Below are 53125 nucleotides of genomic sequence, written 5' to 3'. Positions count from 1 at the left end.
GACGTTCCCGCGCGTGGTGGACGCGCAGCTCGCCGCCGATTGCACGGCGGTGGGCTTTGCGATGGACGACCTCGAAATCCCCATCCGCTTCAATGGCACGCAGCGCGACCGCTCGGTCATCGTCATCGGCAGCAGCGGCGCGGCCTACAACACCATCGAGGAGGTGCCGCGGCAGATCGCCGTGGTCGTGTTCCGGCCGGAGGTGAAGGATCGCGGCTGGCCCGAGACGAACTCCAGCTTCAAGATTTTCGAGACGAGCCCGTCGGCGCTGCTTCGGCTGCGGAACGTGGTGTGGGAGATGGTGGCGGCTGCATCCGAGCCCATCGATCCTGCCGAAGTGCCGTTGAAGGGGCTGCAATGAGGGAGTCCCTGTTCGGCGCGGTCGATGCGGCGTTCGCCAATCTGGTTCCCGCGCGATGGACCGTGCGGCCGAACGATGCGCGGCAATTCAAGATCTTCCAGGATATCCGCGCGCTACTGACCGACGATCTCTCGCAACCGATCTACAGTGAGGAGATCGCCAGCAAGCTCGGCCTGTCCGTGCGCACCATGCACGACGTCGTCCGCCGCTATTGCGGCATGAGCCTGCACCGCTATCTGCGCCTGCGCCGGTTGTGGCTGGTGCGCCGGCGGCTGCTCGCCGGCGCCGACAGCGTCAAGGCCGTCGCGCTGGCGTTCGGCTTCTGGCATCTCAGCGACTTCTCCAGGAGCTATCGCGACCAGTTCGGTGAGACACCGTCAGAAACGCTGAGGCGCGGAAGGAAGGCATAGCGGGTCAAATCGTTGGGGCCGGCTCCTCATCCCGTGCTAACCTGCCGGCCATGAGCAACCGCATCCTCGTCCTCTACGGTTCCTATCGTTCCGACCGCATGGGCATCCGCCTTGCGAATTTCGTCGTCAATCGCCTGCGCGGTCGCGGCGAGGAGGTTGAGTTCATCGACGCCAAGGCGATCGGCTTGCCGATGCTGGACCGCATGTACAAGGAATATCCCAAGGGCTCGGCTCCCGAGGTGCTCGAAAGGCTGGCCGGACAGATCTGCGGCGCTGATGGCTTCGTCTTCGTTACGGGCGAGTACAATTGGGGCATTCAGCCGGGCCTGAAGAATCTCACCGACCATTTCCTGGAGGAGTGGTTCTGGCGTCCGGCCGCGATCGCGAGCTACTCCGCAGGCCGGTTCTCCGGCGCGCGCGCCGCGACAGCCTGGCACGGCACGCTGTCGGAGATGGGCATGGTCGTGGTGTCGAGCACCATTGGCGTCGGCCCGATCGCGCAGACGCTGTCGTCGGAGGGCGAGCCGGTCGGCGAGGGCGGCAAGGCGCTCGAGCGCTCCTTCCCGCGCTTTGCCGATGACCTCTCGTGGTGGATCGAGGCCGCCAAGGCGCAGCGTGCGCGGAAAGCGCCGCCTTACTAATTAGGCGGCCCTGATTTCGCCGAGGAAGCGGTCGAACTGTCCGGCGAGATCGCGCGACTGCGTCGAGAGCTGCTCGGCTGCGCCCAGCACCTCCTTGGCGGCCGCACCGGTATCGTCGGCGGCGCGCTTGACGCCTGATATGTTGGTGTTGACCTCCTGGGTGCCGCGGGCGGCCTCCTGGACACTACGGGCGATCTCCTTGGTCGCCGAGCCCTGCTGCTCGATCGCGGAGGCAATCGCGGTCCCGATCTGGTCGATCTCGGCGATGACGTCGGCGACGTTGCGGATCGCGGCCACGGTTTCGTCGCTCGCGGTCTGGATCGCCGTGATCTGCTCGGAGATTTCAGTGGTGGCCTTGGCGGTTTGGCCGGCCAGCGACTTCACCTCGGACGCGACGACTGCGAAGCCGCGGCCGGCGTCGCCGGCGCGGGCGGCCTCGATGGTCGCGTTCAGCGCCAGCAAATTGGTCTGCTCGGCGATGCTCTGGATCAGCGTGACGACGTCTCCGATCTTCTGCGCGCCCTCCGCGAGCGCACGCGCCGTGTCGCCGGTGCGGCGGGCATTGTCGACGGCGCGGGACGCGATCTCGGTGCTTTGTGCGACCTGACGGCCGATCTCCGCGATCGAGGAGGTCAGCTCTTCCGTGGCGCTGGCGACCGTCTGTACGTTGGTCGAGGTCTGCTGTGAGGCGGCGGCAACGACCGCGGCCTGGCTGTTGGTCTGGGACGCCGTCGAAGTCATCGACTGCGCGGTGCTTTCCATCGTGGAGGAGGCCCGGGAGAGGCCGCCGACGAGTTCGGTGACCTTGGCTTCGAACGCGCGGGTGAGGCCGTCGAGCGCCTGGGCGCGGCGCATCTTGCCGTCGTTCTCGGCCTGCTTCTCGGCGGCGAGCCGGTCAGCCCGGATCATGTTGTCCTTGAAGACCTGAACCGCCGCGGCCATCGCCCCGATCTCGTCGGAGCGCTCGGCGCCGGGGATGCTGTCCGCAACGTCGCCGTCGGCAAGCCGCGCCATCCGGGTTGTCAGGCTGACGATCGGGGCGCAAACCCGGCGGCGTACCATCACGATGAGGCCGACGCTGGCGATCAGCACGGCGACGAGGCCCGCGAGTGCGATCGTGAAGCTGGTGCGCGCGGCGGAGGCGGCGCCAGCGAGGATCTGCTCCGCGTTGTCGTAGAGTGCGTCGCGGACGCCGATGATCGACCCGAGGCCACGCTGCGAAGCCGCGTAGTAGGTCTCGACGTCGTGGTCGTACTTGCCGCTGACGGAGCCGTCCTTGACGAGCTTGAGCTCGCGGCCGAATTCCTCGACGAAGCGCGAGTTCATCGTCTCGAGTGCGGCGCCGACGTTGGCCGGCGTCGCGGGATTGCCGCGCAGTTCCAGCAGCGACATCACGATCTGGTCGTTGCGGCCCTGCATGCGGGCAACGTCGGCCTTCTCGGCATCGGTCGCCACCTTCTTGCCGCCGACGAGGTTCTTGTGCACGCTCGCATTGAGGCCGCCGATGTCGCGCAGCGTCATGGCGATGTTGGCGTAGTTGGCCTGGCGGTAGGCATCGCCGTTCAGGATTGCCATGCGGCGGACCTGCTCGTTGAGCAGTGCGGTGACGCCGGCGTTGAGCACGGCATTGTCGGCGACGACCTTCTTGGCGGCGTCCTTGCGCGCGTCTGCCGGCCCGGCGATCGCCTTGTCGATGGCCTCGCGTAGCGCGGTGAATTTCGAATTGATGCCGTCGATGTTGCCGGCGATGCTGTTGCCGTCGTCGAGCGAGCCGGGCAGTTCCTTGCGCAGCGCGTTCATCTTGTCACGGGCGCCGTCAGTCTGCTTGCGCAGCTTTTCGTGCTCGGTCAGCTGTGCCGGGTCGACGCTCGCGGGTCCATAGAGGATGTTGGTGGCAAAGCCGCGCTCCGGGTTGAGATAGCGCGGGATGTCACTGGCGGCGCGGACGATCGCGAGCCGGCCTTGCGCTTCGGCGATCCTGTCCATCGTCAGGTATTTCGTCACGGCGACGTAGACGGCGAGGCCGCCGCCCACGGTCGAGAGCGAGACGATGGCGGTGGTCAGGAGCGTACCGATTTTCATGATCTGTCCGGCAATTGCACAGGAGAAAATTAGTCTGCACGGACGATAGGTAGGCGATATTAATCCCGGGTTTACACTGCCGGCCGGCATGCCACGCGGGCATGTGTCCGTTCGTCTTGAGCCATTTCCGTTCCGATGGAATCGGAACGGGGCTTTGGATTTTTGTTTTGACGCGCTTCCTACGCGAACTCGCTCTAGGCGTAGGTCGCGCTCACGTTTCCCAACGGACCGAAATCGGCAACGTAGGTCTCGCCCGCTTTCGGCCGCAGCATGCCCGTGAGTGTACCGGTGCTGACGGTCTGGCCGGCTCTGAGGCCGATGCCGGTCCGCGACAGCTCGTTGGCGAGCCAGGTGAGCGGCACCAGCGGATGATCGATCGCCTCCGCAGCGCTTCCGCGGCGTCTCAAGGCGCCGTTGCAATTGAGGACGACGTCCTGATTGGCGATGTCGCGGCTGCGCCAGTCGGCGATGGCCTCTCCAAGCACGATCGATCCCGATCCAGCGCCATCGGCCAGAATCGCCGGCATCGGCGGAAAGGCCGCGTCGTGAACGAAGCGGCACTCGGCAAGTTCGATTCCCGGATGCAGCGAAGCGACGGCGTCGCCGACCTCTTGCACCGTATAGGGCTCGGCGCGCGGCGGCAGGTCGGCACCGAGACGCGCCTGGTACTCGACCTCCGGAATCGGGCTGCATTGCCTGAGACATAGATGCCGGCAAGCTGAAATATGACACATGTCATAGTGAGCGCGAGCAAGAGGCGCCGCGTCAGCAGCATCAGGGAGGGTTAGCCATGACGTCCGGAGGTCAGATCCGCACAGAGGTGCACGACCACGTCCTCAAGATCATCATCGACAATGCCGCGAAAAAGAACGCGTTCACGCCGGCGATGATGGAGCAATTGTCCGATGCGCTAACCGAGCTGCATGACAACGAGACCTACCGCGTCGGCGTGATCTGCGCCGAGGGCAAGGATTTTACCGCCGGTCTCGACATGCCGAAATTCTTCGGCCCAACCGCAGAGAAGCGTAACATCAAGGAGGGGAATGTCGATCCGTTCGGGCTTGCCAAGCGCTGCCGCAAACCGATCGTCACCGCCGTGCAGGGTATCGTGTTCACGATCGGCATCGAGCTGATGCTCGCTGGCGATATTGTGGTCGCGGCTGCAGACGCGCGGTTCTGCCAGATGGAGGCCAAGCGAGGCATCGCACCGCTCGGCGGCGCGCATTTCCGCTTCCTGTCGCGCGCGGGATGGGGCGATGCGATGTACCACCTGTTGCTGTGCGACGAGTTTTCGGCTGAGCGGGCCCACGCTATCGGCCTCGTTCAGGAGGTCGTGCCGCCGGGAGAGCAGATCGAGCGGTCTATGGCGCTTGCCGCCATGATCGCGCGCAACGCGCCGCTCGGCATCCAGGTCACCAAGGAAGCGGCAGCCAAATATATCGAGGGCGGCGAGGCGGCGGCGATCGCCTACATCCCGGAGATCCGCGACCGCGTGCTCGGCAGCGCGGACGCGAAGGAGGGCATTCAGTCCTTCATCGAGCGTCGCGCTGCCGTCTTCCAGGGCCGCTGATCCCGAGCGCTACGCCGATCGATCGAGCTTGAGGAGGATCTCCAGCGTCGCGCCGTCGCGCTCGCCTGCGAAATATCGGGCGATCGCCTGATCGAAGACCGGCTCGTCGGACACGGCGCCGAACAGCGTCATCGACGAGCGGAATTTGGCGTCATCCGGTGCGCCGAGGATCGCGTTGATGGTCCGTCCCTCGACGGCGAGCACGAGCCTCGTGCATTCGAGCAGGCGCGGACCGAGGACGGCGTGCGCGAGGTAGGCCTTGGCCTCTTCGCGCGAGGCGATGGCGTAGCGCTGGGACATGGCGCTGAAGCCGAGGCCTGCGACCTGCGGGAAGACGAACCACATCCAGTGGCTCTGCTTCCGGCCCCGGGCCAACTCCCCCTGGACGTCGCGATAGACGGGATCCTGGGCCCGGACGAAGCGCTCTAGATCGAAAGGAGCGGTCATTGGATACCTTTCCGTGCCTTGATGGTCGCGATTATGCCTAACTTTTGGATCCCAATGTGGTAGCTGGTACAGAGTCTCCGGGTTGGGGTGGGTACTCCCGGGGTCGATTTGGGGATCTAATGGTTTCCGACGCCGCACGAGCCGAGAGGCTGTTGTCGCGCCGCCGTATTGGGCGGGCCGAGACAATACTGCTGTCTTTGGCGGCGCTCGCGCTGGCGCTCGGCGCTGCCGCCTGGGTCGCGGACCTGGGCGACTCGAACTTGGACGAATCGACTTTGGGCGATTCGGCCCCGCTGGTCTCCGCCGCGCTGCCGCCGGCCAACACCCCTTCGTTTGACGACCGTTTCGCCTCGGCATCTGGTGACCAGCCCGCCCGCGACTCCGGTTTGCGGGCGCTTGAGCGCTCGGCCCTGAATGCGGTCCAGCTCAAGCTGCGCGACGCCAAGGCAATGCTGGCCCAGAGACTTCAGGGTAATGATTGGCGCTTTACCCTGACCGATGACGACCGGCACGTAGCCGACGAGCCGAAGCCGTCGCAGCGCGCCGACGCCGTTCCGATGCCGCGCTCGCGGCCGATCCAGGCGGACCTCTCCGCTCAGATCGCCTCGAGCCAGGCCTATGCCGACACCACTCCAAGGGTCGACAACCGCAACTTCTTCGAAAAATTCAAAGATAAGATCAAGCTGGCCTCGCTGACGCCAGACAGCGGCCTGTTCAGCAAGAAGGCGCCGGACCTTGCTGCCCTCGGCTACGACTCGCGGACGGCGGTCTATGACATCAAGGCCCAGGCACTCTACCTGCCGAGCGGTGTCGCGCTGGAAGCCCATTCGGGCATGGGCGCGCTGATGGACGATCCGGAGCACGTCGACCAGCGTATGGTCGGTGCGACCCCACCTGCGACCTACGATCTGAAGCCGCGTGAAAAGCTGTTCCACGGTATCCGCGCGCTGCGCCTGACGCCCACTGACGGCACCAGCGCACTCGGCCGTGTAGGTCTGCTGACCCACAGCTACATGCTCGGGCCGCGCGGCGATTCCAACGGTTGTGTCTCGATCAAGGACTACGACCGCTTCCTCAAGGCCTACGACAACGGCGAGTTCAACCGCCTCGTCGTGGTGCCGAGCCTGGGCGGATCGGCGACTGCCACGCAGCGCGCGAGCACCGACTCCTGATATTATATTTGCCGGGACGGTGGGGGGCTGCCGTTTCCCCTTCGTTAAGCCGTCCTCGTCCAGAAGCAGCTCATGAGCGATCCATCAAGTTCCGAGACCCCGCTGCGCACGACGTTCAAGATCCGTCTGAACGGCGATACGCTGGCGATTGCGTCCGTCGGCCAAGCCTACCAATTCCTCACCAATTACAATTCCGTCGAATGGATGGAATTTCGCACCCTGCATGAGGCCGCGGTCGCGGCCCTGGAAGGCGCCGCCGACAATGCGATGCTGGCTGTGCAGGCGACCAACGCGGTGCGGGCGCTGTTCGTGAGCGCGAAGCTGCTCTAACGGCAGCTTCATAGCCCGGATTTGCTGCACTCCAGCCGGGCTCCATGCCTTCTCCCAGCTTGAACTCCGCCGTAGGAACGGGCAAACGGTCCGCGAAGGCCGTGGCCCCTGAGCCAATATGTTTGAAACTTACTTGCAGGGAGAGACCCCACCATGAAACGCCGTACATTCCTCAAGGGCGGCGCGGTCGCCGGCGCGACGACGCTGGTTGCTGCACCTGCGATTGCGCAGTCGATGCCCGAGATCAAATGGCGCCTGACCTCGAGCTTCCCGAAGTCGCTCGACACGATCTACGGCACCGCGCAGGTCTTTGCGAAATACGTCGCTGAAGCCACCGACAACAAGTTCCAGATCCAGACCTTCGCGGCCGGTGAGCTCGTTCCCGGCCTCCAGGCGCTCGATGCGGTCAGCGTCGCCACCGTCGAGATGGCGCAGACGCCGCTGTATTTCTACATCGGCAAGGAACCGGCGCTGGCCTACGCGACCGGCGCGCCGTTCGGCATGAACCACCGCCATCAGGAGTCCTGGTGGTATTTCGGTGGCGGCGCCGAGCTCACCAACGAGGCGCTGAAGCCGTTCAAGACGCACGCCATTCTCTGCGGCAACTCCGGCACCCAGATGGGCGGCTGGTTCCGCAAGGAGATCAAGACCGTCGACGATCTCAAGGGTCTCAAATTCCGCATCGCCGGCATGGGCGGCCATGTGCTGGCGCGGCTCGGCGTGGTGCCCCAGCAGCTCGCGGGCGGCGACATCTATGCGGCGCTGGAGAAGGGCTCGCTCGACGCGGTCGAATTCGTCGGTCCCTATGACGATGAGAAACTCGGCTTCCAGAAGGTGGCCAAGTACTACTACTTCCCCGGCTGGTGGGAGGGCGGCGCCATGCTGCACATGATCGTCAACGACGAGAAATGGGCTTCATTGCCGAAGCAGTACCAGGCGGTCGTCAACCAGGCCGCTTCGGCCGCAGGTGCCTGGATGCTCGAGAAATACGACAGCGTGAATCCGGCGGCGCTGAAGCGCCTGATCGCGAACGGCGCGGAGTTGAAGGCGTTCCCGCAGCCTGTGATGGAAGCCAGCTACAACGCGGCCCAGGAGCATCTGAACGAGCTCGCTAGCAAGAGCGACCTGTTCAAGCGGACCAAGGAAAGCCACGACGCGTATATGAAGGAGCTGCTGTTCTACACGCAGATCGCTGAAAACTTCTACGACAACTACCTGCTCAGCAAGATGCGCAAGGGCTGATTGCAACGAGGGTAACGCGGCGTTTCAAGCGTGATCCGAAGGTACACGGTCATTCCGGGGCGCGCCTCTTGGCGCGAGCCCGGAATCCATTTCTCCGCGTGTACTGCCGCCTGATGGATTCCGGATTCGCGACTTCGTCGCGCCCCGGAATGACGGCGGAGGGGCCGGCCTTACGCCGCGCCCAGCCCGAGCTTCGCGTAGATGCGGCGCGCATAGGCGCCGAACGCGTCCGTCGTCTTCAGCGGGAGGTCGCGCGGGAAGGGCAGCTCGATCGGGAAATAGTCGGCCATCTTCGCCGGTCCCGCCGTCAGCACGGCGCAATGCGAGGACAGGAACACGGCTTCCTGGATCGAGTGCGTGACGAAGATGATGGTCTTGCCGCTCTCGCGCCAGATTCGCAGCATCTCCAAATTCATTTGCTCACGCGTCAGCGCATCCAGCGCGCCGAACGGTTCGTCCATCAAAATCAGCTTCGGATCGTGCACGAAGGCGCGTGCGATCGCGGTGCGCTGCTGCATGCCGCCTGAAAGCTGCTGCGGATATTTCTGCTCGTAGCCGGCAAGCCCGACCAGGTTGAGAAGATCGCGCGCCCGCTCGCGCGCGGCCTTCATCGGCAGGCCGACGATCTCGGCCGGCAGCAGGACGTTGTCCAGAATGGTTCGCCACTTCAGCAGCAGCGCCTGCTGGAACACCATGCCGATGTCGCGGGTCGGATCGAACGGGCTGCTGGCGTTGCCGATCTTCACGGTGCCGCCGTCGGCGCCGTGAAGGCCGGCCAGGATCTTCATCACCGTGGTCTTGCCGCAACCGGACGGGCCCACCAGTGAAACGAGCTCACCTTCCTGCACATCCATGGTGACGTCGGATACTGCCAAAAACTCGGCGCCACCGCTGCGATAGACTTTCCGGACGCCTTGCAGGCTGATGAAGGGCTCGGAACTCATGCGAGCCATTTGTTCAAGTTGGCGGCCACGAAGGCGTCGTCACCGAGGTCGGCATGCTCGCGGCAGACGCGGTCGATCTCCTCCTTTTGACCGGGGCTGAGGCCCTCGTTCGGGTCCAGGCACCACAAGCCCTTCAGCAGGCCCTGACGCAGCAGCACCTCGTGGCAGCCGGCGATGCAGCCGTGGAAATTGTTGGCGACGTCGAAGAAGGCGCTGTTGCAATCGGTGACGCGGGCATCGAGCGCGAGCAGATCGGCCGGCACGGTGTCCTTGTGCCGCGCCGCCTTGCAGCGCTCGAACTGCTTGATCGCGCTCGCCGTCCAGACCGACCAGTGGCCGAGCAGGCCGCCCTTGAAATAGGTCCGCGTGGTGACGCCATTGTCGCGCAGGTCGAACGGCAGCGTGAGGTCAAGCAGGATGTGATCGTCGTTGCCGGTGTAGAGCGCGACGCGGTCGAGCGCACCGGCGGCCGCAACGCCGCGCAGCACGTCGAGCGTGCGGTAGCGGTTGAACGGCGCGATCTTGATCGCAATGACATTGTCGATCGAGGCGAAGCGCTGCCAGAACCGGCTCGACAGGGTGACGCCGCCGACGGCCGGCTGGAGATAGAAGCCAACAAGCGGGATCTCGGCCGCAACCGCCGTGCAATGCGCGATGATCTCGTCTTCGGAGGCGCTCTTCATTGCGGCGAGGCTGAGCAGGCCCGCGTGATAGCCGATGTCGCGCGCGGTTCGGGCTTCCGCGGTCGCCTGCTTGGTTGGGCCGGCAAGGCCCGCCACCATTGCCAGCGGACGCTTGGTCCAGCTTGCGGCGGTCTCGGCGGCAAGCTCGAGCACGGGACGGTACAGGCCGACGTCGCGGATCGCGAATTGCGTCGTGTGCACGCCGACCGCAAGTCCACCTGAGCCGGCATCGATGTAGTAGCGCGTCAGCGCGCGCTGATGCGTCTTGTCGAGCTGGCGCTCGGCGGTGAGTGCGAGGGGATGCGCCGGCAGCACGGTGCCGTCGGCGATCAGCTTGCGGATGTCGCTGTTGATCTGGCTGTGGTGCATGATGTCCTATCCGAATTCAGGGCCGGCGACGGCGAATGGCACTTCCTCACCCGTGGTGGTGGCGGGGCCGAACCGCATGCGCTGGAACGGCCGCTCGATGGTCCAGCCGGATGCGGTTAGTCCTTCGAGGAACGCGCTTTGCGACGCGACGGCGTCGAGCAGGAGCGGTCCGTTCTCCGATTGCGCGACCGCATTGACCAGGGTCAGCGCGGCGGTGGCATGATCCGCAAATAGCGGCCCGATATGGCGCGCGGTTCTGCCGTCCCGCACCAGCGCGATGGCGCCGCTCGCGGAGACGATGCGCGAACCTGGGCGCCGTGCAAAGGCGGTAAGCAGGGCGGTGCGATCGAGGCCGGTGGCCAGACGGTCCCGTGCGCAAAGCGCGTCGAGTGCCGCGGCGGGAGGCGCCGGCGCGGATGCCTGCGCGGAATTCAGCTTCAGACGGCGCAGTTGCTGTGTCGGCGTAAACCCGAGCGGCCCGTAGACCGCGGCGCCGTCGGGCGTCGCGTCGAGCCAGCTCGTCAGGCCGCGCTTGCGCGCTGTCTCCAGGCAGGCATCGACGAGCCGCGTTGCGAGGCCGCGCCGGCGGTGGCTTGCAGTCACCAGCACCATGCTGATCCAGGCGTTGTTGCCGGAGTAGGGCAGCAGCGCCGCGGTCGCGACCAGCAGCGCGCCGTCGCGGATGCCGAACACAAAACCGTCGCGCAGGAAAACGCGCCAGTCGTCCTCGGTCTGGTTCCAGTGCGCTTCCGTCGAGAGCAGCAGGCCCGCGGCTGCGTCCTCGACGCCGAGCTGGACGACGCGCGGGTCGTCAGTAGCGTCCATCGCGCACCTCGTATTTGGTGGGCTTGCCGAGGCTCGGCATGGCGCGGGACACCCAGTCCGCGGTCCACGCAATCAACTGCTCGGTGTCGACGACCGGCAGGCCGAACAGCTCGACCGCCTTGGACGTGTCGGTCAACCACGCCGTCGGCTCTTCCTTGCCTGTCAGCACCGGCGCACGGCCGAACCTTGCGCCGAATTTCGCAGCGAGATCGCGCACCGCCAGGATCTCGTGGCCGCTGACATTGATCGGCGAGGTCGGCGCGGTGCAATGCGCGAGGCAGCGCAGCGCCTGTGACGACGCATCGCCCTGCCAGATGAAATTGACGTGGCCGAGACTGACGTCGATCGGCGTGCCCGTGAGCACCTTCGTCGCGATGTCGTGCAGCACGCCATAGCGCATATCGATCGCGTAGTTGAGGCGGAACAGCCGGCCCGGTGTTCCGAACTTGTGCGAGAAATATTCGAACATGCGCTCGCGGCCGACACAGGACTGGGCGTATTCGCCGGGCGGGTTCGGCGCCATGTCCTCGGTCGAGCCGTTGCCGTCGACCGGCACGAAGGGATAGATGCAGCCGGTCGAGAACGCCACGATCCGGGACGAGGGGAAGGCCTGCGCGACCAGGGCCGGGACATGCGCGTTCATCGCCCATGTCAGCGACAGATCGCCCTCGGCGCCGAATTTGCGGCCGGCCATAAACACGATGTTGGGTGCCTTCGGCAGCGCGTGAATCGCCTTCTCATCCATCAGGTCGCAATTGATGGTCTCAACGCCGCGCGCGTGCAGCCAGTCCTTGACGCTCGCGTCACTGAAGCGCGCCACGCCAATGACGCGGCGATCCGGCACGGCCGCTTTCGCGAGCCCGGCCAGCGTCGGTCCCATCTTGCCGGCGACGCCAAGAATCATGATGTCGCCCTCGACCTTGTTGAGGTCGTCGATCAGCGCCTGGCTCGGCCGGCACAGGAGATCGTCGAGCGCCGCGATGTCCGGGATCGTCTTCGGCAGCGTCTGGCGGGTGAGCAGCATGGATCGGTCCTTAGTCAGTTAGGTCTGCGGTTTTTAAGCCTGTCTTGCATCGCCGACCACGAACATGCGTTCGAGGACGAGGACCAGGCCGTAAAGGGCAACGCCGAGGAGCGTGAGCAGCACGACGGCCATCACCATCGCGGGCGTGTCGAGGGACGACTGCACCTGGATCATGAGGTAGCCGAGCCCACGCTCGGAAGCGATGAACTCACCGACGATGGCGCCGGCGACCGCGAGGATTGCGCCGACCTTCATGCCGGAGAACACGAAAGGCAGCGATCCCGGCAGCTGGATCTTGCGGAACAGGGTCCAGCGCGAGCCGCGCAGCGATTTGACGAGATCGAGCAGATCCGGCTCGACCTCGCGCAAGCCGCGCGCGGTGGTGAGCAGGATCGGGAAGAAGCAGATGCTGAAGGCGATCAGGATGTTCGGCACGATGCCGTAGGAGAACCAGACGATGAAGAGCGGGCCGAGCGCGACCTTCGGAATCATGTTCAGCGTCACGAACAGCGGCAGCAGCACGAGACTCGCCAGCGGCGCCCAGCTGAAGATCACGGCGAGCGCGACGCCGACGACCGCGCCGAGCGCGAAGCCGCCGAGGATCTCGACGGCGGTCACCAGCGTGTTGGCGCCCCAGGCGTAGCCCGCGGTTCCCAGCGTCTGGATTGTCGCGAGCGGGGAGGGCAGGATGAATTTCGGCACGTGGAAGGCATCGACCGCGACCTGCCAGAGCACGAGCACCGCGAGGTGCACGATCAGGATGATCGCAAAGCTGCGCGAGGTGCGTGCTCCGTCTCCTGCCACCGACTGCTCCCTGTTGCCAGCGGTCACCTTGCCGCTGGTCGCAAGCCTAACCGGCCTTGAGGGAAGTTTCAACCAGTTGGTTGATTAGGGCCGGAGCGAATGAAGCACGAGATCGGCGACGTGCCTGCGGCGGGCGCGCCGAGCCGCCCGGCTCGAGAGGTCCTTGCCGAAGATCGCCGACAGCGTCGGCGTGTTGGAGAGATAGAAATAGCCGAGGCCCGCGATCGAGATATAGAGCTGGATCGGGTCGATCCCCTTGCGGAACACTCCGCTGCGTACTCCCTCGTTGAGGATGTGGGACACGCTCCGGATCAGCGGAGAATGCATCGCCTCGAGCCGCGTCGAGCCGCGGACATGGCGCGCGCCGCCCCGGTTCTCGTCATTCAGAAGCACGATGAAATCAGGGTTTGTCGCGAGGTAGTCGAATGAGGCCTCGATCAGTTTCCGGATCGCCCTTTCCGGCGGCAGGCCTTCCAGGTTGAGCTGGCGCTCCTGCTCGCGGATATCGGCGTAAACCCATTCGAGGACAGCGAGATAGAGTGCGTCCTTGTCGCCGAAGTAATGATAGACAAGCTGCTTGTTGACGCCGGCGCGTTCGGCGATCTCGTCGACCCGGGCACCCGCGAAACCGTGCCGGGCGAATTCCAGCCGCGCCGCGGTGAGCAGCTTCTTGCGGGTGGCAACGGGGTCGCGCCGCTGCGGCACGGCGTCGCCTGAACGTTTTGCGGGCATTTCCAACCAAACAGTTGACAATTGGAGGGCGGGCTTGTTGCATTGGTATCCTCACATGGGGAGAGCGACAAGCCGGGTCGCGGCAATGAGGAGAGATGCGATGAAGCGTTTGCAGGCAGTTGGCTCGGCTCTGGGCTCAGCCCTGGGCTCCGCTCTGGTCTTGGGCCTGACGCTCGGTTTGCCGGCGGTCCCGGCGCGGGCGGGCGAGGCGGTCAACCTGATCCTGAACTGGACGCCGACGGCCGATCACTCGCCGTTCTATTACGCCAAGGCGCAAGGCTGGTACGAGAAGGCCGGCATCGACCTGACCATCGAGGTCGGCAAGGGTTCGGGCGTCTCCGCCGCCAAGGTCGGCTCCGGCGGTTCGCCGTTCGGCATCGCCGATCTCGCCACCATGCTGGTGGCAAAGAGCAAGGGCGCCGACGACGTGGCGCTGATGAGCATCTACGCCAACACCGGTCAGACCTTCTACTGGCTAAAGAGCTACGGCGTGAACGGCGTGAAGGATTTTCCGGGCCACAAGATCGGTAACCCGCCCGGCGACGCTTCGCGCGTGATGTGGCCGGCTTTTGCGAAGGCCGCGGGCATCGCGCCAGACTCCGTCAGCTTCGTCAATATCGGGCCGACCGCGAAGATCGCGGCGCTGAAGAGCCACACCGTCGACATCATCAGCGATTTCTACAACGAGCACGATCTGAAGGTGATCGAGTTCGGACCCGATCTCGGCTACACCAACTGGAAGGATATCGGGCTCAACCCGTATGGCAATTCGCTGATCGTCAACGGCGCTTATCTGCAGAAGAACCCGAAGCTGGTCGAAAAGTTCGTGCGCATCTCGCAGAAGGCCTTCGCGGCCTGTGTCGCCGACGTTGCCCCATGCCTGAAGGCGTTGCTCGACCAGGTCTCCGGTCTCGACAAGGAGAACCAGGAGCGTCAGTGGGAGCGTATCAAGTACCTGATGACGGACGAGTTCACGACGGCGAAGTCGCTGGGCTGGATCGACGGTGAGCGGATGAAGAAGGACTACGAGCTGGTCCAGACCTATCTCGGCATGGAGAGGCCGTTCGACGTGACGACTGCGTTCACGACCAAGATGCTCGACCCCGCCGTCAAGATGGATGCCAGCAAGGTGAAGAAGTAGGGGGCGCTGTGAGCCAGGTCCGACGGCTGCCGCGGATCACCTGCCCTTCTTCATCTCGTACACATGTTCCGGCCCGGGAAAGGCGCGAGACCGCACGTCGGCAGCGTACCCCTCGATCGCCGCTTCGATGGCCGGGCCGAGATTGCCATACCGCCGGACGAATTTCGGTGGTCGCGGCGACAGCCCTAGCATGTCCTCGAGCACGAGCACCTGGCCGTCGCAGGCTACGCTCGCGCCGATGCCGATGGTGGGAATGGTAATCGTCTCTGTAATCTTGCGCGCCAGTGGTTCGGCTACAGCCTCGACGACGACCGAGAATGCGCCGGCATCGGCGACCGCTTTCGCATCCTCCTCGATCGGTCCCCAGTCAGCCTCATTGCGCCCCTGGGCGCGGAACGAGCCGAGCGTATTGATGGATTGTGGCGTTAGGCCAATGTGACCCATCACTGGGATGCCGCGCCCGGACAGGAATGCAATCGTCTCGGCCATGCGGACCCCGCCTTCGAGCTTCACCGCGCCGCATTGCGTTTCTTTCATGATTCGTGCGGCGGAGTAGAAGGCCTGCTCCCTGGAGGCCTCGTATGATCCGAACGGCATATCGACCACGACCAGCGCCTGCCGGGAGCCGCGCATCACTGCCGCGCCCTGGAGGATCATCATGTCGAGCGTGACCGGCACCGTGGTCTCGAAACCGTGCATGACGTTGCCAAGGGAATCGCCGACCAGAATGACGTCGCAATGCCGATCCACCAGCGCTGCCGTATGCGCGTGATAGGACGTCAGCATGACGATCGGCTCGCGCTGCTTGCGTGCACGGATGTCCGGCGCGGTCTTGCGTCTGGTGGCGGACTGAACTGACATGCTCGGCCTCCATTTGCGGGAAACGGATCGAACGCCGGATGTCGGGAGCATGTCAATCCAAGATGGTCCAGGTCGCCATTAAGCTCGCTGCGTGCACGGCGAAGAAGCAGCGCTCTCGTAGCCCGGATTGCGCTGATCCGGGCCGCGAGCCGCCGCTGCGGGCAGACTCCGGCTTTAGCGAAGACGATGATGGTCGAGCACATCTGCGGGAAAGTTAACCGGCCGTTAACCAAATTGACCGCATCGTTAACCATTCAATAACGGGGAACGAGTCGGCCGCTATGGAGGCTGCAGCAAAATCTCAACGCCAAATGGTGCGCCTGCGCGGGCGTTCCTATGTGGCCTTCGTGTTCGCACCGACGGTTCCGATCCTGGACTGGCTGCAGGAGATCGACGCCACGATCGCGCGCTCACCGGGCTTCTTCGCCGGCCGTCCCGTGGTGGTCGATCTGTCCTCGGTCGATCTCAGCCAGTCCGGCATCAGCCATCTGCTTACGAGCCTTCAAGACCGCAACATCCGCGTGCTCGGCATCGAGGGGGTGGAGGCGGCGCGGCTGACCCCGTCGATGCCGCCGCTGCTCTCGGGTGGACGCAGCTGCGTGATCGAGCCGAGCGCGCCCAAGAAGGTGGAGACCAAGAAGCCAACCTCGCTGCTGCTCGAGAGCCCCGTGCGCTCCGGACAGACCGTGATCTTTCCCGAAGGCGACATCACCATTCTCGGTTCGGTCGGCTCGGGCGCCGAGATTGTCGCCGGCGGTTCCATTCACGTCTACGGCGCGCTGCGCGGCCGCGCCATGGCGGGCGTGAACGGGTATACGAGCGCGCGCATCTATTGTCAGAAGATCGAGGCCGAACTGCTTGCAATCGATGGGTTTTATCAGACCGCCGACGATATTGACGAAGCCTTGCGCGGCCGGCCGGCCCAGGCCTTTCTGCAAGGTAACGCCATGCGAATTACTGAACTGAACTGACCAGAAGGAGATTGTAGAAATGGCCAAGGTACTGGTCGTGACATCAGGAAAGGGTGGAGTCGGCAAGACGACGACGACCGCCGCACTTGGGGCTGCGCTCGCGCAGCGCGGCGACAAGGTCGTTGTCGTTGATTTCGACGTCGGCTTGCGCAACCTCGACCTCGTCATGGGGGCCGAGCGCCGCGTCGTGTTCGACCTCATCAACGTGGTGCAGGGCGTCGCAAAACTGCCGCAGGCGCTGATCCGCGACAAGCGGCTGGAGAATCTGTGGCTGCTCCCGGCCTCGCAAACCCGCGACAAGGATGCGCTGACGGAAGAGGGCGTAGGCAAGGTCATCGACGAGCTGCGCACCCGCTTCGACTGGGTGATCTGCGACAGCCCGGCCGGCATCGAGCGCGGCGCCGCCATGGCGATGCGCTTCGCGGACGAAGCGGTCATCGTCACCAATCCGGAAGTCTCCTCGGTGCGCGATTCCGATCGTATCATCGGAATGCTCGATTCCAAGACCGTGCGGGCCGAGAAGGGCGAGCGCGTCGAGAAACACATTCTCATCACCCGCTATGATCCCTCCCGCGCGGCGCGCGGCGAGATGCTGACCATCGACGACATCCTGGAAATCCTCGCAACGCCTTTGCTCGGTATCATTCCCGAGAGCCAGGACGTGCTGAAAGCCTCCAACGTCGGCACGCCGGTGACGTTGTCGAACGTCGATGGCGCGCCCGCACGGGCCTACATCGACGCGGCGCGGCGCCTGTGCGGCGACACAGTGAAGATGCAGGTGCCGACCGAACGCAAGGGCTTCATGGATCGTCTGCTGCGGCGGAGGGCTGCATGAGCATGGGTCTGCTTCGACTTCTCCGTGGCAACAAGGCTACGGCACCGGTCGCTCGCGAACGGTTGCAGATACTGCTTGCACACGAGCGCGGAATGCGCGGCCAACCCGACCTGCTCGGCGTACTGCGTGAGGAAATTCTCGCCGTCGTGTCCAAGCACGTGAAGCTGGACCCGACCAAGGTGATCGTGCGGCTCGATCGTGGCGACGACGTGTCGACCCTGGAGGTCGATATCGAGGTGCCGAACGATTTGGAGCGCAAGCGCGTGGCGGTCGGGTAGGGAACGCGGCCGAAACTTCAAATTTGGGGTGGGTGAGAAGGCGGTCCGCTGGGCATAGCGGGCCGCCTTTGTCGTGCTGGCTCGCCAAACACGGTTTCACGCTTCGAGCCGTTCAAGCTCCTGGCCTGCCGATGTGATGGGCGGTGCGCGGAACAGGACCTGCGCCCTCATCGTTGTAACGGACCCGCGGGACGGTAGACCGATGGCTCCGCGGTTTCGTCAAACGGGAGAGCGCCCATGATGTCCGAGGTCCAGGTCCACACCATCGCGCGGCAGATGCTGGAACAGCATGGTTTCGCTGCAATTGCGAAGGCCGCCGAACAGGCGCGGGCCTGCGAGGGGCGCGGCGAGGCCGATGAGGCCAAGGAGTGGCGTCACATAGTCAACGCCATGAAGATCATGCGTGGGCCCCACCAGAGCTGATCGCGATCAGCCTCACCCGGTTCCATCCTTGATCGTGCCGAGGACGAGGCTCGCCAGCGCTTCGGCCACGAAGGTTCTGCGCAAGCGAGTGTCTCAGCGCTCGCCCTGATCGGCGCCTTGCGCGCCAGACTTGTGCTGGGTCTGTGGCTGGCTGCGTTCGCCGGTTTCCTTGCAGGGAAGCTGCTCCCACGATCCGTCCGGCGCCTGCTGATAGGCGCTGCACGATGACGGCGCGGTCGATTTGTCCTCATCCTTCTGGGCGTCGGAATTCCTGGCCTGCACCGGCGCAGTCAGCACGGCGCCCGCCGCGAGCGCGCCGGCGAAGACGAGATGAGCAATCCGCATGGGCTTCTCCTGTTCGAAGATGCCCGCATGCTGGCGAGGAATGTGACGATTATTAGCCGTGACGGCGGTTCCCTCGCGGCGTGCTTAACGCCGCGAACGAGCGTTTCCTTTCCGCGAGCCGGTGTTCGCCCGAAAATGCCCTAGCCGCCCTTGCTGCGGATCAGGCCGGCGAGGTTGGTCTTCTGCGCCTCGCACCAATTGGTCATGCCGAGGCGGCGCTGGTCGAGATCAGTCGTCTGGGTCGCCGCCGCGACCTCCGCCATGATGTCGTCGGCCTGCTTCTCGCCCATCTTGCCGCCGGTATGCATCCAGGCAATCGCCTTACGCACCTTCTCGGTGGTGTCGTCGGGGCGGTGCATCTGCTGCGCCTTCTGCACCAGGTCCTGGTAGGCGACATCCGTGCCGGGACATTCGACCTTGGCGGCGAAGGCCTGCAAGACCATCGTCACATAGGTCGAGCGTGGATGGTCCTCGGCTTGGGCCGGAGCGGCGAGCAGCAACAGGCCTGCCATCAGGAAACCGGTGCGCATCCTTGGTCCTCCTCGTTTTCTGGGGAGGCTAGCGTCCGGCAGGCCGCTCCGCAATGGTGCCGGGCGCGATTGTCGCGCGTCACCGCGCTATCGTGGCGGCATCTCGACACCGGAAGAGCGACATGAGCCTGTTCGGCACGCCATTCGCGCACGCGACACGGCGCTGGTCACCGACGTGAGCAACGGCATCGGCCGCGCAATCGCGCAAGGTCTGGTCGGTGAGGGCGTGCTGGTTCGCGGCGCCGATGCTGGACGACCAGCTAGCGCTGCCAGGCCGGCACGGGATCGAGCGGCGTGCGGTAGACCTCGTTCTGATTGCGATCGGTGACGCGCACCGAGCAACCCTTCCGTTGCAGCTCCGGCTTCACCTGCGACAGCTCGTTCGCCAACTGGTCGGCACGATCAGAGGCAACCTCAATGTCTTCGAGGATGATTCCGCCCTGGTTCCTGAACTCTTCACCAACCACAAGATCGAAGGAATAGTATGGCATCCTAATCTCCCGGTGTGACGAGCTGAGCTCGGTGGAAGTCTCAACACATGTCGAATGGTACCACTGAGTCGATATCTATCGAATGAACAGACCGAGCAATCTCTGTGCTTATGGCGCAGAAATGATGTGCAGGTCGCAGGCGCGTTAAGGATTTATTGAGTATATCGACCCGATCATGAGGCATGGAATTGCAACAGAACCGGGCTCCGTGAACCGGCAGTCGCAAGAGAAGGCCGGCGGCATAGATCCCGACGGCCTTTTCTCTTGGTGGTCTCCTGGCGGTTTCCGAAGCATCACGCCCCGTAATTGCCCGGACTCTACACATCAAATCGACTCGGACAGCGTACCGTTCGCCGCGCAGCGTTTCGCCCTAACGGCGTGTCGTCGCTCGACGCTCGTCAACGCACCGGCATCGGCGGGCGCACGACAGGCCCGTTGTCATCGGCGACGGCTTGCGTCGTGGTAACCGGTGCAGCCGGCGGCGGGGCTGCGACGGCCTGTGAAGATGGCGGCGGAGGCGCGAGCGGCGCGGGTGCATGTGCCGGCGCGTAGGTTTGCGACACGACCGGCTTCGGCCTGCGTACCGGCGGAGCCGCGGGCCGTGGAGGCACTGCTGACACACGCGCACGCGGGTCGATAGGCCTCGTCTCAGCCACCGGCTTCGGTGCAGGTGGCTTCGTCATCTCGCGCGCCATCTGCTCCTGTCCAGCCTTCAACTCGGCGACGTTGGCCTTGAGCTGTTCGATCTGCTGCGCCATCGCGGCGAGATCGCGCGTCATCGATTGCACCGACGGCGTAGCATCGGTCTCTGATGCCGCGGGCGGGGCTGCTGCAAGCTGAGCCGCAGGCGGTTGCTCAGGTGGATCGGCCGCTTGATCGGCTACTGCCTGCGTCGCGGGTGGTGCGGCCTGCGCTGTGGCGACCGGCACCGTCTGCGATGTCGAAGGTATCAGCGACGCCAACGCGGGCGTCCATTCCGCCAGCATCTGCTTTGCGGTATCGCCATGCTTCTCCCAGGCGAGTGTGGCAGCCACGCTGCCGCCCGCAAACAAAAACGTGACGAATGCGCCGCGCAGCCACTTGCCGGCGGACGATCGTTTCCGCCGGCTGAGACCATCGCCGGGCGCGACCCGCACGGTCGTGTCGACCGAGGGCGCCGCAGCCTGCGGCTCCAAGACCTGTGGCTCCAAGACCTGTGGCTTCAAGACCTGCGGCTCGGAGACAGGACTGAACTTCGGCTCCGGATTCATCTTAGGCTCTGGACGGGGCGCGATCTCCGGCGCAAGCGCGGGCGACACGCTGCCGGGGCGTGAGGCGAGCACGATCTCAGGCGAAATCTGCACGGCGTCGTGCGGATCGTTGTCCTTGACCGTGTCCTTCACGATCTCATCAACGATTTGCCTGCTGTTCAGCGTCGCGAGCATCGCAGCTCCTTTGAAGCCTTGGTCGTTCGCATTGGCGCGAGCCGATCTGTTGAGGTGAGCCCATCCCAAGCCCGATGACGCACGAGTCCAGTCGGGTTTGACCAAAGCAAGGCGAGGGGATGGAGACTGTGCGACGCTCTTCCGCCGTTTGTGGTGATGGAACCCGGTTAACGGACACGCGGACGCGTCCATGCTGCCTTGTTTTCAGCACGATTTGGGCGGCATATAAGGCGGCTGGGGGTGCTGCTATCCGCTATCGGGGGGGGCCAGCGGTGCCAAAATCTCTATACGCTTTGTTCGTTGTTGCCCTGCTTCCGCTGGGTGGCTGCATGCAGGCAACGTATTCGCCATCGACCGACGCGAGCATGACGCCGCGCGATCGGCAATTGCTCGCGCACACGCCTTACGCGCAGGCGAGCGTGCCCCAGCAATATCTCCGTCACATCGTCGATTACCCGCGCAAGGAGCAGGCGGGCACGATCCTGGTCGATACCGATGCGCGTTATCTCTATTACGTGCTGCCGGGCGGCAAGGCGATCCGCTACGGTGTTGCGGTCGGCGAGGAGGCCATGGCTTTCTCAGGCGTTGCGCGCGTAGGCCGTTTGGCGGAATGGCCGGACTGGGTTCCGACCCCAGAGATCCAGGCGCGGCTTGGACCCTATCCGGCGCGCGTGCACGGCGGTCCCGCTAATCCGCTGGGGGCGCGGGGCATCTATCTCTATGCCGGCAACAAGGACACGCTTTACCGTATCCACGGCACCAACCAGCCCGAATATATCGGACAGGCGATCTCGTCGGGCTGCATCAGGATGCGCAATGAGGACGTGATCGATCTCTATGACCGGGTGAAGCTCAATGCGACGGTCGTGGTGCTGCCGCCCGGGCAGAGCGCGCAGGCTGGGCCGACGATAGGCTGGCGCGGGTAAGCGAACGATCTCGCTTGCCGTCGCGTTCACTCAAGCGTGACTGCGCGTACATTGTTCGGTCGATCAAGCGTGAATTGCTTCACAACCGGTCCGCGCTGGTTGCGCTATGCCTCGATGGCTCGTTGCCATTGGAGGCAATCATGCAAAAATTCATTGATCAATTGAATGAGAACGACCGCCCTGTTGTGCGGAAATGGCGCTTGGCCGCGTTCGGCTTTTACGGGTCTCTCCTGGCCGGAATGGTGCTCTACGTCGCGCTGCACTGGAATCCGGAGGTGAACTACGCCTCGGTCGATTCCGGGGCGCGCGCGAAGATCGTGGGCACGTCAGGCCCGGGCGGGCCCGCGCCGTTCTCGCCCTAAAGCCAATTCCGTTCCGATGGAATCGGAACGGGGCTCTAGATTCTTGTTTTGACGCGTTTTCTTTACGCGAACCGGTATCCACTTCGCTCGAAAACGCTCTAATTGTCAGGCCGGGCGACGCGCCATTGCAGCGTCGTGGCATTGCCGTTGGCATCGCCCGGCGCCTTGTCGGCGGGCGAGGTGTAGAGCGGGCGATAGCGGTAGGCCCACATCTTGCTGCCGTCGTTGCGGTCGATGACGGTGAAGTCGCCAACCGCCCTGGCGTCGGCCGTCGCGGCCAGCGGCACCCAGCTTTCGGTGCACTTGCCGTTGCAGTTCGACGTCTTGCCGGTTGTGTCGTGCTCGTAATAGTAGAGCGTCATGCCCTTGAGATCGACGAGCTTGGGACCCTGCTTGGTCAGGATCACTTTCGCCGGTGCGGTCGTCGCCTCGGGCTTCGGCGGAGGAGGGGCATCGCTACCGCCATGGCCGTTCGCGAGCGCATGACCCGTCGAGAGCGCGATGGCCGCGGCCGCAATGAGAAACCTGAACATCCAAAACTCCCGAACGGCAAAGTTAATCGCGCGTAAGCGCAGAATGGGACCGACGGTAACAGCCGAAGGTTAGTTCTCGGTTTCGCGGCAATGCGACAAATACGGACACGCCTACGGCTTTATGCCTGCGCATCGCGCAGCGGGGCGCGGCTCAGCTCGTTGCCGGCCGCGATGGCCTTGCGCAGGAGCCGCATCAGCTCCTCACCTTCCTTGGCGCTGAGACCGCGCAGCATGACGCGCTGGGCGGACTCGACGGCCGGCGTGATCTTGCGCAGCGTACGACGGCCCTCGTCGGTGATCTCGAGCTCGCGGGCGCGGCGGTCGCGGCTGGAGGCGCGACGCTCCGCAAGCCCCTTCTGCACGAGGCGATCAACCACGCCGGTGATGGTGGTGCGGTCGTAGGCGATCAACCCTGCGAGCGTCACCTGGTCGAGTCCCGGATTGGCCTTGATGGTCGCGAGCGCGGCGTATTGCACCGGCGTCAGGTCGAAGCCGGCATCTCCGACCTCGGCCAGGAAGACCGCAACTGCGATCTGCTGGAACCGGCGCGCCAGATGCCCGGGCATGTCGTTGTTGTCTTTCACCGGATTCTCCGTTGCCACAAAGGAGGGTGCGGGATGATTGACAAGTATACTGATAGTCAGCATACTGATCAATATCCAAACAGAACGTTGGCAGGGAGAGGTGCTCATGCAATTCCATCTCAATGGATTTCAGCCGGGCGATCCCGAGATCGCCGATCCCGCCGAACGCACTCAGCCCCCGGGGGCAGCGGGCGCCGTGCCTGAAGAGGTCGATGTCCTCATCGTCGGCTGTGGCCCCGCTGGCCTCACGCTCGCCGCGCAGCTCGCGCAGTTCGATGACATCAAGACCTGCATCGTCGAGCAGAAGCCGGGCCGCCTGCTCGTCGGCCAGGCCGACGGCATCGCCTGCCGCACGATGGAGATGTTCCACGCCTATGGCTTCAGCGAGCGCGTGCTGAAGGAGGCCTATTGGGTCAACGAGACGACGTTCTGGAAGCCGGACGAGCGGGCGCCTGAGACAATCGTCCGCAGCGGCCGGGTGCAGGACGTCGAGGACGGCCTGTCGGAATTCCCGCACGTCATCCTCAACCAGGCGCGCATCCACGACGGCTTTCTCGACGTCATGCGCAAATCGCCGGCCAAGCTTGAGCCCTATTACGCCAGACGCCTGCTCGACCTCCAGGTCGATCCGGCCGCAGGTCCCGCCGATCATGCCGTCACCGCGCGCCTCGAACGGGTCGATGCCGCGAACGAGGGCAAGGTCGAAACGATCAGGGCGCGTTACGTCGTCGGCTGCGACGGTGCGCGCAGCACGGTGCGGAAATCTATCGGCCGCGAGCTGCATGGCGATTCCGCCAACCACGCCTGGGGCGTGATGGACGTGCTGGCGGTGACCGATTTTCCCGACATCCGCTTCAAGGCCCTGATCCAGTCGGCGAAGGACGGCAGCCTGCTGATCATTCCGCGCGAGGGCGGCTACATGGCTCGCCTCTATGTCGAGCTCGCCAAACTCGACGTCGGCGAACGCGTCGCCAACCGCAACATCACCGCCGATGACGTGATCGCCAAGGCGCAGCGGATCCTGAAGCCGCATAGGCTCGAGGTGAAGGAGATCGCCTGGTGGTCGGTCTACGAGATCGGCCAGCGCCTGACCGACAAGTTCGACGACGTGCCCGAGACCGAGATCGCCTCGCGCCTGCCACGCATCTTTATCGCGGGCGATGCCTGCCATACCCACAGCCCGAAGGCCGGGCAGGGCATGAACGTCTCGATGCAGGATGCCTTCAATCTCGGCTGGAAGCTCGCTGCCGTCTTGCGGAAGCAATGCGCGCCGAGCCTGCTGCATTCCTATTCGGCGGAGCGCCAGGCGGTTGCGAAGGAGCTGATCGATTTCGATCGCGAGTGGGCGGCAATCCTGGCTTCCGCAGCGAAAGCGGGCGGCGCCGATGCCGCCAAGACGCAGGACTATTTTGTGAGGCATGGTCGCTACACGGCCGGTACGGCGACGCATTACGGGCCCTCGGTTCTAACCGGCGCGACATCGCATCAGCATCTCGCGCAGGGGCTTGTTCTCGGCAAGCGCTTCCATTCTGCGCCGGTGATCAGGCTTGCGGACGCCAAGCCGGTCCATCTCGGCCACGCGGCGCAAGCCGACGGCCGCTTCCGTATCTACGCATTCTCGCGCGCGGAAGATCCCGCAGCGGCGGGCTCGTCCATTCGTGCGTTGTGCAATTTTCTCACCGAGGCAAGGGAATCGCCGCTCAAGCGATACACGCCAACCGGCGCCGACATCGACAGCGTGATCGATCTGCGCGCGGTCTTTCAGCAGGATCATCGCGAGCTCGCGATCGAGGCGATGCCATCGCTGCTGCTCCCGCGCAAAGGCCGCTATGGTCTGATCGATTACGAGAAGATGTTCTGTCCGGACCTCAAGAGCGGCCACGACGTTTTCGCAATGCGCGGCATCGATCGGAAGGGCGGTTGCATGGTTGTCGTGCGCCCGGACCAGTATGTCGCGAACGTGCTGCCACTCGATGATTTTGCTGCGCTCGCTGCGTACTTCGACGGGTTCATGCTGCAGGTGAACTGACGGTCAAAGAGCGCTCTTGCGCGCTGTGCCGATGAACGACGAATGAATATTGAACCGCGCGCTGCGTGCGTCTCAATCTTTCGGCTGATGCAACCACCGTGCGCGGAACGCTCATTCCGCTGGCGCGTTCCGATTTGCAAAGGAGGAACACGCCATGAGACTCAGAAGCGTTTTGGTTGCCGCATTGCTGCTCGCGCCAACGGCCGCACTGGCCGCGCCGGGCATCGTCACCGTCTCGACCGGCTTGCGCGCCGGGCCGGGTTCGGGCTTTCCCCTGGTCGATCGCGTCCCCGAGGGCGCCCGCGTCGACATCCATGGCTGCCTGCGCGGCAATGCCTGGTGCGACGTGAGCTTCGCCGACGATCGCGGCTGGGTGTCGTCGCAATATCTCGAATATCTGTACCGCAATCACTACGTCTATCTTCCCGACTATGTCGATGAGATCGGTGTGCCCGTCGTCCCCTTCGTGCTGAGTTCGTACTGGTCGAACTACTATGAGGGGCGGCCCTGGTATCGTCGCCATGCCTACTGGAACAATTACTGGAACTCGCACGAGCGCCTGGCGTCGCAGATGACGCTCGATCCGCGAGCGGCCCGCATCGGCCGCGCGGCGACCCGTGACGCTGCGGTCGCATTGGGGCGCGAGGGGGGGCACGCCAAGGGTAATGTCCAGGGCGGCGCTGCGATCTCGGGACGTGACGCCGCCATCGCCAGGCGCGATGCCGCGATTGCGACCGACCGTACCCGCGCCGGACGAAGTGAGCGCTTGGTGAATGAACGAGCCAATGTGCAGGCTCGCAGTCCACGTGATGCGCAGGCGCGCATGACGCACGAGCAGGCTGCAAGCCGTGCCGCGGCGCGTACGCAGCCGATGGCGCGCGCGCATGAGGCGCCACGGGTTTCGGCCGCGCCTGCGGCCCGGCCCGTGATGCCTCATACGGCCCAGCCGAACGTCAGCCGCGGCTCGCCTATGAATGCCCACGCCCAAACGCCAGCGCCGCGCGCAGCGGCGCCCGCGATGCCGCATCCCGGCGGCGGTGCCCCGCACATCAGTGCAGCGCCACATGGCGGCGGCGCGCCGGCCGGCGGCCCCGGTCGCGGTCACGAAAGGCAATAGTGTTGCTGCGAAAGCCCGGCCCTCACGCCGGGCTTTCTGTTTGGCCCGGGTTCCTTGCGCGTACAATTTAAGGCAGTTCTGCCCGGGCAGATTTCATCGATCGTAATTTCTCTACTCAAAGCTGTGGGCATCCACTCGGGGCAGCGGGGCACGGGAGGGATGACGATGAGACAGAGCCGGGCGGAGACGCGCCGCCAAAATGTTGCGAAACGGTCGATGGCCAAACAGGCCACGCAGCTGGCCGGCCTGATTGCCGGACTGCGCGAATCGCTCGAAGGCATCCACAAGGAACGGGCGAACACAAAACTCTCTGGCGCCGAGATGGGCCTGCTCGACGAACGCCGCAACAATCTGCTGCTCACCATTGCGGCCCTGGACGATCGCCTGTCGGCAGTGCAGGGGCTGATCGATCTTGGCCGTCCGCACCCCATCCGCGTGCATTAGCAGATATTGAGTGCTAGTGGATGGCACCAAATTGCCACGCTCCCGGCGAATTGCCGCCAAAGCCCGCTGCCACGAGGGGAACGGGTGCGGGGCAACGCCAGGGGATACGCATTGGCCTATAAAATGGTCGCAGAACGCGATAATGAGAAGTGCAGTTTCGCCCGTGAGAGCCGGTTGCTCATCGTGGCGAAGGCAAAGGTGTGGGCGAGCGAGGGGTGGAGCGTCGTCATCACTGACCCGGACGGCAAGGCCTATACTCCGACCGAATTTGATCAGTTGCTGGCGGCGTGACCGCGCGCGACGGGGCTAGGGGACGACATTTGATTTCGCTGTTTCGACCGGGGCGCGATGTGATCGCGCCCCTCATGACTCTCGTAGCCGCCGCCGCACTGACGGCGACGGTCGCGTCCGCGCAAAATCTCGACGCCGGCAAACCGCCTGCAAAGCTGTTCGCGGACGGTTGCGCGACCTGCCATCGCAGCCCGCGGGGATTGGCGAAAGGGCGCTTCAGCCTGACGCTCGCCTGGTTCCTCAGGGATCATTACGCGACCAGTTCCGACTCTGCCAAAGCGCTCGCTGCGTATCTGGAGTCGATCGATGGACCGCCTCCGCGCGCAGCCGCAAAGCCTGGCACAAAGTCATCCCGATCTGCGCCACGTCCGCCCAAGCCGGTGCAGAACCACTAGCTCTCGTTCCGTTTCCGGGTTTAGTTAGGCCGTGAACCCATAAATCTGCCGGCGCCCAGGCCATCCTGGCAAGCTTGTTGGCGAGTGCGACGGCAGCGACCTTGGTCGGTCGCCGCGCCAGCAGTCCCGTTAATCAGGGCCGACGCCCGGTGCCATGGACCTTGGCTTCAACATCCGACGTATCATCGCATGCTGAATTTGGCCATGAGGGCCTCCCTTGCCTGATCGCGTGGGTTTAAGCTTGCTTGATCCTTCGCCGGTCAACCGGCCGAGGGTGACGGGGCGCAATGCCGACGCAGGGCGGACAAAGCCGTGTCGATCATCCTGCAATCCACCGTGGGCGGCTTCTCTGGCGAGTTCACGCGCAAGCTGCCGCTGGTTGAGCAGGTGATGCGCGAGCATGGGCTCGAGCCCTCGCAATTCGTGGTCTCGAAGGACAGTGCGAGTACGCCGATGATCCCGATGATCGGGCAGTTCTTCTACGACTACACCGTGTTTTTCGGCGGCGACAAGTTCACCGTTACCGAGCCGAACGACATGCGGTTCCTGGACTATTTCCTCAGGCGCGTGATGGCGCTGGACGAGATGCTGGAGCCAAGCCGGCGCGACGGTTTGATCCGGCGCATCTTCCGCTGGATGGCCCAGCCGATCGGAGCCCCTTGAATTTCTCCCACAAGGGAGAAGGTTGAACAGCTGGCGTTCGTCAAACTCGCATCAATCCGAATTTGGCTTCGTGCTAGTGCGTCCACGCCCTAGGCGATGGGTCTGCGCGATCAGGCGGTCGTGTACGGCCCGCAGATCCGCGCTCATGCGTGTCTGTCCCGTCGTGACATAGGACAGCCAGGCGCCGTCGGCGGCGAGGCGCACGATATGCAAATCGGGTGCGCCGTCAGTCGCACGGTGGCGCTTCAGCCGCGCTTTCATCCAGTCGTTCCAGAGCCGGCGCAGTGATGGATCGGTGACCACGACCATGCTCAGCGCCGCCCAGGGGGTGGCGAAGCCGAAGGCCTTGCCCGTAAACACTGCATTCACATAGGCTCGCGTGAAGCTGCCGCGCGGCTTGGGATCGGCCTCAACCGCGGCGTCGATCTCGGCATTCACGCGGGCGAGCAGGTCGGCAAACAGGCCCTCGATCAGCGCTTGCTTGCTCGAGAAATGATGAAACAGCCCGCCCTTGGTGACGCCGGCCGCCGCCGCCACCGCCTGCACCGTTACGCCGGAGACGCCATGGTCCATCGCGATGGCCGCGGCGCAGTCGAGCAGGGCGCGTCGGACCTGCTCCGGTTGCTTGGTGCGGGTGTAGGCGCTGGCCGGCATCAGTGCACCGTCGTCTCCGAGAACAGGTTGATGATCACGACCCCGGACACGATCAACGCGATGCCGACGAAGGCCGCGGCGTCCAGCATCTGGCGGAACAGTACGAAGGAGACCGTGGCCGTGAGGATAATGCCGACGCCGCCCCAGATCGCATAGGCGATGCTCAGGGGAATGACCCGGATCGCGACCGATAGCGCATAGAACGAGGCGACGTAGAACAGCACCATGGCCAGCGTTGGCCAGGGCCGCGTGAACTGCGCGGACTGCTGGAGGAAGGCGGACGCGGTGACCTCGAAGACGATGGCGAGGGCGAGCGCTGCGTAGGCATTGAAGGCGGAGGTCATGATGGGCTCGGGCATGGTCGCAAAGATACCGCGCGGTAGGTATGTTCAACAAACGGATCGTGGCTTTTCGGTGGGCTTTGGCCTGCTCCCGAGGCATACCACTCGGGCGTGACGAACCGGCGACAGAGGCGGTGCAGCGAGGCTGGGTTGCGAACCACGCAGTGGATTCCCGTTCGGATTTCGCGAGATCATGGGTTAGCCTCGGCTTGCCCAACATCCAGCAATCGAGCGCCAGGCATGCATGTCCTCCGTCCCCAGTTCCGAATCGAGGAGCAGCGCGCGCTGGAATTCGCCGGGCAACGCGGCTTCGGCATGATCGTGGCGGCGGATGAGCGCGGCCCGCGTGCCTCGCACGTGCCGTTCGTGCTGGATCAGCGCGACGGACGCGCCATCGTGCAGATCCATTTCACGGCCAGGAATCCGCTCGTCCCGCTCGCAGACGGAAACAGGCGATTCCTGCTGATCGTGGCCGGTGACGATGCCTACATCTCCAACGACTGGTATGCCTCGCCGGACAACGTCTCGACCTGGCTCTACGAGGCCGTTCATCTGTCGGGTGCGGCGCATCTGCGCGGGCTGGACGAGAACCGCGGGCACGGCGACGCGCTGCTTGCGGTGGCCGAATCCCGGCTGCCGAAGCGGCCCTGGGACCTCGCGCAGATGGAGCCGGACAAGCGCGAAAGCATGCTAGCTGCGATCCGCGTCATCGATCTCGTGGTGGACACTGTCGAGGGGCAGGCCAAGCTCAATCAGCACAAGAGCGACGCGGATCATATCGCGGTGGCCGACCGGCTGGCACGGTCGGAGGAGACGGGACACCGGCGGCTGGCCCGGAAGATGCAGGCACTGCGGCCGGGGCTCGCGTATCGGACCGTAGGCCTGTAGCCCGGATTACGCTTCGCGCCATACGGGCTACGCTTGCCTTGCAACGCGTTTGCCCCTACGGACCTGTCCATGCTCGTCATCTCCATTCAAAGCCAGGTGGTCCATGGCCATGTCGGCAACAGCGCTGCCGCCTATGCCATCCAGGCGGAGGGAGTGAACGTCGCGGCGGTGCCGACGACGCTCCTGTCGAACCATCCGCGCTATCCGAGCCTGCGCGGGCGGGTGCTGGAGACCGAACTCGTCGCCGATCTTCTGAGGGGCGTCGAGGAGCGAGACCTCGTCGACGAGGCCGCGGTGCTCGTCACCGGCTATCTCGGCTCACCCGGCAATGCCGCTGCCGTCGCCGATTTCGTCGAGCGGGCGTTGATGCGCAATTCGAAACTCGTCTATCTCTGCGATCCCGTGATCGGCGACGACGGCCGCGTTTATGTCGCCGACGGCATTTTGGACGTGCTGCGGCAGCGGCTGCTGCCAGCCGCGAACCTGACCACGCCGAACCAGTTCGAGCTCGAGTTGCTCGCGGGCACTTCGATCGCCGATGAGCAGAGCTTGCGCACGGCTTGCGCGGCGCTTGCGGGAAGACGCCGCATCGACGTCGTCGCCACAGGCTGCATGCTCACGGACACGCCTGACGGGCAGGTGGAGACGATCCTCTGCGCCGACGGTCAGTTGTCGCGCTTTGCGACGCCGCGGCTGCCGATCCGCCCCTATGGCACTGGCGATCTCCTGACCGGCCTGATCGCGGCACACCTCGCCAAGGGCAAGGCAACCGAGGCGGCGGTGCGGCTTGCGGTCGAGACCATCTTTGCGGTGCTGGTACGCACGCAAGAGGCAGGCACTGCCGAGATGCGCCTCGTGCCGCTGCCGACGCCGGGGCGGAAGGCGTAACGGCTCAGGTCGCCCGCTTAGAGGCGGTTTGCGCCGACTTCTGCGACTTCGCCGAGCTCTTCTGCACGCGCGCGGCCTGTGCCTTTGGCGGCCTTGCGTGGGCCGCGGTCCGGACCTTCCTGGACTTCACGTGTGCCGCTACCTTGCCATCCGCTATGCCACGGCGTGAGATGTATTCCTGACCGTCGATCGGGCCGACATGTGGCGGATCGCGGTCGAGATAGGGCCGGCCGATGCCGAGCGCCTTGCCGTTGGCGTCAACCCACTTCCACAGCGCCTCGGTCGAGACCCAGCGCTGAGCGCGATTGTCGCCCTTGGTGCTGACGATGTCAGCCGCCATGCCGTGGCCGTAGCCGCCGCGCGAGCTGCCGCCATGATAGGAGCGGTCGGAGGCGGCCTTCAGGCCGCTCGCGATCGACTGGCGATAGTCGTCGCGGAACGCGCTGGTGATGCCCGGCGAGAGGCCTGCGGCCTCTGCTGCAAGCAGCGCGCGAAACAGCTTTCGCTTGAAGCTGCGGTCCATGCCGCCGATCACGTAATCCATCATTGGCATGCCGGCGTGCTCGGCGGCCTTCGGATCCTTCCAGCCGAAATCCTCGTCGACCAGCTTCGTGAAGCCGCGCATCACCGTCCTCGTCTTCCCCCCTGCGCTTGACGGTGACGGCGCGGCGCTCCTCGACCTTGATCGAGTCTTCCTTGGGTGTGCGCTGGTAGAGCGTCCAGAGATAGCGGTCGATGCAGGCATCCATGACGAAGCATTCGTCGAGCACGGCAACAGTGTCCGCGGGCGGTGACGCCTTGCTCTCAGTTGCCGCCGGACCGCTCGCGATCGCCGCGGGGGACAGGGCGTCTGTCGTCACGATCTCGGCGGGATCGGCGGATGCGATTTTGACAGACTCTGGCGTTTGCGCCGGCGCGGCTTCCGCTGGTGCAGCCTCGCTGACAGCGGGCGCCGGTTCAGGCGAAATCTGCGACGCGGGCGGCTCCGTCGGCAAGATCAGCGCCGGATCGGCCGACGCGACCTTGACGGCGGGGGGCGGGGTGTGTCGGGCGTCGTTTCGTCGCTGGTCGCCGCCAGGCTCGGCGCCGCAGCCACGGCAGCCGCGATGTCGGCGGTCAACGCGATGCCATCCTCGATTGTCGCAGCGCGCGGAACATCGGCGAGCAGGAGTCGATTGAGATCTTTCGCATGCGAGACGGCAGTCGCATTGGCGCCGCTATTCTCGACGAGGGCTGGAGCGTGGGCGGACAGCGAGAGCGTCAACCAGCCGGCCATAACGGCCGAGGGGCACAGAATTGCCACCAGAAGAGACCGCCGATCATTCATGATCCCTGCCTCCAAACGGTTCTGTTCGAACCTGCCTTGTCGGAACGGCGTGCATAGCCAAGCACGCGGCACGTTAATTGTTCGGAAGACCATGTGGCGAGGCAATGGCGCAATTCGGCGAAAAAGACCTTTTCGGGCGGGTGTTGCGTAGGCGCAACGAAGGTTCCATCTCGGTTCCAGGGCCAGGCAGGCGGGAAAAGATCTGCAAAGGCAGCGCCGATTGTCGTCAAATCGGGGAATTTACTCAATCTTGGATTGTGGGGTGTGCATCTCTCTCGTGCCGGAACGTCCGGCAGGATTGGGAAATTGTGAAATTGAAAGACATATTTCTTAAATTTGCCGCCGATGAATCCGGCGCGACCGCGATTGAATACGGCCTGATCGCTGCGGGCATTGCGCTCGCCATCATTGAAGTCATCTATGCGCTCGGCACCAATCTCGTCTGAAAAGCTCCAGGCGCGACCGCGTTGAAATAGCGGTTCGCATGACGGAGCCGAAGGGAGGGCGCTTATCCCCGCGTGTCCCGGACGCGGCATTTTACCCGACGTCGCGCGGCAACTTTGCAGCCGCCTGCGCGTTAGTCGGCCATGACGCATTCCTCGCTTCGTCCCATGGACGCCTTCGACCCCACCGAGCCCGCCATCCTGTATGATCGCGTCTCCGGCGAGATCATCACCTGGACCGCAGAACAGGCCGATGACTATCGGCTTGCCAGCCGACCGCGCAGGGATGGAACCGTGGCTTGGAAGGCCTACGTTTTCGATGGCTGGGGTAACGTGCTTGGCGGTTGAACCGCCGAGGGCAGGGAACTCAAGGCGCTGGGTGATTAAACATCGCCATGCGCCGGGCGTGATGTTGCATTGCGGTGGTGCATGTCGCATTGCAACAAATTCGATGCGCTGATCGAGACTCCGGCCGCGAAAAAGTTCGCGTGGATGTGCCGGTTATGTATGCCCGTTCATAACGGCGCCCTTCCATTTAACGCTTTGTTTTGAGGGTCGCGTGCCTGATGCGGCCGCCGCATCCGTGCGGCCAATTTTTGAAGTCATATTGGAGGCCATATGCCCGTTGCACAGAAAGCCGTTATCGCGACCACCTCGCCGCGCGCGTTCATTCTCAGGGACACCGCGATGTTCGCGGCCGCCGCACTGTTCGTGTTCGTGCTGAGCCTGACATACGGGCTCGATCTCAGCCCCGGATTTTTCTAGCTCGTAACGGGCTGCGATAGCGCTACGCCCTGCGTTGCCGCACCGCGCGCAGGCGCGATGGCGAGCGCCCGTAGAGCTCGGCGAACGCGGCGTTGAAGCGGCGTAAACTGCCGAAGCCGGCTAGGAACGCGATATCCGTCATGGTGTGATCGCCGGCATCGAGCAGGCGCTTGGCGCGCTGGACGCGGAGCGTCCTGGCGAGCTGCTGCGGCGTGGCGCCGACATGCCGTTCGAACAGCCGCGCGAGATGACGCGAGGAGATTCCGAGCCGCATCGCGAGTGTCACCACCGAACCCTCGTCGAGCGCGCCCTCATTGATCAGCTTGAGCGCCCGTGCAACCGTCGAGTGCGTGCCGTTCCAGGCCGGGCAGAACGGCGCGGTCTCGGGGCGGCAGCGCAGGCACGGCCGGAATCCCGCGGCCTCGGCGGCGGCCGCCGTCGGATAATAGACGACATTGCGCGTCAGCGGCTGCTTGGCCGGACAGACCGGGCGGCAATAGATGCCCGTGGTCTTCACTGCCGTGAAGAAGCGGCCGTCAAAGCGGGGATCGCGGCGCAGGCGCGCGGCATTGCAGGTGTCGAAGCTCAGCATGGCCGGATGATAGCGCGCATGCGTGCGCGGGCGAAAGGGCAGCGGGATGACCGAGTCCGATTGTGGCGAGTCGTATTGCGTTTGGGGGCCTAGAAGGCGGACCTCTTAATGCAAACGGAGAGTCCGTCGTGACCAGCCCCAGAGATATCGTACTGAACGCCTGGAAGACCTTTTCATCGCGCGACGCCGACCGCATCGCGGCGGTGTTCACCGACGATGCCCAATGGATCGCGCCGAAGGGCAACGCCACCGCGGTTGCGCTCGACCACACCGACCACATGGTCGGCGCGAGGCAGATAGCACGATTCATTGCGCAGGAGATGCACCGGTTGTTCTCGGACATCGATATCGCCTTTCGCGGCGTCTACGTCGATGGCGATGTCGTGATCGTCGAGGAGCGGATGCGCGCCACGCTTCCCGACGGCAGGTCATACGAGAACGACTATTGTTTCGTGTTCACCGTTGCCGGGATGCGTATCCGCGAGGTGCGGGAATACATGGACACGCGCGGGGGATGGCGGATGGTGTTTGGCGAAGAGGCACGATGAGCCGACGCCTTCGCCACTGCGTGCCAGCCCTGCAATGGCGTGGGTTGAGACGGCCGGCACCCTGACGTAAGGCCATGCGCCATGGATCAGCGGACGAGCGGCGCTGACGCTCTTATTCAGAAGAACGATACGGCGCCGGCGCTTGCTGGCGTCGTCTGCGGGCTGTCCGCGGCGCTGTTCTGGGCGCTGGGCTTTGCCGGCACGCGGCACGGCCTCAAGGTCGGCTTCACGCCCGTCGATCTCCTGGTGCATCGCTACGTCTGGTCGGGCATCGCGTTCCTGCCCCTGGTGTTGCGCGCCGGCATCTCCGATCTCTGCGGCATTGGCTGGGGCAGGGGCTTTGCGCTGATGGTGCTCGGCGGCCCCGTGATGTCGCTGATCTCCTACACCGGCTTCCTGTTCGTGCCGCTCGGTCATGGCAGCGTCATTCAGCCGTCATGCGCGACGCTCGGCGGCCTCCTGCTCGCTGCGGTCGTGCTGAAGGAGCGGATCTCCGCCTCGCGCCTTGCCGGCGCCTTCGTCATCGTCGGCGGCCTCTGCGTGATCGGCGCCGAATCGATCGGTCATATCGGGGCCGACGGCGTGCAGGGTGATCTGATCTTCGTGCTCACCGGCTTCATGTTCGCGAGCTTTGGCGCCGCGCTGCGCCAGTGGCGCGTCTCCGCGGTGTCGGCCGCGCTCGTCATCAGCGTGCTGTCGCTGCAGTTGCTGCCGATCTACCTGGCGACCGGCGGGCCCTCCCGCGTCGCGGCGATCGGCTTCAGCGAGAATGCGATCCAGGCGCTGGCGCAGGGCGTGCTCGCCGGTCCCGCCGCGCTCTATCTCTTCGCCGTTTCGGTCCAGCGCCTCGGCGTCGCCCGCGCCGCGGTGTTCCCGGCCTGCGTGCCGGCGCTGACGTTGCTGGTCGGCTGGCTGCTGCTCGGCGAGCCCCCGACGGCGCTGCAGGCCGCGGGCCTCGTCACGGTGCTCGGCGGGTTCTATCTGGCGCAGAGGCAGGGATAGGTCGTTCGCTCCCGGCATCTGCTGACAGCTGTTGCCTACATCGTCCCCCGCACTTGTGAAGGGAAACGGATTTCCGCGTCGTTCCCATCCATGTAAAATCGCTGCATGAACGAAATCGAAACCTTGTTTGGTGTGCTGCGCCAGTCGGCCGACACAGCCGTCGTCGACCTGCTCGAGCGCATGGTGCGCGAGGCCCCCGACCACGCCTTGAGCAAGATCAACGCGCTGGATATTGCCGGCCGGGCCGGCCTCGGCGAGGAGCAGGTGATCGCGGGGCTTCTGCACGCGGTGGGGCTCGGCATCCTCGAGATGAGCTGGAGCGTGATGTGCCCGAGCTGCGCCGGCGTGCTCTCGTCCAACAAGAGCCTGAAGACGGTGAACAGCCCGCAGTATCGCTGCGCGTTCTGTGCCGCGGGCTACGAGACGTCGCTGGACAATCTGGTCGAGGTGACCTTTGCCGTCAGTCCTCGCGTGCGCAGGATCGCCGCCCATGATACGGACGGACTGCCGCTCAGCGAGTATTATCGCCAGGTGTTCTGGAGCTCGGCGATCGATCTGCCTGCTGACCTCGACACGCTGCTGCGCGAGGTCACGCTGGAAGCCGTCGACCTGCCGCCGGGCGAGCGCGCCATCCTGTCGCTGCAGGTGCCCTCAGGCACGCTGATCGTGTTCGATCCCGTGACGCACACGGCGCAGTACCTCGAGGTCAAGGGCGAGGAGACGAGCGAACGCCAGAACCTGTCGCTGATCTTCAATAAGGCCGAGGTTCCCGTCGATGCCGTCGCCTTGCGCCCCGGCGCGCTGCGGCTGACCCTGGAAAACCGCACCGATGCGCGCGTGCTTCCGGCTGTGTGGGTGGTGAACCAGCGGCTCGAGGATATCCTGACCAGGCGCAAGCCAAGCCTTACCGCAAAACGCCTCCTCACCAATCAGACCTTTCGCGACCTTTACCGCACCGACACGCTGGCCATCGGCCAGCGGCTGAAGATCCTCAGCCTGACCTTCCTGTTCAGCGATCTCAAGGATTCCACCGGCCTCTACGAGCACGTCGGCGACCTCGTCGCCTTCGATCTCGTCAACGAGCATTTTCGCCTGCTTCAGGAGATCATCGCGGCGGAGCAGGGCGCCGTGGTCAAGACCATCGGCGATGCCGTGATGGCGACCTTCGGGACGCCCGATCGCGCCATCGCCGCTGCGATCCGCATGCGCGAGGCCATGAGCGAGCTCGGGGCCCAGCGCCAGCAGCAGGGCTTGCTGCTCAAGATGGGCATCCACGAGGGATCGTGCCTTGCGGTCACCCTCAACGGCCAGCAGGACTACTTTGGGCAGACCGTGAACATCGCCTCGCGCATTCAGGGACTGGCTGCCTCGCGCTCGATCGTCGTGACGGAATCGGTGGTGGACAATGCCGAGACCCGCAGCCTGCTGGAAGCCAGCGGCCTCAACCCGACCCGCCGCAGCGTCGCGCTCAGCGGGATCGCGGAGAGGGTGTCGGTTTACGAGATACCGTGAGCGACTTCGTAGCCCGATGCGCATGAGCCCGCCATGACCTTCCTGCTCAACATCGACGTCCCCGACGTCGCCGCCGCCACGACCTTCTACACGGCCGCCTTCGGCCTGACCGTGGGGCGCCGCTTTGGCACCGACTTCGTCGAGCTGCTCGGCTGGCCCGCGCCGGTGTATCTGCTGACCAAGCAGGCCGGCACGCTGGGTGCGGGCGACGACCGCCGCCGCTACGAACGGCACTGGATGCCGCTGCATATCGACGTCGTCGTCGACGATGTCGACGTCGCAGTCGAGCGCGCACTTCGCGCCGGCGCGATCCTGGAGGCACCCGCGCGCGACGCGCCCTATGGCCGGATCGCTATGCTGGCCGATCCGTTCGGGCACGGATTTTGTCTGCTGGCGTTCAACGCGAAGGGGTATGACGCGCGCTGCCTGGCGGCTAGGATCGGAACGACCGGGAGGCGTCGGGGTGCTACGCCTTCTTCACGAACTCAGATTTCAGGTTCATCGCGCCGATGCCGTCGATCTTGCAGGCGATGTTGTGGCCGTCGGTGGCCTCCTGAAGGCGGATGTTCCTGACCTTGGTGCCGCCCTTCACGACAGATGACGAGCCCTTGACCTTGAGGTCCTTCATCACGATGACGCTGTCGCCATCAGCGAGCAGATTGCCATGGGCATCGCGCACGCCGGCCTCCTGCGGGACCTGCGCAGCCGCATCGCCCGTGGCGCTCCATTCATGGGCGCACTCCGGACAGACCCAGAGATCGCGATCCTGATAGGCATGCTCCGAACCGCATTTCGGGCACTTCGTTGCGTCGTTCATGGCTGGTCTCGATGTCAGGAAAAAGCTGCGGGCGGTGTAAGCTGGATGCGCGCAGGTTGGCAAGTAGCTCGTCACCGAAACAGGGCGACAAAGATCACGTAGAGCCAGCCCAAGATCCCGTGGATGATCGCCCACAGGATCGAATGGTTGTTGGTGTAGGAGATCGCGATGGCGAGTGCCGAGCCGAAGCCGACGCCGTATTTCGCGCCCTCGACGCGGACGCCGTAGTAGCGATTGCCGTTCATGGTGACCCCTCCGAGCGATTGCGCTGCATCTCTTCCTACGGGCCTCGCACCGATCTCTTGATGCAGATCAATTTCGTCTGCGGATGGCGCCCCTGCCGGGCGTCCGACAAAAATCTCGAAAACAACCCCATGCAAAGTAGAAACGGCCGCCCTGGCCTCATTTCGGCGATACCGAATTGTGTTTGACGCGTCGGGCAAAACAGGGGCATTATGGCATGGTGGCGGGCTCTCGGGGGCCAAGAGCTTCGTAGCCCGGATGAGCGAAGCGAAATCCGGGACCGGCGCCGTCGCATCATTCCCCCCGGATATCGCTTCGCTCATCCGGGCTACGTTTGCCGGCATATCGTCGCGCGCCGCGGCCGCAAAGGATCGATTAGCAGCAAATCCTTTACCATGGCGTCCGGTCCCGGTTGAACCGGTGGAGGAGTTACGGAAAATTCCAGGGACGTACGCCTGAATTTTAAGGGTGCGTCGGCTACGCCGTTCGAAAATTGCCTGAGGTTACGGGAGCGTACGGGTCATGAGCGAGTATCGTGCTGCAGTCAGACATCAGACGTTGAGGACCGGCATTGTCGAGTTCGACAATGGCACCGGCAGCACCGTCAGCGTCCCCTGTACGATCCGCGATGTCTCAGGCAGCGGCGCCCGTTTGCAACTCAACAGCTCGCTATGGGTCGCCGAGCAATTCACGCTGATCTTCAACAATGGACTGCGCAAGGGCTGCCGGGTCGCCTGGCGCAAGGGCAGGTTGATCGGCAGCGCGTTCGCCGATGGTTATGCGAGCCCGGACGAGCAGGCTGCCATGATGACCGCGGACGAGCAGTCCCGGCACAGGCTTGGGATCGGTGCGCGCGTCAGAAGCGCGCGCGAGACCCGCGGCTACACCGAAGTCCAGCTGGCGGAGCTCATTGGCGTGCCGGCCGGTTTCTTGTCGCTGGCCGAGAAGGGAGAGGCGGACATTCCGCTCTACCAGCTGATGCGTATCGCCGATCTCTTGCTGGTCAGTCTCGACCGGCTCGTTGCGGGGCCGACGCCGAGCGATGTATCAGGGGAAGTCGACGCGGCTTAGCGCGCTGCACATCACGGCGCCTTCGGCATAATCCGCTCTACGGACTCACCAATCCATATCGCCGTAGGGGTCGACCATATAGGGCGGGGGCATCCAGGGTCCTCGCGGCGGCCTGGGCCGCCGAGGTGGCGCGGCCGCCTGGACGTGCGGGCGCGCAACCGAATCGCTCTCCTTCACCACGCTCCGCGTCGCGGGTTTGGCGGCGGCGGATGATGCAGTGAGCTGCGTCTGCAGCGCCTGGACCTGCGCTGCGAGGCGCGCACTGTCGCTTGCGTCCTTCTCCTGCGCCGTTTTGAGCCGTCGAATGGCGTCTGCCTGCTCGTGCTGCGTCTGCTCGTGACGGCTCTTTAGTTGCTCGAGCTTTTCGTTGATGCTCGCAAGCTGGTCTGTGATGGCCTTGAGCGATTGCGCCAACTCGGCGGGTTTCTGATCGGGCGGCGTGGCGGCGGTCGGCGGATTGCTCTCTGCGTTCTTTTGGACCGGTGGCGCCGGCACGGGCACCTGGTCATCGGCAGCAGCGAGCTTGACCGGTGGTGGAGCCGCCGGGCTGCGCATCTCGAACGTTTGCGGGGGTGGGCTCGAGACCGGCGGAGCCCATCGCGCCATGATCGCTCTGGCCTCATCGCGATATTGCGAAGCGAACGCAGCACCAAGGACGCCTATCGCCAGCAACAGGCCAACGAAGGCCCGTACTATGGGCCGATTCTCTTTCGGGCTTTCCTGGTGAACCTCGCTCTGCGGCGATGAGGGCTTTTCCGGGGGATCGTCGTCTGGCCCGGCACTGGCCTTTGACTGCGAGGTTGACGGGCCGTCGCTGCCGCTTTCCATTCCGGAAACCAGCCGGTCCAGGCGCGCAAGGTCTTCCTCGGCGCTCTTGATCCGTTCATACGCCCGCGTCAGGTCGCCATCGGCGCGCGGTTCGTCCGGCTTGGGTTCGTCCGGCTTGGGGTCGTTCGTCTCCGGCAACGATGCGCTCTCCATTCAGTCTGGCGTGAGCGGAATAAGTGCGGCAGTCACGAGATCATCGTGACGATAGTCCTCGCCGCCGCCCAAGACAACGCGAGAGCGACGGAGAAATTATGACCGGGTATCGCGTCCGGTTGCGTGGAGCAGGGGGCCGCTGATCGGCAGCGCGTTCGCCGGATCGCCATGCTGGCCGATCCGTTCGGGCGCGGGTTTTGTCTGCTGGCGTTTGTGAAGAGGGGGTATGATGCGTTGGCCGGGGGGATTTGAGCGGTTGGCTTCCCGGATGTCGGGCGGCGCTTCGCGCCGACCCGTTGGCTCATCCGGGCTAGGGTCGCCGCAAACGGAGGAGATCCGATGAAATCGCTTTTGCTGTTCACGGCGAGCGGTCCGTTGCTCATTCTCACATCCCATGAGTCCCTGCACGACCCGAAGCTCCTTGAGGTGCTCAGGCACAAGGGGATCGGCAAGTTCGTCGCGTTCGAGGTTCCCTTGTCGCTCGCCAGAGCGCGCTACGGCGGGCACTTTCAAGCGGTCGAAAGCAATCTGCAGGAGACCGATGATTTGAGGGTCCTCGACTTCGACGGCCAGCGGATATTTCAACTCTTTCGTTTCGATGAGCTTGGTGCACCGATCCTGAAAGAACAGTCGTGATCCGATTTTGCCTTGCGGCATGATCCGTTTCGCGAAACCGACAGCGGTCATTCAAACAACTCGAGCGCGAATTAGCTTGCCTTGCTTTGCGTCCTTGAGCACTCTCTGGGGAGGAGGCCAACGCATGAAGATCATCACCGTCACGTGTGCGCTCGGAACGGCACTGGTGCTGTGTAACCTTGGGATATCAGGTGCTGAAGCCCGGACGCGGAAAGCCCCAGTCGTTCGTGAACAACAGAGGCTTGTTGTCACGGCGCCCGTGCTCAGGCCAACTCCGTGGGATTATTATATTGTTCCACGATATCGTTATCGCCCTGAGGACGACCGGGTCGATCCATACGGCCCGCCGCTGGTGTCGTCGTGGGTCCGCTATGAGGGGTGGCGGTGGCCATATTGGTGGTGAACGACGATCACATTCTTCGGCATGTGGTGATCGGCCATCGACGGACGCGCTAATCGCCGGCATCCGCCGCGAGTTCGTAGGATGGGTAGAGCGGAGCGAAACCCATCGACAGCCGTCGTGGAATGATGGGTTTCGCAAGAGCTCTACCCATCCTACGGGCTGCGCCTGCTAACCACGGTCATCCTCCGCAAGGCGCATTGCGGTCCAGATACACCGATGCCAGCTCGATGGCGTGGCTCGGGATCTGTCGTTAGTGACGTGTCGCGCGGATTTCGAGCGTCGTCTGGGTGAGCCTGGCCACGAACCCCTCAAAATTCATGACCCTTTGCCTGGTCAATTGTCCATGCAACTCGGCGATCTTCTGGGATTCGGCGACAAACGATTCGCACACCTGTTTCGCGTACTCCATCTGAAGCTCAAAGGCCTCGACGGGTGAGCGCGCCGCCGCGAGCTTTCCCAGGAAGGTCCAGGCCTGCTCAAGCGACGTCCTCGTGTAGTCGCTATAGGCATCGGCAATCGCCTGCCTGCTGGCCTGGAAGGGTTCCACCGCTGCGGCGGGCGCGCTTGCAGCGATCTCCATCCCGGAAGCCTCGCCCGGCAAGGCTGCAGCCGACGGTATCCGCGCACTGATCTCTCGGCTCGTCTCTTGTCCTATCTCTTGCTCGGTCTCTTGCTTGTTCTCTTGCTTGTTCTCTTGGCTGATCTCCGCCGAGGCATCCGGCAATTGATGGGCTGCAGTTGCGTGTTGCTCGCCGGCCCCGGTCCGTTGCCCGGCCTTCTTCTTCTTCCCGCCGCGCTGGCCGGATTTTCCCGTCGGCTTATTTCCCACCGCACCCAACATGGCAAATGGCTCCTGAATATCGCTGAAGCCGCAAGCCTCCGTCGCGTTTGCGCTGAAATCGCGATTGCGGGTTGTCGCTTGCATGGCGGCCGTGTGGTGAGATTTGGCCGGGCATCGGCAAGGCCACCTGCCGGGTCTTGACCATCCTGCGAGCTAACCACCGTCATCCACCGCAAGGCGCAGAAACTGCCGCTTCATCGCGTTGACGCGTGAGATATAGCTTGCGACGAGGTGATCGCCGCAGCGTTCGCCTGCTGTCGTCTGAAAGTGGCGGCGCGCGTAGGCTGTGGCGGGACCTGCGCCGCAGAGATGGATGAAGGCGGCCAGATCCTGCTTCTGCCGTGCGCTGGCCTTCGCATCGCCCGCGCGGGTGAGGACATCAGCCACGTTGCGGTCCAGATACACGGACGCCAGCTCGATGGCGTGGCTCGGGATCGTGCGGATATAGAGGCTGGTGAACCCGCAGCCGGTATCCCTGACCGCGTTCCCACGGACACAGAACCGCGCGGCCTCCGCGTAGGCCGGATCGGTCATCTGGTAGAGGCCGACGGAGCTGGAGGCGGGCCGGTAAATCGCGAAGGGATTGAGGCTGAATCGCCAGCGCCAGTAGGTGCGCGCCACCGGGTTGCCCGAACTCTCGACCTGCGCCAGCGCGGCCAGCAATTCGGGCGTGATCGTATCGGTGGAATGCTTGCGGAAGAGCGGCGCGTATTGCCGCCAATTCTCTGATGGATCCTTGTCGAGGGAGTTGCCGACAAAGACAAACAGCTCGGTCGGCTTGCGGATCACGTGATAGACGATGTTCACGAGCGCTGCGACCGCAAGCAGGACCGCCACGCTGCCCGAGATCCGAATTGTCCGCGGTGCTCGCGCGAACGTCTTTCGCACCCACCGAGCGCCCCGCCGGAAGCTGCGAAGGTGTGGGAGGAGGCTCGTGCTTTTTCTTGGCATGGGTTTTGTTCGAGCGGGCAGGGTGCATAGCCCATAGGATGGGTTGAGCCCTTGCGAAACCCATCATTGTCGCGGCCCGCAATTGATGGGTATCGCTTCCGCCTTCGCTCTTGGAGCTACGGCGGACAAGTCGCTCCACCCGTCCTACGCGCTATGAAATTAAGATTTCATTAACCTTGCAGGGGCAAGACTTTTTGCCGGGGCTGGGCGCATCTCAGGAGAATCCCCATGCCAGATCTTGAAGAGGCAATTCGCGAACACGCCTACTACCTTTGGCTCGCCGATGGTCAACCCGAGGGCAAGGCGGACAGCTATTGGCTGAATGCTCAACACGAAATTCTCATGACATCGGTCGAAAGCGCGACCAATACCGTTGCGAGATTTGACAAGGTCGCGGCCAAGCCTGTCAGACGTGCGCGGTCTGGAAAGGGCAGGACTCGCGCTGGCTGATCCATACGGCCCGGGTTCGGACGACGCGAGTACGAGCGGACGGGGCGGCTCGGCTTCCCCGTTGCTATCAGTTTTGCCTGACGAATTTCTATCTTCGCGGATCACCGCCAGGGCTCGCACAGACGTCGTCTCAATTGAGCGCTTGAGAAACCCATCGGCTGATCTCAGAAGCCAAGTCGTTGACGCGATAGATGTTAGCCGGCATGGCCGCGCTCCCTCGTTTTAGAACAGCCAGCGAGGTTTGTGCTTGGGTTCTTGATGGGCCGGTTGTGAGATGCCCCTCGCAGGAATCGAGGGGTACAGAGAAGTCTCGAAGGTGAGCTCCGGAATTTCGTCAACCCCAGAGCCACAGCCAGGTCTCGGGTCCAACTTCACCGTTGGCCGGTGTGATTCCGTTGTCTATCTGGAAGTTGGTCACTGCTCGCGTAGTGTTCGGACCGAAATCACCGTCGACGAGCCCGGGATCCCAGTTAGGAAGGCCTGCATCCTTGAGGATCCACTGCGCAAGTCTCACGCCTGCACCCTTGTCGCCTTGTTTAATAGTATCGGGGAGTAGTCTGCCCCAGGTCTGCGGACCCACAACGCCGTCAACTTCGAGAGGAAACGAAAAGGCCCAATGTTCGCCTTCCGACCGATCACTTTGGTAATCGATGACGCCGCGAAAAGTATGATTTCCAAACTTGCCGTCCACTCCCGCCGTTCCTATCCAGTAGCCCCGATCAACCAGCGCCTGCTGAGCGTCCTTAACGAGCTGTCCCGTTGAACCTCGTTGAATGGTTGGCTTAGCCATGGTGGATAGCCTTCGTGATGAAATGTGGGGTAGAAGTATCTAGTCTTATGCGCTTCGCTTGCGATCTATCTCTGCGGCCCAAGGATCTGGTTCGCCGTCACAACTTCAGGCGCACCAGGGAGGAAAGGGGTCGTTGCGATCGCGCCAAATTTCCGGGTCGAACCCGTTTTCGCTTGGGGCGAGACATGCGTCGAGGGAAGCGCGGATTCGAGTAACTTGTTTCGGCTCGCCATCGATCCCGGCGCGTCTTTGTCCTTAAGTTGGGGTTGGAGCTCGGCATCGGCCCGATCATCGGCTGATGCGGGGGGGAGCGCTGAATGTGCGTGTCGATGCGTTGAATGTGACCCGGCTGGGCGGAACCGTCCCGCTAGCGGCGGTTGCCGCATCGGCGAGCGTATTGCCGGCATCGACGTCAATGAAGATTGCGGCCGGCAGTGTCAGAGAGAATGGCGACCCGACGGTTGGCTCCTGGTTGGGGGGTAGGCTGACCAGGTTCGGGGCGTCGTTGCCGCTGTGAAGCGGTGCGGTCGAGGTGTTGCCTGCACCAACACGCATCGCACGGCTGAAGCCATCCCTCGGCGTGTCGATCGCCAGCCGCAAAATTTGTACGGCGGCGTTTTTTCCGTTGACCGTATATGCGAATGTGCGTGAAGCTGTACCCGCTGCCGCGCCAAAGCTGACGGACGTCGCCGTCTTCGTCACGCTTTGAAATATGTTCTGCCAAGTCCGCCGTTCGAGAGCCAGGTGATGCCACCCGGAAATCGCCTTTAATGAACTCATGATGCCCGCTCTATCGCAAAGCCGAAACGGATGTGATGAGAGACAGTCAGCGTGCCGAGTCGAAGCTGCGCCCCTATGAGGATTTCGAGCCGAAGTCTCCATCTTCAACGCTCGACGCAAAGTAATGGATGATAATGTCTGCAGTGAATAACGCGGTTAATACTATTTTAAAATAGTGCTCGAGTGGGGATTGCAGCAAGTCAAAAATGATATTAAATTCTGCGATGGGGTCAATCCCTTCAATCAGCGAGCCTCATGCGCGTTGTTGACGCAGCGTATGAGGCAATCAGGCAATTTAGATATTCGATGAAGTTCGTTTCAGAAGATTAGTGCCGCGAAACCTCTCGGCTGGTTAGCCGGCGTGGTTTCATTTCAATTGAAATTCGGGATAAGGATCGCCAGTTATGGATTCCCGCGCCGAATTTGCGTTAATTTGTGAAGCTTGCAGTTCTCTGAGCGTCTGCTTCGATTTTGCCGAAGGGGCTCCTTCTTCGACGCCCGTGCGGTGTAGCCGATGCAATGTGTTCCGGGGCACGTTGGGTCACCTACGGATCCTTGCTAACGTTGGCAAGCACGATGTATCTAGATTCCATCAGAATGCGAGGAGCGAGGCGCCGATCGCGAGAGGATGAAACAGGCGCCTCGGACGACTGTCGGTTATTTTTTTTTGGCTTTATTATTCACCTGAGATTTTTATTTCTTTTTGTATGGGCAGGAGGAAGCGAAGCAATGACCGGTGTTTATGACTCTGGTAGCACTTCCCTTTGGAGTTCCCTCCAAACGATCAGGCTGGCTCAAGCCCGGCTTTATCAATTGAATGGTGAGGGGGCGACTCCCACCGTCATTTCTTGTCGAATTCAACTGTGTGACGTCCTTCTCGGTGAGATATCGGGCATTCGTGCCAACCTCGCCAGACACATTGCTCATGCGCGCGAAGAGGCGAGATTCGGTCCGCAGTTGCACAGTTGACCCTGGCCACGACGGCGCGCCTAGGTCGGCTTTTCGCTTCCCTCGTCGCTTGCTTCGATCGCGAACTCCTCAAGCTTGTGCCCGGATTGCAGGGCGGCGGTCAGCCATCGGGGCTGCTTGCCTCGGCCGGACCAGGTTTCGCCCGGTTGCATCGGGTTGAAGTACTTTGGAGTCGCCTTGCGATACGGGCGGCGGGCTCGCTCGGTTCCGAGTGACTGGCCGCTTTGTGAAACCGGGTTGGAAGGGGTGAGCTGAGCCAAACGTTTCTCCAGCTCTAGTTTCTCTGCCCGGATCTTTTCCGACAGAATCCTAGTGACCTCCTCGTGGAGGAGCCAAAGATCATCAAAAGCCATGGCATCCAAATCGGATTTGTGCATCGCGCGCTCTTCATCGGATAATACTTGGGCCAAATGTTTTTCTGCAGATACAGCTCTCTTTCGAACAGTTCTTGGTCGTCAGAAAGTAGGCATTATCATCATTTAAATATTATGCCATTATTTAATGCTTGATAAAAGGTTGTTTCGAGGCATGCTGCGAGGCGGCCCGCTTGTGCACAAATTGAGAATTGGATGCGAGTTTTAAGTTTGTAGTGTAGGGAGCTGGTAATGACCCAAGTTGAAGCCCCTCTTTCCGACCTTGGTGCAGTCATTGGTTGTTTCATTGTTCCGACGCGCGAATTGTGCGACATCCCAACGCTGAAGGCCCAGATCGAGCTTCGGCGGTTGGCTTTGAGGGATATCCAGTTGATACGCTCGCGCCTACGTCCGTGGGTGGGGCGACGCATCAAGGGCGTGGTCCCCGGGCCTTGTGTCACAATTCAAAGGCGGCAGCGGCCGGCGTCGGCGTCACGGAATGGGGACCTCCTGTGCGGCGCTCCTGGCTGTGAGGCTAGATATCGAACCGGGTAAGTCTAAATTTAGGGCTCCGGGACAGTTATTAGCATATTAAATTTCAAGCGCCTTTCAGGCGTATAAGCCACTTGAAAAAAAAGGAATGAGGTCATATGACACACAGTCAGGAATGATGCGCGGAATGAGCATGACGTTAAGCAAAACCGAACTTGAGGCGATGTCGCTCGATCATCTCTGGTCCCTGCACGAGCAGATCAGTGCGATCTTGGCGACGCGTATCGAGGCGGAAAAGCGAGAATTGGAGAAGCGTCTGGCGGTCTTGAGCCGGGGCGTGGTGAGCCGCCCCGATGCAATGGACGCCCTGCAGAGGGAGAAGCCGCGTCGGAAATATCCGAGAGTGCTTCCGAAGTATCGCAATCCAAAGACATCCGAGACCTGGTCGGGGCGGGGCAAACTTCCTCGATGGCTCGTGGCAGCCATGAAATCCGGGAAGAAGATCGAGGAGTTTCGTATCGGCGACACTGGCGCTAAAGGTCGCCGAAGGGCCTGATTTCGGACATGCGTATTGACGCATCGAGACGCGCAAGGTCGATTGACGAACTCGGTTGAGTTGCCAATGACGGGCGCCCACGCCAGCGATCGCCACTGAAGCCGCTGCGCTATGATCGCCCATTGCTCCATGATCTTCTGTACGATTGCAGGAGGCGTCGGAACCGGATCCAAAGCGCGACGTGATTGCCAATTGCGCTTCAGAAGGCATTACGCGATCGCAACACCTCCATTGGAGTCCGGAGAAGGATCGCAAGATCCAGTTGAAGGCTCCAATTGTCGATGTACCAGAGATCATACGTGACCCGCTGTTCGATTAACGCCCTCGTTGGCGTCGGACCGCGGCTACCATGTATCTGGGCCCAGCCAGTCAGCCCGGGCTTCACCCGCCGTCGATAGGCGTACTGCTGCACGGCAAGGTCAAACTCGGTATCATGCGCTATCGCGTGCGGTCGTGGTCCGACCAGCGACATGCTTCCCTCCAGTACGTTCAGAAGTTGCGGCAGTTCGTCAACGCTCGTCCTGCGAAGCCATCTGCCGACCCTGGTCACGCGACGGTCACGGGGGGCCGCTTGGATAACCGAGCAGCCATCCTCCAACACCCGCATGGTGCGAAATTTGTAGATCGTGAAGCTGCGGCCATTGAAGCCGCAGCGCTGCTGCCTGAAGAAAACAGGTCCGGCGGAGTCCAATTTGATGGCGGCAGCGATCAGCGCCAAAGGAGGCATCAGCAGGATCAGGCAGATTCCAGCCCCAATTATGTCGATGCATCGCTTGGCAGCGCATTCGACGTGCGTGAGGGGTCTGCGCTGTACCTCGACACCGACGGCATTTCTGAAATCTCGCGTCGGCCGGCCGAACATTTCCGACCCGGCTCCGACCGGAACGAACACTACGGGAACTGGCAAAACTCTAAGCTCTGCAATGAATTCGCGCAGTTCGGGCCACCGGTTCGGATCCGCCTCGACGATGACCTCTTCGATGTCGGTGCCTCGGGCATGCCTGACGACGACATCAATTAGCCGCTTGCGATGGTTCGAGCTCGCGCCTGTTCGAGGCAGGCAAAACGATCCGCCTACGCGAAAACCAAGTGCTGTAAGCGTCCGTGCCAGCCCGGTTTCGCGTGATCGCGCCTGATCGGTGAGCAGTATGATATTTCCCCCCCGAGAATTTGCGCTCGCTGAGGCCCTTTAGCACCAGCGCCCTCACAAAAACGCGCTGTCCGATCAACATCACCAGTCCGACGACAGCAAACGTAGCGCCGGCGCCGTGGAAAAGTTCGGATCCTAAGTTGAGGGCGCTGACCGCTGCGGCCAGTAGAAGGAATACGACCGCCCAGCAAAGGCACACCGCATGGACCTGATGGCCCAAATCAAGCAACTCGGCCGGGGTATGCATGCCCCGCGTCTTCAGGAGCGAGACGCAAAGGGCCGAGACGACAATGGCCGAACCGATGGCCCTGCCGATGTCGGTTGCAGTCCAGACACCATGCGCGGGGAAAAGCAGGGTAGAAAGGATGCTGGCAATCAGGATCGCGAACAGGTCGCCACAAATCACCATTGCCTCGATTGATCTGTAGCTTATCGGCCATTTCCGATTGGCCCTCATCATTGAACCGAGCGCGGATCTTGCCATCTCGCTGTGAGTGTCGATTGGAATAATGCGAGTCTTTGAAATCATTGGTAAATCTATTCGTTCGCGGTTGGTATTTAATGAAGTATTAAATATCCTAAAGTGGCGCGGGTCGCTAGCTTAAAATAATTAAATATTAAATACCCAGCCGCTCGCCCCGGGGGCTTCCGTGGGCACTCGTGCGCGCGGGAGACAGGGCCTCAGAACCCGAAGGGTCTGCTTCCGGAAACTGCGATCTCGCAATGCATCAATTGACTTCCGTGGATGGAGCGTTGGTGCGCGGCGCCGATCATCCAGGAGAGGCGCCCGGGAGCGCGCCGCGCCGGAACCGCGAGCCGCTCGAGCTCGAGACGGGTTACCTGGTTGGCCGGCGAAACAAGTCGCTCATTGAAGACGAGAGCATGACCTTGCCCTTCTTGATGTCGACCGATCGGCGGCTGAACTCTTGCGTGAGTTGGCGCGGTAGAAGCACGTTCACCTCATAGTTCTTGCGCACAAAGCCGAGCGGGAAGAAGGCACCGGCTTGGCGCATGCCGGCGCTAATCCACGGTAGTTCAGGTCAAATTTCGGTGCAGCGGCCACGTCAGGGAGGCGGTCATCCGAGACGTTCGATGGGAAAACTCCAGAGGCCAGTGCCTCGGTTACCTACCGCAGAGGGGCGACTTGTGACGCCACCTGCACAGTGGCGATGATGTTGTGCCGATACCTAGCAAGCCGATCGCAGCAGCTTTGCCGAAATCGGATTCGATCAGGCATGTCCGGATTGCGTGCAGCGATGATTTTCCGGCGCGTCGCGCGCATCGTTTCCGGCAACTCCGAGTTCTCGCTCATCACCACGACATCGGAAAATTCGATCCGCATCGAGGAGCGCCCCTTTGCTCGACTGGGCAATCCGTTCAGCACGGTCACAGGCAGCAAATCTTTGCTGCCTCACTTTCATCCAGACTAGCCGACCACTTGTGGTTGGAACACAACGTCGGCCAAGTAATTGGCGGAGTTGAACGTGTTGCTCGGAAGCAGCCCGGTCGTGCTTGTGCCGCCATAGGCATAGACGCCGTTGCTGCCGGCGCTCGCGCTCAAGGGCGCCGACAATGGCCCGCTGGTAAGGGCAGGGTTGAAGAAGCGCTGCTAGCCCCTCCGCCGCCCGGCAGTTGCGTGTTCCAGTGCGGCCTCTGGTTTTTTCTCCCGCTCGAGTTCGTTGCCAGTTCTGAAATCCGAGAGGCCTGCGCGAATTCTGCGCCATCTACCCCTTTTGAATTAGGCGGTAGATTTTATTGCGAGTTGTCCTCGCTAGGTGCAGCTTCTGGAACAGGCTGTTCGCACAAAATTGTGCAAAATGGCTAATTTCTCCTGAGTTTGCCTCAGTAATTTCTTTGTTTTTCCTCTATTGCAAATTAAACAAGGAAATATGACAGCCCATTATATGGGCGTGGCGCCGGGGACAAGCGCATGTCGGCTAAAGAAATCGAACTCAAGTCCATGCCTCTTGGTGATCTCTGGTCACTTCACGAGAAGATCAGCGCTATACTGTCGGCCCGGATGGAGGCAGAGAAGCGCGAACTTGAGAAGAGACTGGCGGTTCTTAGCCAAGGCGTGGCTGACATGCCGGATTCGGGTGATGCTCGCACGCTCCGGCGCGAGAAGCCGCGGCGAAAGTATCCGAGAGTGCTCCCAAAGTACCGCAATCCGAAGACCTCCGAGACCTGGTCGGGACGCGGCAAGCTGCCCCGCTGGCTTGTCGCCGCGATGAAATCAGGAAGGCAGATCGAAGAGTTTCGGATCAGCGAGGGGGGGTCCAAGGGCCGGCAACGCGCCTGATCCTGGAGAGCCATAAATCCCCGACATCGGGTCGGCGCAATGGCAGCTCCGGAGGTCGCGTGCATGCCTTTAGCAAGGGCCACACGACGACACGACCTCCGATCAGCATCATCAGGCCGACGATCGCGAAGCCTGTGCCGGTGCTAGGCGAGGGTGCGGCGCCGGTGTTGACGGCACCGGCGGCACCGCTGGGAAGGACCACGATGGTCCAGGAGAGACAATCGGCCCGCATCTGACGGCAAAGCGCGGCTCGCGCGTACATGCAGTGCATATTGAGCAATGAGCCCCCGGGACGACGATCGCGGAGCCTATGGCCTGACTCGCATCGGCTGTGGTTCATCCGGTATACAACCGGAAAGGAATGCCGGCCGATCAAGGGGATGGCGATGTCGCTGCGCGGCCCCGAAGCAGATGGGACAGGTGATCATGCCGACTTGGCGTCGCGCCGCACACTAGCGAACCGTACTGGTAATCGGCTGGGGCGTCGTGATGATCGTGGGTGATCCGGTGCCAGAGGCGGCGGCTTTCAGCGCGTACGCGTTGGTGGCGTAGATGATCGGGTCGTTTACCGTGGCCATGATCGTTCGCAGGAAGATCAGGAATTTGGTGGTCTCGACTGCTGCCGCGTTGGACGTGTAGATGACGTCCTTGTTCCGCATTTCGAAGGTTTGAGCGAGGAAATAGCCCGACGGATCGCGTAAATTGATCAGATAGATGATGGGAATGATCGGGCCCTTAAAGGGCCTGCAATCGACACCCATTTCCTTGGCCACCTCCCGCGTTTCGCCCCGATAGAGGAAGACCGAGGATGGATCGGCCAATCCATCGTTCATGCCGCCCTGCTTGCCGACTGCCTCGGCAAGCGAAATACGCCATGCGTCGAACTTGAATTGCCCCTGAAAGCCAGACGCGCCGAACGCGACAAAAGTTTGCGGTTGGCTATAGAGATAGATGATGTCGTTCGGCAGCACAAAGATATTGTTGGAAGGCTCGTACATCAACGCGCCGAACGGAACGCTTGCCCGGTGTCCCGTGCGTTCGAGCGACACCCACATGTCATAGCCTTGCGTTACGGGGCCGCCGGCGCGCGCGATGGCATCGACAATGCGCTCGCCGGACGGGCTCGCGCGGAAACGGCCGCCAGCCCGCACGTCGCCAAGGACGCTGATCAAGGACGTGTTTTGCTCAGCCAAAGCCACGACAACTTGTGGTTCGAGAGCCCGGCTCTTGAGTTTGTCCGTGATCTCGTCACGCATCTCCGAAGGGGTGCGGCCCAGTGCCCGGATGGTGCCTGCGTACGGAACGGCAATGTAACCCTTCTCGTCCACTGCCTGGTTTGGTACCGTGACGAAGTTGCCGGCGCGGATGCCGGCGTCGGACGTAAAGAGGCCGCCAGCTCCGGATTCGAATATGGTGACGCTGACCGTGTCGCCTACGCCGAAGCGGAACGCCTTGGGCGGCGTCTTGGCGGCAAAGGCCGAGGACAGCCTTGGCGTATAGCGGCCGAGAACTTCGACAACCTCGGGTGTCAGCTTGACCAGGGCGTAAGGGAGGCTGGCGGGCTCGACTCCTTCCGATGCCGATCGGACGTCGGTCGACAATGGTCCGGATCCAGGCGTGATGATGCACCCAGCGCTAGATAGCGCCAAAAGACCAGCAACGATCCTCCCGCATCCTCGCAGCATATAACGGTTGGTACCCCCACCTCGTCCCAATAACAGTAACGTACATTTATTAACGATTCAGACCAACGAATCGTCGCGCTAACCTGAAGCGTAACCGGTAATTGTTGCCGATATGCAACAGCATGACGGAACGGGCGCCGCCCCCGACCCTGGGTGGGGTCTGAATTCGTCAGTTTGAGCCGGTCAACCCATACGGATGTAGTGTTCGTCTGTTCGTCCCGGTAGTAGTCGCTGCGTTGCGTGTCGTAGCGCGACATTGCCTTGATGTCGGTCTCGTTGAGGGTACGCATCCGGCGAAGGCCCCCGGCTAGGCCGTTTTTTGGCGGAAGGCTGATCAGCGCTTAAGCGGCGTGAGCGACGCTTTGAGGCTGCCAATTCCAGGGCAGCAGTTCGTGGATGCGCCTGGCGGGGTGATCCGG

Annotated in this window: 65 protein-coding genes and 2 pseudogenes (1 of these 67 cut by a window edge); 34 read left to right on the top strand and 33 right to left on the bottom strand. The window is 63.2% G+C overall.

Annotation, left to right across the window (positions count from 1 at the left end):
- Both AC629_RS03330 and AC629_RS03325 read left to right on the top strand, forming a co-directional pair.
- A pseudogene (locus tag AC629_RS03330) lies at nucleotides 1-771 on the top strand (helix-turn-helix domain-containing protein) (it extends 176 nt beyond the left edge of the window).
- 50 nt (nucleotides 772-821) lie between these two features.
- Nucleotides 822-1412 carry an NADPH-dependent FMN reductase gene (locus tag AC629_RS03325; RefSeq protein ID WP_084803355.1) on the top strand — a complete coding sequence of 197 codons (591 nt, stop codon included), beginning with the start codon at nucleotides 822-824 and terminating at the stop codon, nucleotides 1410-1412.
- On the opposite strand, the gene AC629_RS03320 is transcribed toward AC629_RS03325, so the two are convergent.
- Both AC629_RS03320 and AC629_RS03315 read right to left on the bottom strand, forming a co-directional pair.
- A complete protein-coding gene (locus tag AC629_RS03320) occupies nucleotides 1413-3494 on the bottom strand; it encodes a methyl-accepting chemotaxis protein (protein WP_084803354.1) in 2082 nt (693 codons plus the stop codon).
- Nucleotides 3495-3688: 194 nt separating this feature from the next.
- On the bottom strand, nucleotides 3689-4228 hold the full coding sequence (locus tag AC629_RS03315) for a 2-keto-4-pentenoate hydratase (protein ID WP_245331706.1): 540 nt from the start codon (nucleotides 4226-4228) through the stop codon (nucleotides 3689-3691).
- Nucleotides 4229-4284: 56 nt separating this feature from the next.
- Between AC629_RS03315 and AC629_RS03310 the strand changes: the two genes are divergently transcribed.
- Nucleotides 4285-5064 (top strand): crotonase/enoyl-CoA hydratase family protein, encoded by a 780-nt coding sequence (locus AC629_RS03310; RefSeq protein WP_084803353.1) that lies wholly within the window; start codon nucleotides 4285-4287, stop codon nucleotides 5062-5064.
- 9 nt (nucleotides 5065-5073) lie between these two features.
- Here the strand turns inward: AC629_RS03310 and AC629_RS03305 are convergent, their stop codons facing one another.
- Complete coding sequence (locus AC629_RS03305) at nucleotides 5074-5511, bottom strand: DUF1810 domain-containing protein (RefSeq protein ID WP_084803352.1); 438 nt, start codon at nucleotides 5509-5511, stop codon at nucleotides 5074-5076.
- 188 nt (nucleotides 5512-5699) lie between these two features.
- On the opposite strand from AC629_RS03305, the gene AC629_RS03300 reads away from it, so the two are divergent.
- The 3 genes from AC629_RS03300 (at nucleotide 5700) to AC629_RS03290 (ending at nucleotide 8255) form a co-directional block, all read left to right on the top strand.
- The gene (locus tag AC629_RS03300) at nucleotides 5700-6683 is read left to right on the top strand and encodes a DUF2778 domain-containing protein (protein WP_084803377.1); all 984 of its coding nucleotides are present in this window, start codon (nucleotides 5700-5702) and stop codon (nucleotides 6681-6683) included.
- 72 nt (nucleotides 6684-6755) lie between these two features.
- Nucleotides 6756-7013: a hypothetical protein gene (locus AC629_RS03295; protein WP_084803351.1), complete on the top strand. Its 258-nt coding sequence runs from the start codon at nucleotides 6756-6758 to the stop codon at nucleotides 7011-7013.
- Between the two features lie 153 nt (nucleotides 7014-7166).
- Nucleotides 7167-8255 (top strand): TRAP transporter substrate-binding protein, encoded by a 1089-nt coding sequence (locus AC629_RS03290; RefSeq protein ID WP_084803350.1) that lies wholly within the window; start codon nucleotides 7167-7169, stop codon nucleotides 8253-8255.
- 170 nt (nucleotides 8256-8425) lie between these two features.
- On the opposite strand, the gene AC629_RS03285 is transcribed toward AC629_RS03290, so the two are convergent.
- From AC629_RS03285 to AC629_RS03260, 6 genes are all read right to left on the bottom strand, one after another.
- On the bottom strand, nucleotides 8426-9208 hold the full coding sequence (locus AC629_RS03285) for an ABC transporter ATP-binding protein (protein ID WP_084803349.1): 783 nt from the start codon (nucleotides 9206-9208) through the stop codon (nucleotides 8426-8428).
- Nucleotides 9196-10251 carry a dihydrodipicolinate synthase family protein gene (locus AC629_RS03280; protein ID WP_084803348.1) on the bottom strand — a complete coding sequence of 352 codons (1056 nt, stop codon included), beginning with the start codon at nucleotides 10249-10251 and terminating at the stop codon, nucleotides 9196-9198. Before AC629_RS03280 ends, AC629_RS03285 begins: the two co-directional genes overlap by 13 nt.
- A gap of 6 nt (nucleotides 10252-10257) precedes the next feature.
- The gene (locus AC629_RS03275; RefSeq protein WP_084803347.1) at nucleotides 10258-11076 is read right to left on the bottom strand and encodes a GNAT family N-acetyltransferase; all 819 of its coding nucleotides are present in this window, start codon (nucleotides 11074-11076) and stop codon (nucleotides 10258-10260) included.
- Nucleotides 11063-12100, bottom strand: a complete 1038-nt coding sequence (locus tag AC629_RS03270; RefSeq protein WP_084803346.1) for an NAD-dependent epimerase/dehydratase family protein — start codon at nucleotides 12098-12100, stop codon at nucleotides 11063-11065. Before AC629_RS03270 ends, AC629_RS03275 begins: the two co-directional genes overlap by 14 nt.
- A 33-nt stretch (nucleotides 12101-12133) precedes the next feature.
- A complete protein-coding gene (locus AC629_RS03265) occupies nucleotides 12134-12904 on the bottom strand; it encodes an ABC transporter permease (protein WP_084803376.1) in 771 nt (256 codons plus the stop codon).
- Between the two features lie 84 nt (nucleotides 12905-12988).
- Nucleotides 12989-13636: a TetR/AcrR family transcriptional regulator gene (locus AC629_RS03260; protein WP_084803345.1), complete on the bottom strand. Its 648-nt coding sequence runs from the start codon at nucleotides 13634-13636 to the stop codon at nucleotides 12989-12991.
- Between the two features lie 100 nt (nucleotides 13637-13736).
- Between AC629_RS03260 and AC629_RS03255 the strand changes: the two genes are divergently transcribed.
- Entirely contained in the window at nucleotides 13737-14777 is a 1041-nt protein-coding gene (locus tag AC629_RS03255) for an ABC transporter substrate-binding protein (RefSeq protein ID WP_084803344.1), read from the top strand.
- Between the two features lie 36 nt (nucleotides 14778-14813).
- Here AC629_RS03255 and panB read toward each other — a convergent pair whose 3' ends face one another.
- The gene (gene panB / locus AC629_RS03250; RefSeq protein ID WP_084803343.1) at nucleotides 14814-15638 is read right to left on the bottom strand and encodes a 3-methyl-2-oxobutanoate hydroxymethyltransferase; all 825 of its coding nucleotides are present in this window, start codon (nucleotides 15636-15638) and stop codon (nucleotides 14814-14816) included.
- A 281-nt stretch (nucleotides 15639-15919) separates the two neighbouring features.
- On the opposite strand from panB, the gene minC reads away from it, so the two are divergent.
- From minC to AC629_RS03230, 4 genes are all read left to right on the top strand, one after another.
- On the top strand, nucleotides 15920-16609 hold the full coding sequence (gene minC / locus AC629_RS03245) for a septum site-determining protein MinC (RefSeq protein ID WP_084803342.1): 690 nt from the start codon (nucleotides 15920-15922) through the stop codon (nucleotides 16607-16609).
- A 19-nt stretch (nucleotides 16610-16628) separates the two neighbouring features.
- Nucleotides 16629-17444 carry a septum site-determining protein MinD gene (minD, locus tag AC629_RS03240; RefSeq protein WP_084803341.1) on the top strand — a complete coding sequence of 272 codons (816 nt, stop codon included), beginning with the start codon at nucleotides 16629-16631 and terminating at the stop codon, nucleotides 17442-17444.
- Nucleotides 17441-17722, top strand: coding sequence for a cell division topological specificity factor MinE (gene minE, locus AC629_RS03235; RefSeq protein ID WP_084803340.1), 282 nt, complete (start codon nucleotides 17441-17443; stop codon nucleotides 17720-17722). Before minD ends, minE begins: the two co-directional genes overlap by 4 nt.
- A 237-nt stretch (nucleotides 17723-17959) precedes the next feature.
- A complete protein-coding gene (locus AC629_RS03230) occupies nucleotides 17960-18145 on the top strand; it encodes a hypothetical protein (protein ID WP_084803339.1) in 186 nt (61 codons plus the stop codon).
- 93 nt (nucleotides 18146-18238) lie between these two features.
- Here AC629_RS03230 and AC629_RS03225 read toward each other — a convergent pair whose 3' ends face one another.
- From AC629_RS03225 to AC629_RS03210, 4 genes are all read right to left on the bottom strand, one after another.
- The gene (locus tag AC629_RS03225; protein ID WP_084803338.1) at nucleotides 18239-18490 is read right to left on the bottom strand and encodes a hypothetical protein; all 252 of its coding nucleotides are present in this window, start codon (nucleotides 18488-18490) and stop codon (nucleotides 18239-18241) included.
- A gap of 140 nt (nucleotides 18491-18630) precedes the next feature.
- Nucleotides 18631-19020: a hypothetical protein gene (locus AC629_RS03220; RefSeq protein ID WP_084803337.1), complete on the bottom strand. Its 390-nt coding sequence runs from the start codon at nucleotides 19018-19020 to the stop codon at nucleotides 18631-18633.
- A gap of 260 nt (nucleotides 19021-19280) precedes the next feature.
- Nucleotides 19281-19511 (bottom strand): DUF6894 family protein, encoded by a 231-nt coding sequence (locus tag AC629_RS03215; RefSeq protein WP_084803336.1) that lies wholly within the window; start codon nucleotides 19509-19511, stop codon nucleotides 19281-19283.
- Nucleotides 19512-19909: 398 nt separating this feature from the next.
- Entirely contained in the window at nucleotides 19910-20935 is a 1026-nt protein-coding gene (locus AC629_RS03210; protein WP_084803335.1) for a hypothetical protein, read from the bottom strand.
- 329 nt (nucleotides 20936-21264) lie between these two features.
- Between AC629_RS03210 and AC629_RS03205 the strand changes: the two genes are divergently transcribed.
- Together AC629_RS03205 and AC629_RS46500 are read left to right on the top strand one after the other, a co-directional pair.
- On the top strand, nucleotides 21265-21861 hold the full coding sequence (locus AC629_RS03205; RefSeq protein WP_168195385.1) for a L,D-transpeptidase: 597 nt from the start codon (nucleotides 21265-21267) through the stop codon (nucleotides 21859-21861).
- Between the two features lie 140 nt (nucleotides 21862-22001).
- Nucleotides 22002-22223, top strand: coding sequence for a hypothetical protein (locus tag AC629_RS46500; RefSeq protein ID WP_168195384.1), 222 nt, complete (start codon nucleotides 22002-22004; stop codon nucleotides 22221-22223).
- A gap of 98 nt (nucleotides 22224-22321) precedes the next feature.
- On the opposite strand, the gene AC629_RS03195 is transcribed toward AC629_RS46500, so the two are convergent.
- Nucleotides 22322-22756 (bottom strand): COG4315 family predicted lipoprotein, encoded by a 435-nt coding sequence (locus tag AC629_RS03195; RefSeq protein ID WP_084803332.1) that lies wholly within the window; start codon nucleotides 22754-22756, stop codon nucleotides 22322-22324.
- Nucleotides 22757-22875: 119 nt separating this feature from the next.
- On the bottom strand, nucleotides 22876-23340 hold the full coding sequence (locus AC629_RS03190; RefSeq protein WP_084803375.1) for a MarR family winged helix-turn-helix transcriptional regulator: 465 nt from the start codon (nucleotides 23338-23340) through the stop codon (nucleotides 22876-22878).
- Nucleotides 23341-23446: 106 nt separating this feature from the next.
- Between AC629_RS03190 and AC629_RS03185 the strand changes: the two genes are divergently transcribed.
- The 6 genes from AC629_RS03185 (at nucleotide 23447) to AC629_RS03160 (ending at nucleotide 28279) form a co-directional block, all read left to right on the top strand.
- Nucleotides 23447-25369 (top strand): FAD-binding monooxygenase, encoded by a 1923-nt coding sequence (locus AC629_RS03185; RefSeq protein WP_084803331.1) that lies wholly within the window; start codon nucleotides 23447-23449, stop codon nucleotides 25367-25369.
- Nucleotides 25370-25523: 154 nt separating this feature from the next.
- Nucleotides 25524-26486 (top strand): SH3 domain-containing protein, encoded by a 963-nt coding sequence (locus tag AC629_RS03180; RefSeq protein ID WP_084803330.1) that lies wholly within the window; start codon nucleotides 25524-25526, stop codon nucleotides 26484-26486.
- A gap of 216 nt (nucleotides 26487-26702) precedes the next feature.
- Nucleotides 26703-26930: a hypothetical protein gene (locus AC629_RS03175; protein WP_245331704.1), complete on the top strand. Its 228-nt coding sequence runs from the start codon at nucleotides 26703-26705 to the stop codon at nucleotides 26928-26930.
- An 84-nt stretch (nucleotides 26931-27014) separates the two neighbouring features.
- Complete coding sequence (locus AC629_RS03170) at nucleotides 27015-27221, top strand: hypothetical protein (RefSeq protein WP_084803329.1); 207 nt, start codon at nucleotides 27015-27017, stop codon at nucleotides 27219-27221.
- 74 nt (nucleotides 27222-27295) lie between these two features.
- Complete coding sequence (locus AC629_RS48290; RefSeq protein ID WP_084803373.1) at nucleotides 27296-27616, top strand: hypothetical protein; 321 nt, start codon at nucleotides 27296-27298, stop codon at nucleotides 27614-27616.
- A 312-nt stretch (nucleotides 27617-27928) separates the two neighbouring features.
- Entirely contained in the window at nucleotides 27929-28279 is a 351-nt protein-coding gene (locus AC629_RS03160) for a hypothetical protein (protein ID WP_084803328.1), read from the top strand.
- Nucleotides 28280-28330: 51 nt separating this feature from the next.
- Here AC629_RS03160 and AC629_RS03155 read toward each other — a convergent pair whose 3' ends face one another.
- The gene (locus AC629_RS03155; protein ID WP_084803327.1) at nucleotides 28331-28933 is read right to left on the bottom strand and encodes a TetR/AcrR family transcriptional regulator; all 603 of its coding nucleotides are present in this window, start codon (nucleotides 28931-28933) and stop codon (nucleotides 28331-28333) included.
- Nucleotides 28933-29277: a DMT family transporter gene (locus AC629_RS03150; protein WP_084803372.1), complete on the bottom strand. Its 345-nt coding sequence runs from the start codon at nucleotides 29275-29277 to the stop codon at nucleotides 28933-28935. The genes AC629_RS03155 and AC629_RS03150 overlap by 1 nt, the downstream gene beginning before the upstream one ends.
- 237 nt (nucleotides 29278-29514) lie before the next feature.
- Here AC629_RS03150 and AC629_RS03145 point away from each other — a divergent pair, with 237 nt between their 5' ends.
- Together AC629_RS03145 and pdxY are read left to right on the top strand one after the other, a co-directional pair.
- Nucleotides 29515-30162: an FMN-binding negative transcriptional regulator gene (locus tag AC629_RS03145; protein WP_084803326.1), complete on the top strand. Its 648-nt coding sequence runs from the start codon at nucleotides 29515-29517 to the stop codon at nucleotides 30160-30162.
- A gap of 69 nt (nucleotides 30163-30231) precedes the next feature.
- Complete coding sequence (pdxY, locus tag AC629_RS03140; protein WP_084803325.1) at nucleotides 30232-31050, top strand: pyridoxal kinase; 819 nt, start codon at nucleotides 30232-30234, stop codon at nucleotides 31048-31050.
- Between the two features lie 4 nt (nucleotides 31051-31054).
- Here the strand turns inward: pdxY and AC629_RS03135 are convergent.
- A pseudogene (locus AC629_RS03135) lies at nucleotides 31055-32377 on the bottom strand (hypothetical protein).
- A gap of 314 nt (nucleotides 32378-32691) precedes the next feature.
- On the opposite strand from AC629_RS03135, the gene AC629_RS03130 reads away from it, so the two are divergent.
- The 3 genes from AC629_RS03130 (at nucleotide 32692) to AC629_RS46495 (ending at nucleotide 33585) form a co-directional block, all read left to right on the top strand.
- Nucleotides 32692-32823 carry a Flp family type IVb pilin gene (locus tag AC629_RS03130; protein ID WP_210418993.1) on the top strand — a complete coding sequence of 44 codons (132 nt, stop codon included), beginning with the start codon at nucleotides 32692-32694 and terminating at the stop codon, nucleotides 32821-32823.
- 141 nt (nucleotides 32824-32964) lie between these two features.
- Complete coding sequence (locus AC629_RS03125; protein WP_084803323.1) at nucleotides 32965-33168, top strand: hypothetical protein; 204 nt, start codon at nucleotides 32965-32967, stop codon at nucleotides 33166-33168.
- A 270-nt stretch (nucleotides 33169-33438) separates the two neighbouring features.
- Nucleotides 33439-33585 carry a hypothetical protein gene (locus AC629_RS46495; RefSeq protein WP_168195383.1) on the top strand — a complete coding sequence of 49 codons (147 nt, stop codon included), beginning with the start codon at nucleotides 33439-33441 and terminating at the stop codon, nucleotides 33583-33585.
- Nucleotides 33586-33607: 22 nt separating this feature from the next.
- Here AC629_RS46495 and AC629_RS03120 read toward each other — a convergent pair whose 3' ends face one another.
- Nucleotides 33608-34177, bottom strand: coding sequence for a bifunctional transcriptional activator/DNA repair enzyme AdaA (locus AC629_RS03120; RefSeq protein ID WP_084803322.1), 570 nt, complete (start codon nucleotides 34175-34177; stop codon nucleotides 33608-33610).
- A 128-nt stretch (nucleotides 34178-34305) separates the two neighbouring features.
- Here AC629_RS03120 and AC629_RS03115 point away from each other — a divergent pair, with 128 nt between their 5' ends.
- From AC629_RS03115 to AC629_RS03100, 4 genes are all read left to right on the top strand, one after another.
- Nucleotides 34306-34725 carry a nuclear transport factor 2 family protein gene (locus tag AC629_RS03115; RefSeq protein WP_084803321.1) on the top strand — a complete coding sequence of 140 codons (420 nt, stop codon included), beginning with the start codon at nucleotides 34306-34308 and terminating at the stop codon, nucleotides 34723-34725.
- An 81-nt stretch (nucleotides 34726-34806) separates the two neighbouring features.
- Nucleotides 34807-35727: a DMT family transporter gene (locus AC629_RS03110; RefSeq protein WP_084803320.1), complete on the top strand. Its 921-nt coding sequence runs from the start codon at nucleotides 34807-34809 to the stop codon at nucleotides 35725-35727.
- Nucleotides 35728-35832: 105 nt separating this feature from the next.
- The gene (locus tag AC629_RS03105) at nucleotides 35833-37239 is read left to right on the top strand and encodes an adenylate/guanylate cyclase domain-containing protein (protein WP_084803319.1); all 1407 of its coding nucleotides are present in this window, start codon (nucleotides 35833-35835) and stop codon (nucleotides 37237-37239) included.
- Nucleotides 37240-37272: 33 nt separating this feature from the next.
- A complete protein-coding gene (locus AC629_RS03100; protein ID WP_168195382.1) occupies nucleotides 37273-37812 on the top strand; it encodes a VOC family protein in 540 nt (179 codons plus the stop codon).
- On the opposite strand, the gene AC629_RS03095 is transcribed toward AC629_RS03100, so the two are convergent.
- A complete protein-coding gene (locus AC629_RS03095) occupies nucleotides 37706-38056 on the bottom strand; it encodes a zinc ribbon domain-containing protein YjdM (RefSeq protein ID WP_084803318.1) in 351 nt (116 codons plus the stop codon). The genes AC629_RS03100 and AC629_RS03095 overlap by 107 nt on opposite strands.
- Nucleotides 38057-38127: 71 nt before the next feature.
- Nucleotides 38128-38301 (bottom strand): hypothetical protein, encoded by a 174-nt coding sequence (locus AC629_RS46490; protein ID WP_018644642.1) that lies wholly within the window; start codon nucleotides 38299-38301, stop codon nucleotides 38128-38130.
- 520 nt (nucleotides 38302-38821) lie between these two features.
- Here AC629_RS46490 and AC629_RS03090 point away from each other — a divergent pair.
- On the top strand, nucleotides 38822-39370 hold the full coding sequence (locus AC629_RS03090; RefSeq protein ID WP_084803317.1) for a helix-turn-helix domain-containing protein: 549 nt from the start codon (nucleotides 38822-38824) through the stop codon (nucleotides 39368-39370).
- 45 nt (nucleotides 39371-39415) lie between these two features.
- On the opposite strand, the gene AC629_RS03085 is transcribed toward AC629_RS03090, so the two are convergent.
- The 4 genes from AC629_RS03085 to AC629_RS03065 form a co-directional block, all read right to left on the bottom strand.
- Nucleotides 39416-40336, bottom strand: coding sequence for a hypothetical protein (locus AC629_RS03085; protein ID WP_349531074.1), 921 nt, complete (start codon nucleotides 40334-40336; stop codon nucleotides 39416-39418).
- Between the two features lie 111 nt (nucleotides 40337-40447).
- The gene (locus AC629_RS46485) at nucleotides 40448-41038 is read right to left on the bottom strand and encodes a hypothetical protein (RefSeq protein ID WP_168195381.1); all 591 of its coding nucleotides are present in this window, start codon (nucleotides 41036-41038) and stop codon (nucleotides 40448-40450) included.
- A 602-nt stretch (nucleotides 41039-41640) separates the two neighbouring features.
- Nucleotides 41641-42315, bottom strand: coding sequence for a phasin family protein (locus AC629_RS03070; RefSeq protein WP_245331702.1), 675 nt, complete (start codon nucleotides 42313-42315; stop codon nucleotides 41641-41643).
- Between the two features lie 69 nt (nucleotides 42316-42384).
- Nucleotides 42385-43182, bottom strand: coding sequence for a transglycosylase SLT domain-containing protein (locus tag AC629_RS03065; RefSeq protein ID WP_084803313.1), 798 nt, complete (start codon nucleotides 43180-43182; stop codon nucleotides 42385-42387).
- A 228-nt stretch (nucleotides 43183-43410) separates the two neighbouring features.
- Here AC629_RS03065 and AC629_RS03060 point away from each other — a divergent pair, with 228 nt between their 5' ends.
- Nucleotides 43411-43632 (top strand): DUF2934 domain-containing protein, encoded by a 222-nt coding sequence (locus tag AC629_RS03060; protein ID WP_084803312.1) that lies wholly within the window; start codon nucleotides 43411-43413, stop codon nucleotides 43630-43632.
- Between the two features lie 334 nt (nucleotides 43633-43966).
- Here AC629_RS03060 and AC629_RS03055 read toward each other — a convergent pair whose 3' ends face one another.
- The 3 genes from AC629_RS03055 to AC629_RS03045 form a co-directional block, all read right to left on the bottom strand.
- Nucleotides 43967-44422: a peptidoglycan-binding domain-containing protein gene (locus AC629_RS03055; RefSeq protein WP_084803311.1), complete on the bottom strand. Its 456-nt coding sequence runs from the start codon at nucleotides 44420-44422 to the stop codon at nucleotides 43967-43969.
- A 288-nt stretch (nucleotides 44423-44710) separates the two neighbouring features.
- On the bottom strand, nucleotides 44711-45202 hold the full coding sequence (locus tag AC629_RS44835) for a putative Ig domain-containing protein (RefSeq protein ID WP_143198869.1): 492 nt from the start codon (nucleotides 45200-45202) through the stop codon (nucleotides 44711-44713).
- Between the two features lie 989 nt (nucleotides 45203-46191).
- Nucleotides 46192-46548, bottom strand: coding sequence for an H-NS histone family protein (locus AC629_RS03045; protein WP_084803309.1), 357 nt, complete (start codon nucleotides 46546-46548; stop codon nucleotides 46192-46194).
- A gap of 661 nt (nucleotides 46549-47209) precedes the next feature.
- Here AC629_RS03045 and AC629_RS03040 point away from each other — a divergent pair.
- Complete coding sequence (locus tag AC629_RS03040; protein WP_084803370.1) at nucleotides 47210-47572, top strand: H-NS histone family protein; 363 nt, start codon at nucleotides 47210-47212, stop codon at nucleotides 47570-47572.
- Nucleotides 47573-47771: 199 nt separating this feature from the next.
- Here AC629_RS03040 and AC629_RS44830 read toward each other — a convergent pair whose 3' ends face one another.
- The 3 genes from AC629_RS44830 to AC629_RS46480 form a co-directional block, all read right to left on the bottom strand.
- Nucleotides 47772-48632 (bottom strand): exopolysaccharide biosynthesis polyprenyl glycosylphosphotransferase, encoded by an 861-nt coding sequence (locus AC629_RS44830; protein WP_245331707.1) that lies wholly within the window; start codon nucleotides 48630-48632, stop codon nucleotides 47772-47774.
- A complete protein-coding gene (locus tag AC629_RS44825) occupies nucleotides 48586-49251 on the bottom strand; it encodes a hypothetical protein (protein WP_143198868.1) in 666 nt (221 codons plus the stop codon). The genes AC629_RS44830 and AC629_RS44825 overlap by 47 nt, the downstream gene beginning before the upstream one ends.
- A gap of 307 nt (nucleotides 49252-49558) precedes the next feature.
- Nucleotides 49559-49735 (bottom strand): hypothetical protein, encoded by a 177-nt coding sequence (locus tag AC629_RS46480; protein WP_168195380.1) that lies wholly within the window; start codon nucleotides 49733-49735, stop codon nucleotides 49559-49561.
- A 222-nt stretch (nucleotides 49736-49957) separates the two neighbouring features.
- Between AC629_RS46480 and AC629_RS03030 the strand changes: the two genes are divergently transcribed.
- The 3 genes from AC629_RS03030 to AC629_RS46475 all read left to right on the top strand — a co-directional run bounded on the left by AC629_RS03030 (nucleotide 49958) and on the right by AC629_RS46475 (nucleotide 51257).
- Nucleotides 49958-50152 carry a hypothetical protein gene (locus AC629_RS03030; RefSeq protein WP_084803308.1) on the top strand — a complete coding sequence of 65 codons (195 nt, stop codon included), beginning with the start codon at nucleotides 49958-49960 and terminating at the stop codon, nucleotides 50150-50152.
- A 500-nt stretch (nucleotides 50153-50652) separates the two neighbouring features.
- A complete protein-coding gene (locus AC629_RS03025; RefSeq protein WP_084803307.1) occupies nucleotides 50653-51021 on the top strand; it encodes an H-NS histone family protein in 369 nt (122 codons plus the stop codon).
- A 59-nt stretch (nucleotides 51022-51080) separates the two neighbouring features.
- A complete protein-coding gene (locus AC629_RS46475) occupies nucleotides 51081-51257 on the top strand; it encodes a hypothetical protein (RefSeq protein WP_168195379.1) in 177 nt (58 codons plus the stop codon).
- Between the two features lie 216 nt (nucleotides 51258-51473).
- Here AC629_RS46475 and AC629_RS03020 read toward each other — a convergent pair whose 3' ends face one another.
- Entirely contained in the window at nucleotides 51474-52622 is a 1149-nt protein-coding gene (locus AC629_RS03020; RefSeq protein ID WP_245331701.1) for a polysaccharide biosynthesis/export family protein, read from the bottom strand.
- Nucleotides 52623-53125 lie beyond the last annotated feature (503 nt).

It is taken from the genome of Bradyrhizobium sp. NAS80.1 (assembly GCF_001908205.1).
Taxonomy (GTDB): Bacteria; Pseudomonadota; Alphaproteobacteria; order Rhizobiales; family Xanthobacteraceae; genus Bradyrhizobium.
This window is presented reverse-complemented; position numbering and strand designations above follow the sequence as displayed.

Bases quoted from the DNA above. Each gene is read 5' to 3' on its own strand.
- AC629_RS03125 (WP_084803323.1), top strand. From the start codon at position 32,965: ATGACGCATTCCTCGCTTCGTCCCATGGACGCCTTCGACCCCACCGAG.
- AC629_RS03255 (WP_084803344.1), top strand. From the start codon at position 13,737: ATGAAGCGTTTGCAGGCAGTTGGCTCGGCTCTGGGCTCAGCCCTGGGC.
- panB (WP_084803343.1), bottom strand. From the start codon at position 15,638: ATGTCAGTTCAGTCCGCCACCAGACGCAAGACCGCGCCGGACATCCGT.
- AC629_RS03290 (WP_084803350.1), top strand. From the start codon at position 7,167: ATGAAACGCCGTACATTCCTCAAGGGCGGCGCGGTCGCCGGCGCGACG.
- AC629_RS03210 (WP_084803335.1), bottom strand. From the start codon at position 20,935: ATGCTCGCGACGCTGAACAGCAGGCAAATCGTTGATGAGATCGTGAAG.
- AC629_RS46490 (WP_018644642.1), bottom strand. From the start codon at position 38,301: ATGAACGGCAATCGCTACTACGGCGTCCGCGTCGAGGGCGCGAAATAC.
- AC629_RS03055 (WP_084803311.1), bottom strand. From the start codon at position 44,422: ATGGCTAAGCCAACCATTCAACGAGGTTCAACGGGACAGCTCGTTAAG.
- AC629_RS48290 (WP_084803373.1), top strand. From the start codon at position 27,296: ATGACTCTCGTAGCCGCCGCCGCACTGACGGCGACGGTCGCGTCCGCG.
- AC629_RS03260 (WP_084803345.1), bottom strand. From the start codon at position 13,636: ATGCCCGCAAAACGTTCAGGCGACGCCGTGCCGCAGCGGCGCGACCCC.
- AC629_RS03230 (WP_084803339.1), top strand. From the start codon at position 17,960: ATGATGTCCGAGGTCCAGGTCCACACCATCGCGCGGCAGATGCTGGAA.
- minD (WP_084803341.1), top strand. From the start codon at position 16,629: ATGGCCAAGGTACTGGTCGTGACATCAGGAAAGGGTGGAGTCGGCAAG.
- AC629_RS44825 (WP_143198868.1), bottom strand. From the start codon at position 49,251: ATGATTTCAAAGACTCGCATTATTCCAATCGACACTCACAGCGAGATG.
- AC629_RS03275 (WP_084803347.1), bottom strand. From the start codon at position 11,076: ATGGACGCTACTGACGACCCGCGCGTCGTCCAGCTCGGCGTCGAGGAC.
- AC629_RS03030 (WP_084803308.1), top strand. From the start codon at position 49,958: ATGTCCGGATTGCGTGCAGCGATGATTTTCCGGCGCGTCGCGCGCATC.
- AC629_RS03325 (WP_084803355.1), top strand. From the start codon at position 822: ATGAGCAACCGCATCCTCGTCCTCTACGGTTCCTATCGTTCCGACCGC.
- AC629_RS03205 (WP_168195385.1), top strand. From the start codon at position 21,265: ATGCAGGCAACGTATTCGCCATCGACCGACGCGAGCATGACGCCGCGC.
- AC629_RS03305 (WP_084803352.1), bottom strand. From the start codon at position 5,511: ATGACCGCTCCTTTCGATCTAGAGCGCTTCGTCCGGGCCCAGGATCCC.
- AC629_RS03285 (WP_084803349.1), bottom strand. From the start codon at position 9,208: ATGGCTCGCATGAGTTCCGAGCCCTTCATCAGCCTGCAAGGCGTCCGG.
- AC629_RS46485 (WP_168195381.1), bottom strand. From the start codon at position 41,038: ATGACCGCTGTCGGTTTCGCGAAACGGATCATGCCGCAAGGCAAAATC.
- AC629_RS03215 (WP_084803336.1), bottom strand. From the start codon at position 19,511: ATGCCATACTATTCCTTCGATCTTGTGGTTGGTGAAGAGTTCAGGAAC.
- AC629_RS03040 (WP_084803370.1), top strand. From the start codon at position 47,210: ATGACGTTAAGCAAAACCGAACTTGAGGCGATGTCGCTCGATCATCTC.
- pdxY (WP_084803325.1), top strand. From the start codon at position 30,232: ATGCTCGTCATCTCCATTCAAAGCCAGGTGGTCCATGGCCATGTCGGC.
- AC629_RS03065 (WP_084803313.1), bottom strand. From the start codon at position 43,182: ATGCCAAGAAAAAGCACGAGCCTCCTCCCACACCTTCGCAGCTTCCGG.
- AC629_RS03310 (WP_084803353.1), top strand. From the start codon at position 4,285: ATGACGTCCGGAGGTCAGATCCGCACAGAGGTGCACGACCACGTCCTC.
- AC629_RS03090 (WP_084803317.1), top strand. From the start codon at position 38,822: ATGAGCGAGTATCGTGCTGCAGTCAGACATCAGACGTTGAGGACCGGC.
- AC629_RS44835 (WP_143198869.1), bottom strand. From the start codon at position 45,202: ATGAGTTCATTAAAGGCGATTTCCGGGTGGCATCACCTGGCTCTCGAA.
- AC629_RS03025 (WP_084803307.1), top strand. From the start codon at position 50,653: ATGTCGGCTAAAGAAATCGAACTCAAGTCCATGCCTCTTGGTGATCTC.
- AC629_RS03270 (WP_084803346.1), bottom strand. From the start codon at position 12,100: ATGCTGCTCACCCGCCAGACGCTGCCGAAGACGATCCCGGACATCGCG.
- AC629_RS03095 (WP_084803318.1), bottom strand. From the start codon at position 38,056: ATGAACGACGCAACGAAGTGCCCGAAATGCGGTTCGGAGCATGCCTAT.
- AC629_RS03120 (WP_084803322.1), bottom strand. From the start codon at position 34,177: ATGCTGAGCTTCGACACCTGCAATGCCGCGCGCCTGCGCCGCGATCCC.
- AC629_RS03045 (WP_084803309.1), bottom strand. From the start codon at position 46,548: ATGCACAAATCCGATTTGGATGCCATGGCTTTTGATGATCTTTGGCTC.
- AC629_RS03060 (WP_084803312.1), top strand. From the start codon at position 43,411: ATGCCAGATCTTGAAGAGGCAATTCGCGAACACGCCTACTACCTTTGG.
- minC (WP_084803342.1), top strand. From the start codon at position 15,920: ATGGAGGCTGCAGCAAAATCTCAACGCCAAATGGTGCGCCTGCGCGGG.
- AC629_RS03195 (WP_084803332.1), bottom strand. From the start codon at position 22,756: ATGTTCAGGTTTCTCATTGCGGCCGCGGCCATCGCGCTCTCGACGGGT.
- AC629_RS03110 (WP_084803320.1), top strand. From the start codon at position 34,807: ATGGATCAGCGGACGAGCGGCGCTGACGCTCTTATTCAGAAGAACGAT.
- AC629_RS03070 (WP_245331702.1), bottom strand. From the start codon at position 42,315: ATGCAAGCGACAACCCGCAATCGCGATTTCAGCGCAAACGCGACGGAG.
- AC629_RS03100 (WP_168195382.1), top strand. From the start codon at position 37,273: ATGACCTTCCTGCTCAACATCGACGTCCCCGACGTCGCCGCCGCCACG.
- AC629_RS03225 (WP_084803338.1), bottom strand. From the start codon at position 18,490: ATGCGGATTGCTCATCTCGTCTTCGCCGGCGCGCTCGCGGCGGGCGCC.
- minE (WP_084803340.1), top strand. From the start codon at position 17,441: ATGAGCATGGGTCTGCTTCGACTTCTCCGTGGCAACAAGGCTACGGCA.
- AC629_RS03155 (WP_084803327.1), bottom strand. From the start codon at position 28,933: ATGCCGGCCAGCGCCTACACCCGCACCAAGCAACCGGAGCAGGTCCGA.
- AC629_RS03315 (WP_245331706.1), bottom strand. From the start codon at position 4,228: ATGTGTCATATTTCAGCTTGCCGGCATCTATGTCTCAGGCAATGCAGC.
- AC629_RS03180 (WP_084803330.1), top strand. From the start codon at position 25,524: ATGAGACTCAGAAGCGTTTTGGTTGCCGCATTGCTGCTCGCGCCAACG.
- AC629_RS03320 (WP_084803354.1), bottom strand. From the start codon at position 3,494: ATGAAAATCGGTACGCTCCTGACCACCGCCATCGTCTCGCTCTCGACC.
- AC629_RS03280 (WP_084803348.1), bottom strand. From the start codon at position 10,251: ATGCACCACAGCCAGATCAACAGCGACATCCGCAAGCTGATCGCCGAC.
- AC629_RS03295 (WP_084803351.1), top strand. From the start codon at position 6,756: ATGAGCGATCCATCAAGTTCCGAGACCCCGCTGCGCACGACGTTCAAG.
- AC629_RS03150 (WP_084803372.1), bottom strand. From the start codon at position 29,277: ATGACCTCCGCCTTCAATGCCTACGCAGCGCTCGCCCTCGCCATCGTC.
- AC629_RS03175 (WP_245331704.1), top strand. From the start codon at position 26,703: ATGGCCAAACAGGCCACGCAGCTGGCCGGCCTGATTGCCGGACTGCGC.
- AC629_RS46480 (WP_168195380.1), bottom strand. From the start codon at position 49,735: ATGCGCCAAGCCGGTGCCTTCTTCCCGCTCGGCTTTGTGCGCAAGAAC.
- AC629_RS46500 (WP_168195384.1), top strand. From the start codon at position 22,002: ATGCAAAAATTCATTGATCAATTGAATGAGAACGACCGCCCTGTTGTG.
- AC629_RS03105 (WP_084803319.1), top strand. From the start codon at position 35,833: ATGAACGAAATCGAAACCTTGTTTGGTGTGCTGCGCCAGTCGGCCGAC.
- AC629_RS03185 (WP_084803331.1), top strand. From the start codon at position 23,447: ATGCAATTCCATCTCAATGGATTTCAGCCGGGCGATCCCGAGATCGCC.
- AC629_RS46495 (WP_168195383.1), top strand. From the start codon at position 33,439: ATGCCCGTTGCACAGAAAGCCGTTATCGCGACCACCTCGCCGCGCGCG.
- AC629_RS03220 (WP_084803337.1), bottom strand. From the start codon at position 19,020: ATGCGCACCGGTTTCCTGATGGCAGGCCTGTTGCTGCTCGCCGCTCCG.
- AC629_RS03145 (WP_084803326.1), top strand. From the start codon at position 29,515: ATGCATGTCCTCCGTCCCCAGTTCCGAATCGAGGAGCAGCGCGCGCTG.